Annotated in this window: 53 protein-coding genes and 1 pseudogene (2 of these 54 only partly in view); 49 read left to right on the plus strand and 5 right to left on the minus strand. The window is 45.5% G+C overall.

Translation table 11 applies throughout. From position 1 onward, the window contains the following. Positions 1-880, minus strand: the 5' portion of a protein-coding gene (locus tag LOS79_RS29610; RefSeq protein ID WP_315422509.1) for a carbohydrate ABC transporter permease. 26 nt of this gene lie to the left of the window's left edge; only the first 880 of its 906 coding nucleotides appear in the window; the start codon lies at positions 878-880; its stop codon lies beyond the left edge, outside the window. A 198-nt stretch (positions 881-1,078) separates the two neighbouring features. On the opposite strand from LOS79_RS29610, the gene LOS79_RS29615 reads away from it, so the two are divergent. From LOS79_RS29615 to LOS79_RS29680, 14 genes are all read left to right on the plus strand, one after another. Next, a complete protein-coding gene (locus tag LOS79_RS29615) occupies positions 1,079-1,642 on the plus strand; it encodes a GbsR/MarR family transcriptional regulator (RefSeq protein WP_315414427.1) in 564 nt (187 codons plus the stop codon). Between the two features lie 310 nt (positions 1,643-1,952). Next, the gene (locus LOS79_RS29620; RefSeq protein WP_315414429.1) at positions 1,953-2,405 is read left to right on the plus strand and encodes an Lrp/AsnC family transcriptional regulator; all 453 of its coding nucleotides are present in this window, start codon (positions 1,953-1,955) and stop codon (positions 2,403-2,405) included. Positions 2,406-2,414: 9 nt separating this feature from the next. Beyond that, the gene (locus LOS79_RS29625; protein WP_315422513.1) at positions 2,415-3,383 is read left to right on the plus strand and encodes an EamA family transporter; all 969 of its coding nucleotides are present in this window, start codon (positions 2,415-2,417) and stop codon (positions 3,381-3,383) included. A gap of 27 nt (positions 3,384-3,410) precedes the next feature. Next, on the plus strand, positions 3,411-4,115 hold the full coding sequence (locus LOS79_RS29630) for a helix-turn-helix domain-containing protein (protein WP_315414431.1): 705 nt from the start codon (positions 3,411-3,413) through the stop codon (positions 4,113-4,115). A 367-nt stretch (positions 4,116-4,482) separates the two neighbouring features. Continuing rightward, complete coding sequence (locus tag LOS79_RS29635; RefSeq protein ID WP_315414433.1) at positions 4,483-4,782, plus strand: LiaF transmembrane domain-containing protein; 300 nt, start codon at positions 4,483-4,485, stop codon at positions 4,780-4,782. 47 nt (positions 4,783-4,829) lie between these two features. After that, positions 4,830-5,510, plus strand: a complete 681-nt coding sequence (locus LOS79_RS29640; protein ID WP_315414435.1) for a PspA/IM30 family protein — start codon at positions 4,830-4,832, stop codon at positions 5,508-5,510. 4 nt (positions 5,511-5,514) lie between these two features. Next, positions 5,515-6,006 carry a PspC domain-containing protein gene (locus LOS79_RS29645; protein WP_315414438.1) on the plus strand — a complete coding sequence of 164 codons (492 nt, stop codon included), beginning with the start codon at positions 5,515-5,517 and terminating at the stop codon, positions 6,004-6,006. A gap of 3 nt (positions 6,007-6,009) precedes the next feature. Next, positions 6,010-6,717, plus strand: coding sequence for a PspA/IM30 family protein (locus tag LOS79_RS29650; protein WP_315414440.1), 708 nt, complete (start codon positions 6,010-6,012; stop codon positions 6,715-6,717). 229 nt (positions 6,718-6,946) lie between these two features. Beyond that, positions 6,947-7,594: a cell wall-active antibiotics response protein LiaF gene (gene liaF / locus LOS79_RS29655; RefSeq protein WP_315414442.1), complete on the plus strand. Its 648-nt coding sequence runs from the start codon at positions 6,947-6,949 to the stop codon at positions 7,592-7,594. 63 nt (positions 7,595-7,657) lie between these two features. Continuing rightward, positions 7,658-8,671 (plus strand): sensor histidine kinase, encoded by a 1,014-nt coding sequence (locus tag LOS79_RS29660; protein WP_315422515.1) that lies wholly within the window; start codon positions 7,658-7,660, stop codon positions 8,669-8,671. 21 nt (positions 8,672-8,692) lie between these two features. Further along, positions 8,693-9,346, plus strand: a complete 654-nt coding sequence (locus tag LOS79_RS29665; RefSeq protein WP_397386821.1) for a response regulator — start codon at positions 8,693-8,695, stop codon at positions 9,344-9,346. Between the two features lie 164 nt (positions 9,347-9,510). Further along, on the plus strand, positions 9,511-10,347 hold the full coding sequence (locus LOS79_RS29670; protein WP_315414444.1) for a YwmB family TATA-box binding protein: 837 nt from the start codon (positions 9,511-9,513) through the stop codon (positions 10,345-10,347). Between the two features lie 326 nt (positions 10,348-10,673). After that, positions 10,674-12,224 carry a glucose-6-phosphate dehydrogenase gene (zwf, locus tag LOS79_RS29675; protein ID WP_315414445.1) on the plus strand — a complete coding sequence of 517 codons (1,551 nt, stop codon included), beginning with the start codon at positions 10,674-10,676 and terminating at the stop codon, positions 12,222-12,224. A gap of 310 nt (positions 12,225-12,534) precedes the next feature. Continuing rightward, positions 12,535-14,121, plus strand: a complete 1,587-nt coding sequence (locus tag LOS79_RS29680) for a peptide chain release factor 3 (RefSeq protein ID WP_315414446.1) — start codon at positions 12,535-12,537, stop codon at positions 14,119-14,121. A 118-nt stretch (positions 14,122-14,239) separates the two neighbouring features. Here LOS79_RS29680 and LOS79_RS29685 read toward each other — a convergent pair whose 3' ends face one another. Continuing rightward, positions 14,240-14,476 (minus strand): small acid-soluble spore protein SspI, encoded by a 237-nt coding sequence (locus tag LOS79_RS29685; RefSeq protein ID WP_315414447.1) that lies wholly within the window; start codon positions 14,474-14,476, stop codon positions 14,240-14,242. Positions 14,477-14,670: 194 nt separating this feature from the next. Between LOS79_RS29685 and LOS79_RS29690 the strand changes: the two genes are divergently transcribed. Together LOS79_RS29690 and LOS79_RS29695 are read left to right on the plus strand one after the other, a co-directional pair. Further along, the gene (locus LOS79_RS29690; RefSeq protein ID WP_315414448.1) at positions 14,671-15,330 is read left to right on the plus strand and encodes a potassium channel family protein; all 660 of its coding nucleotides are present in this window, start codon (positions 14,671-14,673) and stop codon (positions 15,328-15,330) included. 300 nt (positions 15,331-15,630) lie between these two features. Then, the gene (locus tag LOS79_RS29695) at positions 15,631-16,428 is read left to right on the plus strand and encodes a TrmH family RNA methyltransferase (protein ID WP_315414449.1); all 798 of its coding nucleotides are present in this window, start codon (positions 15,631-15,633) and stop codon (positions 16,426-16,428) included. A gap of 322 nt (positions 16,429-16,750) precedes the next feature. On the opposite strand, the gene LOS79_RS29700 is transcribed toward LOS79_RS29695, so the two are convergent. Beyond that, positions 16,751-19,999 (minus strand): DEAD/DEAH box helicase, encoded by a 3,249-nt coding sequence (locus tag LOS79_RS29700; protein WP_315414450.1) that lies wholly within the window; start codon positions 19,997-19,999, stop codon positions 16,751-16,753. 336 nt (positions 20,000-20,335) lie between these two features. On the opposite strand from LOS79_RS29700, the gene LOS79_RS29705 reads away from it, so the two are divergent. From LOS79_RS29705 to LOS79_RS29750, 10 genes are all read left to right on the plus strand, one after another. Continuing rightward, a complete protein-coding gene (locus LOS79_RS29705) occupies positions 20,336-20,728 on the plus strand; it encodes a hypothetical protein (RefSeq protein WP_315414451.1) in 393 nt (130 codons plus the stop codon). A 106-nt stretch (positions 20,729-20,834) separates the two neighbouring features. After that, positions 20,835-21,527, plus strand: a complete 693-nt coding sequence (locus tag LOS79_RS29710) for a hypothetical protein (RefSeq protein ID WP_315414453.1) — start codon at positions 20,835-20,837, stop codon at positions 21,525-21,527. Positions 21,528-21,588: 61 nt separating this feature from the next. Further along, complete coding sequence (locus LOS79_RS29715; RefSeq protein WP_315414454.1) at positions 21,589-23,694, plus strand: ATP-dependent nuclease; 2,106 nt, start codon at positions 21,589-21,591, stop codon at positions 23,692-23,694. Further along, positions 23,676-23,996: a UvrD-helicase domain-containing protein gene (locus tag LOS79_RS29720; protein WP_315414456.1), complete on the plus strand. Its 321-nt coding sequence runs from the start codon at positions 23,676-23,678 to the stop codon at positions 23,994-23,996. The genes LOS79_RS29715 and LOS79_RS29720 overlap by 19 nt, the downstream gene beginning before the upstream one ends. A gap of 132 nt (positions 23,997-24,128) precedes the next feature. Beyond that, entirely contained in the window at positions 24,129-25,538 is a 1,410-nt protein-coding gene (locus LOS79_RS29725) for a transposase (RefSeq protein ID WP_315411930.1), read from the plus strand. Positions 25,539-25,597: 59 nt separating this feature from the next. Further along, positions 25,598-27,436, plus strand: coding sequence for a UvrD-helicase domain-containing protein (locus tag LOS79_RS29730; protein ID WP_315414458.1), 1,839 nt, complete (start codon positions 25,598-25,600; stop codon positions 27,434-27,436). Positions 27,437-27,829: 393 nt separating this feature from the next. After that, positions 27,830-28,816, plus strand: coding sequence for a phosphotransferase (locus LOS79_RS29735; protein ID WP_315414460.1), 987 nt, complete (start codon positions 27,830-27,832; stop codon positions 28,814-28,816). Between the two features lie 128 nt (positions 28,817-28,944). Beyond that, the gene (locus tag LOS79_RS29740; RefSeq protein ID WP_315414461.1) at positions 28,945-29,511 is read left to right on the plus strand and encodes a helix-turn-helix domain-containing protein; all 567 of its coding nucleotides are present in this window, start codon (positions 28,945-28,947) and stop codon (positions 29,509-29,511) included. A 206-nt stretch (positions 29,512-29,717) separates the two neighbouring features. Beyond that, the gene (locus LOS79_RS29745) at positions 29,718-30,914 is read left to right on the plus strand and encodes a CynX/NimT family MFS transporter (RefSeq protein ID WP_315414463.1); all 1,197 of its coding nucleotides are present in this window, start codon (positions 29,718-29,720) and stop codon (positions 30,912-30,914) included. Between the two features lie 177 nt (positions 30,915-31,091). Then, positions 31,092-31,439 (plus strand): RidA family protein, encoded by a 348-nt coding sequence (locus LOS79_RS29750; protein WP_315414464.1) that lies wholly within the window; start codon positions 31,092-31,094, stop codon positions 31,437-31,439. Between the two features lie 118 nt (positions 31,440-31,557). On the opposite strand, the gene LOS79_RS29755 is transcribed toward LOS79_RS29750, so the two are convergent. Then, positions 31,558-32,178 carry an AAA family ATPase gene (locus LOS79_RS29755; protein WP_315414465.1) on the minus strand — a complete coding sequence of 207 codons (621 nt, stop codon included), beginning with the start codon at positions 32,176-32,178 and terminating at the stop codon, positions 31,558-31,560. A gap of 209 nt (positions 32,179-32,387) precedes the next feature. Here LOS79_RS29755 and LOS79_RS29760 point away from each other — a divergent pair, with 209 nt between their 5' ends. From LOS79_RS29760 to LOS79_RS29860, 21 genes and pseudogenes are all read left to right on the plus strand, one after another. Then, a complete protein-coding gene (locus LOS79_RS29760) occupies positions 32,388-33,062 on the plus strand; it encodes a response regulator transcription factor (RefSeq protein ID WP_315414466.1) in 675 nt (224 codons plus the stop codon). Beyond that, complete coding sequence (locus LOS79_RS29765; protein ID WP_315414468.1) at positions 33,059-34,882, plus strand: sensor histidine kinase; 1,824 nt, start codon at positions 33,059-33,061, stop codon at positions 34,880-34,882. The genes LOS79_RS29760 and LOS79_RS29765 overlap by 4 nt, the downstream gene beginning before the upstream one ends. 108 nt (positions 34,883-34,990) lie before the next feature. After that, on the plus strand, positions 34,991-35,608 hold the full coding sequence (locus tag LOS79_RS29770) for a GDSL-type esterase/lipase family protein (RefSeq protein WP_397386710.1): 618 nt from the start codon (positions 34,991-34,993) through the stop codon (positions 35,606-35,608). A 25-nt stretch (positions 35,609-35,633) separates the two neighbouring features. Continuing rightward, positions 35,634-37,040 carry an MBOAT family O-acyltransferase gene (locus LOS79_RS29775; protein WP_315414469.1) on the plus strand — a complete coding sequence of 469 codons (1,407 nt, stop codon included), beginning with the start codon at positions 35,634-35,636 and terminating at the stop codon, positions 37,038-37,040. A gap of 12 nt (positions 37,041-37,052) precedes the next feature. After that, on the plus strand, positions 37,053-38,198 hold the full coding sequence (locus tag LOS79_RS29780) for a DHHW family protein (RefSeq protein ID WP_315414470.1): 1,146 nt from the start codon (positions 37,053-37,055) through the stop codon (positions 38,196-38,198). Next, positions 38,195-38,665 carry a DUF4358 domain-containing protein gene (locus LOS79_RS29785; protein ID WP_315414472.1) on the plus strand — a complete coding sequence of 157 codons (471 nt, stop codon included), beginning with the start codon at positions 38,195-38,197 and terminating at the stop codon, positions 38,663-38,665. Before LOS79_RS29780 ends, LOS79_RS29785 begins: the two co-directional genes overlap by 4 nt. 133 nt (positions 38,666-38,798) lie before the next feature. Next, on the plus strand, positions 38,799-39,338 hold the full coding sequence (locus LOS79_RS29790; protein ID WP_315414473.1) for a hypothetical protein: 540 nt from the start codon (positions 38,799-38,801) through the stop codon (positions 39,336-39,338). Positions 39,339-39,461: 123 nt separating this feature from the next. After that, the gene (locus LOS79_RS29795; protein ID WP_315414474.1) at positions 39,462-39,815 is read left to right on the plus strand and encodes a hypothetical protein; all 354 of its coding nucleotides are present in this window, start codon (positions 39,462-39,464) and stop codon (positions 39,813-39,815) included. A gap of 61 nt (positions 39,816-39,876) precedes the next feature. Beyond that, entirely contained in the window at positions 39,877-40,446 is a 570-nt protein-coding gene (locus LOS79_RS29800) for a hypothetical protein (RefSeq protein WP_315414475.1), read from the plus strand. A gap of 400 nt (positions 40,447-40,846) precedes the next feature. Then, positions 40,847-41,162, plus strand: a pseudogene (locus tag LOS79_RS29805) (RidA family protein). Between the two features lie 5 nt (positions 41,163-41,167). Next, a complete protein-coding gene (locus tag LOS79_RS29810) occupies positions 41,168-41,440 on the plus strand; it encodes a hypothetical protein (RefSeq protein ID WP_315414476.1) in 273 nt (90 codons plus the stop codon). A gap of 267 nt (positions 41,441-41,707) precedes the next feature. Next, positions 41,708-43,975: a glycoside hydrolase family 95 protein gene (locus LOS79_RS29815; RefSeq protein ID WP_315414477.1), complete on the plus strand. Its 2,268-nt coding sequence runs from the start codon at positions 41,708-41,710 to the stop codon at positions 43,973-43,975. A 201-nt stretch (positions 43,976-44,176) separates the two neighbouring features. Next, complete coding sequence (locus LOS79_RS29820) at positions 44,177-45,109, plus strand: carbohydrate ABC transporter permease (RefSeq protein WP_315414478.1); 933 nt, start codon at positions 44,177-44,179, stop codon at positions 45,107-45,109. A gap of 15 nt (positions 45,110-45,124) precedes the next feature. After that, positions 45,125-45,961 carry a carbohydrate ABC transporter permease gene (locus tag LOS79_RS29825; protein WP_315414479.1) on the plus strand — a complete coding sequence of 279 codons (837 nt, stop codon included), beginning with the start codon at positions 45,125-45,127 and terminating at the stop codon, positions 45,959-45,961. Between the two features lie 118 nt (positions 45,962-46,079). Beyond that, the gene (locus LOS79_RS29830) at positions 46,080-47,438 is read left to right on the plus strand and encodes an ABC transporter substrate-binding protein (RefSeq protein WP_315414480.1); all 1,359 of its coding nucleotides are present in this window, start codon (positions 46,080-46,082) and stop codon (positions 47,436-47,438) included. 242 nt (positions 47,439-47,680) lie between these two features. Then, on the plus strand, positions 47,681-49,297 hold the full coding sequence (locus LOS79_RS29835; protein WP_315414482.1) for a sensor histidine kinase: 1,617 nt from the start codon (positions 47,681-47,683) through the stop codon (positions 49,295-49,297). Further along, positions 49,285-50,865: a response regulator transcription factor gene (locus LOS79_RS29840; RefSeq protein ID WP_315414483.1), complete on the plus strand. Its 1,581-nt coding sequence runs from the start codon at positions 49,285-49,287 to the stop codon at positions 50,863-50,865. Before LOS79_RS29835 ends, LOS79_RS29840 begins: the two co-directional genes overlap by 13 nt. Positions 50,866-50,891: 26 nt before the next feature. Next, positions 50,892-52,505 carry a glycoside hydrolase family 43 protein gene (locus LOS79_RS29845; RefSeq protein WP_315414485.1) on the plus strand — a complete coding sequence of 538 codons (1,614 nt, stop codon included), beginning with the start codon at positions 50,892-50,894 and terminating at the stop codon, positions 52,503-52,505. A gap of 20 nt (positions 52,506-52,525) precedes the next feature. Then, a complete protein-coding gene (locus LOS79_RS29850) occupies positions 52,526-53,356 on the plus strand; it encodes an amidohydrolase family protein (RefSeq protein ID WP_315414486.1) in 831 nt (276 codons plus the stop codon). Between the two features lie 26 nt (positions 53,357-53,382). Further along, complete coding sequence (locus LOS79_RS29855; RefSeq protein WP_315414487.1) at positions 53,383-54,348, plus strand: aldo/keto reductase; 966 nt, start codon at positions 53,383-53,385, stop codon at positions 54,346-54,348. Further along, a complete protein-coding gene (locus tag LOS79_RS29860) occupies positions 54,348-55,367 on the plus strand; it encodes a zinc-binding alcohol dehydrogenase family protein (protein WP_315414490.1) in 1,020 nt (339 codons plus the stop codon). The genes LOS79_RS29855 and LOS79_RS29860 overlap by 1 nt, the downstream gene beginning before the upstream one ends. A 52-nt stretch (positions 55,368-55,419) precedes the next feature. Here LOS79_RS29860 and LOS79_RS29865 read toward each other — a convergent pair whose 3' ends face one another. After that, positions 55,420-56,286, minus strand: coding sequence for an AraC family transcriptional regulator (locus LOS79_RS29865; RefSeq protein WP_315414492.1), 867 nt, complete (start codon positions 56,284-56,286; stop codon positions 55,420-55,422). Between the two features lie 163 nt (positions 56,287-56,449). Between LOS79_RS29865 and LOS79_RS29870 the strand changes: the two genes are divergently transcribed. Further along, positions 56,450-57,601 carry a glycoside hydrolase family protein gene (locus LOS79_RS29870; protein WP_315414494.1) on the plus strand — a complete coding sequence of 384 codons (1,152 nt, stop codon included), beginning with the start codon at positions 56,450-56,452 and terminating at the stop codon, positions 57,599-57,601. A 22-nt stretch (positions 57,602-57,623) separates the two neighbouring features. Further along, positions 57,624-57,671: the 5' portion of a glycosyl hydrolase family 28 protein gene (locus LOS79_RS29875; protein WP_315414495.1), read on the plus strand. The gene runs 1,392 nt beyond the window's last position; 48 of the gene's 1,440 nt are visible here — the first part of the coding sequence; it begins with the start codon at positions 57,624-57,626; its stop codon lies off the right edge, out of view.

A 57,671-nucleotide genomic window follows, 5' to 3' on the forward strand; every position in this document is an offset into this window, starting at 1 on the left:
TGATGCCCAGTGACAGTACCGACAGCAGCATACAGAGCATTACCAGAACGACGGCAACGGTGGAAGCCTCGCCGATCTGGAACGATTCGAAGGCGGACTGATAATACAGGTAGAGCAGAGTACGGGTGGAGCCCGACGGGCCGCCCTGGGTCAGCACGTTGATCTGATCGTAAGCCTGGAGCGCCTGGACGAGCTGCACTACAAACAGAAACAGAGTGGTTGGCGAGATCAGCGGCAATGTAATGCGGAGGAACTTCTGCAGCGGGCTTGCCCCGTCAAGCTCCCCGGCTTCCAGCAAGTCGGCCGGCACATTCCGCAGCGCCACCAGATAGAAGATCATTGCCCAGCCCATCGATTTCCAGATGGTGACCAGCAGGACGCCGATCAGCGCCCACTGCGGGTCTTGCAGCCAGCCGATGCCTTGCAGACCGAGGGCACCCAGCACTGTGTTGGCGAGGCCGACCTCCGGCTCGTAAATCCAGGACCACACTATGGATACAGCAACTGTCGGCGTGACCCAAGGCGAGAACAGCAGCGCCTGATAGAAGGCGGAGCCCTTCAGCTGACGGTTCATGAGCAGGGCTAGTCCCAGGCCCAGAACGATGGTCGGCAGCACGCTGCCTGCGCAGAACAGTGCGGTTACGCGAAGCGCTTTGTAAAAAGCCGGATTGCTGAACAAATCCGTATAATTTTGAATGCCGATAAACGTTTTCTCCGGGCTCATGAAATCCCATTCCATGAAGCTGAGATAGAGCACATACAGCAGCGGTGCGAGCCAGAACAGAACGAACGGCACCATCGCCGGCAGTGTGAACAGCACGGGCGTAAGCCTGCTTCTAAGCTTTGAGCGTGTCATTTTCGTTCCGATACCCCATTCCATGATCATTGTTGTGTGCGGTATAATGCAGATAAGAATTCCTCTGTTCAAAAAAAATTGTACACTCAAGCGGTGCTGCTGTGGTCAAGCCGGGGTAAACACCGTTCGGAAATTGTGTAAAACTTGACCTGATCTGTTGCGAAAATTCAGTTTTGTGTAATGCAGAGTGAACAATTCTAATGGGAATGAAGGTGCATCCGAATGAAGCAGACTGCATTTGGCGAGGACAACGGCCGGATCTCTCCACGGGAGCAGCTGCTGCGCGGGGTAATTGATGCGATCGCGCAGACGATGGATTTATATGGAGCGAATTATTCCTTCGGCCAGCTCTATGGAATCATGTTCTTTGAGGATAAGCCGATGACGCTGGAGGAAATGAAGCAGGTCATGAATATGAGTAAAAGCAATATGAGCTACGGCGTCCGTGCTCTAATGTCCTCCCGGATGGTTACGAAGCTGGAGGAGAAGCGTGAGCGGAAGGAGCTGTATGTGGCGGAGACGGATTTCTTCCAAGCCTTCCGGAATTTCTTCACCTTGAAGCTGCAGCGGGAGATCGATGTGATGCAGGAGGCCGTGGGGTTAGCGGTGCCGGAACTTCAGGCGCTGGCTGATGCGGAGGATACGCCCGAAGAGGAGCGTGAAGCCTGCCTCAGGGATCTCGATAAGCTGAAGCATGCGGCTGAATATTATGTCTGGCTGCAGCAGTTCGTGCTGGGATTGGCAGAAGGAGCTGTATTTGCCAGCGGTTTGCCGGACAGCGAGTAGCTGCCGTGTCCCAGGAGAAGCTGCGGCGGTGCCCCAATTCGGAGTTTCGCAGTAAATATCCCCTAGCATTATCATGCTCAAGCCTTGGCCCGAACCAGCTTCTCCAGCTGGTGGACCAAGGCTTGGTTTTTTTTGCGTATCAAGCATGCCTACGAATCGTTACGCTCACGGAAGAATTAGGATGGTATTCTAACGATTGACGAGAGTATCTCCCGTTTATTTTACGAAACGTTTGAATCTGCTGTTTAATGATAACGATTAGTCGTAGTACGTATGAATCATGCTATAATTTTGCCCAGGAGGCGGTTGCATGGATGAACTGGATAACAAAATTCTGAAGCTGCTGGAAGGAAACGGGAGACTGTCCCATGAAGAGATCAGCAGGCTGCTGCATATTTCACGGCCATCGGTGCATCAGAGAGTCGGCAAGCTGGAGCGGAGCGGTGTTATCAAAGGCTACAAGGGGATTGTAGACTGGGGGAAGCTGGATCAGAAGATCAAGGTTATGATCTCCGTGAAGGTGGTCAGCCAGAGCTTCCGTGAGGCGGCAGACCAGATTATCCGCATTCAAATTCCCGGAGTGAGCATTCTGGAATGCCAACGGATGGCGGGGGAGTGGTGCATGCTGCTGAAGGTGCGGGTCACCTCGCCCGAGGAGCTTACCCTGCTGCTTGATGAGATGCTCCGTATTCCGGATGTGAAGGAAACGACGACGACGTTTATTTTATCTACTATATATGAAGACGGAATCAAGGGAGTGTGATGCGGCATGATGAAGAAGGCGAAAGTGAATCCTGTGTACGTAACTGGCATAGCATTATTATCCGTTTATTTATTTTGGGGAGGCACTTATGCCGGCATGAAAATTGCGATTGAGACGATGCCGCCCTTCCTGATGGCCGGAGTGCGTTTTTTTGCAGCCGGAGCGGTGCTTTATATCCTCTCCAGATTAAGCGGAGCGAAACGTCCGGCGCGGCGCGAGTGGAGATCGTCAGCTATTGTCGGCGCACTGCTGCTGCTGGGAGGCAACGGGCTCGTGGCCTGGTCGGAGCAAAGAGTATCCTCCTCTATTGCATCTCTGATTGTGGCGGCTGTTCCGGTATGGATGATGCTGATGAGCTGGTTTGGCCGCGGCGGCAAACGGCCGAGTGCCGGCATCATTGCAGGCGTTGTGCTTGGACTAGTGGGCATAGCTGTGCTGGTATTCCAGCCGGGACATACGGGCGGGGGCGGTGCTACCCATCTGCCCGCTATTATTACCCTGCTGCTGGCGTCCGTAAGCTGGGCGGCAGGCTCCATGTACTCGCGGAACGCTGTAATGCCGGAGTCTCCGCTGATGTCTACGGCGGCTCAGATGCTGACGGGAGGCGCGCTGCTGCTGGTTTTCTCCTATTTTACCGGGGACTGGTCGAAACTTGATGTGACCGTAATCTCTGTCCGTTCGTACATGGCGCTCGGCTATCTGATCGTCTTCGGTTCGATTGTCGGATACACGGCTTACATCTGGCTGCTCAAGAACGCCGACGCCGCGCTGGTCTCAACCTATGCTTTTGTCAATCCGGTAGTGGCAGTGCTGCTTGGCTGGCTGCTGGTCGGTGAACAGCTTACCGTCAATACGCTGACTGCAGCGGTGATCATCGTTGCTGCCGTGGTTTTGGTCACTATATTCCGCAGCAGACCCCAGCGTACGGCAACTCAAGCAGCGCTTGATATACAAAAACAGCAGCAGTCGGTACACTGAGAGCATCTTAGCCGAAGGGGTGGAAGCATGTTTGACATGTTGAAGGTGGGCAGGAATATCGTTAGATTGAGGGGAGCAGCGGGACTGACTCAAATGGGGCTCGCAGACAAGCTGGGAATCAGCTATCAGGCGGTCAGCAACTGGGAGAGAGGCGCGAGTATGCCGGATATCTCCAAGCTTCCGCAGCTGGCGGAAATCTTTGGCACCGGTATTGATGAGATCCTCGGAGAAGGTCAGGGGCAGAGCTCCCGGATGATTGAAGGCTTACTTAATCATGCAACCGGAGAATATTTCCAGGATCATGAAGTATCTGCACAAGAGCTTGCGGATATTGCGCCTCTGCTGCAACTGGAGCAGATTGGTGAAGCCTTTGAGCATGTGAAGGAGGGGGCCGCAGTAAGCGATTTGCTGGCGCTGGCCCCGTTCTTAAGTGAAGAGACACTGGATCAGTGCGCCGGGCAGATTGCTGCAAAAGAAGGTTCGGGTGCGTTAATCCCGCTGGCTCCGTTCTTAAGTGAAGAGGCGCTGGGTGAACTGGCGGAGGCAGCGTTCAAGAAGGAAGGCTCGGGAGCATTGATCCCGCTGGCCCCGTTCTTAAGTGAAGAGGCGCTGGAAGAACTGGCGGAGGCAGTGTTCAAGAAGGAAGGCCCCAAAGCGCTGTTGCCGCTAGCCCCGTTTCTCGATGAGGATATTCTGGGTGAGTGGGTGTCCCAGGCCTTCAAAATCAAGTAAGGTTCACTTCTATAAATAGAAGTGATGAAGGAACAGAAAAAAAGCTGACCCTTGGCAGAATATCTGCTAAGGGTCAGCTTTTTACTTAATACATCCCTGTCACCGCTGAGACGCGGCTAATGGTGGTTTACTCGGCAAGCGCCGCAGGCCCAGCCTTGCTAAGGCCAGAATGGTGATAGATACTGTTGGCGGTTGAATCGCATCAGTGCACAGGATTTTATATGCGGATTTCCCGCGGTCTGTGGTCGTGCCTGTGCCCCCGACTAAGGTCCAGTACATAAAACCGTCCACAGTCTGTTTTGAAAAGCCGAGGATTACCCTAGAATAAGGTTATAAGAAAGAGGTCAACGAAAGGCGGTGAGAAAAAATGCAAAGAAAAGGTAACGGACTGGCAATTGCGTTGATCGTAATCGGAGCTGTAATGCTGCTGGGAATACTGCCTCATCTGATTCACGGGATCTTCGGTATCCTGTTCCCGGTATTGCTGGTTGTTCTCGGATACTACGGAATCAAGAGCGGACGCAAAATTATCGGCTGGGTGGTACTCTTCATCGGTATCATGTCCCTGATCTCCAAGCTTTCCTGGATTATCGGACCGCTGCTGGGAATTGCTCTGGTAGTGTGGGGCATCTCGGTGCTCCGGGGCAAACGCAGCAGAACATATTAAGAATCACATCCTTTACTTAAAAAGAAGCAGGGAGGGAACAGGAGATCATGAGTGTTTTTCGCAGAATGAGGGATATCACCGTAGCTAACTTGAATGAACGCCTGGAACAGAGCCAGGACCCCGTGAAGCTGATTGATCAATTTCTACATTCAACCCGTGAAGAGATCGGGGAGGCCGAGCGGCTGTACCAGCAATACGCTTCCCATACGAAGCAATTGCAGCAGCAGGTGAATCAGGCAACCGCGATGAGAAACAAACGTGAAGAGCAGGCGCTCCTTGCACTCAAGGCAGGGGAGGATCATCTCGCCAAGCTGGCACTGCAGGAGAAGATTATCCATGAAGAGAAGCTGGAGCAATACAGCGGGCTGCTGGAGACGAGCCAGCAATCACTCTTCGATCTGGAAAGCCAGCTGAATGAACTCAAAATCGAGTATCAGACAGTATACAGCAAGCGCCAGTATTATGCAGCTCGGATGGAGTCGCTGCGGCTGCAGCAGCGCATGAATCAAAGAGCCGGCGCCTACGGCAATGCCGGTGATGTGCCCAAGATGTTCGGACGTCTGGAAGACAAGATGACGGACTGGGAGCTGGAAGCCAAGAGTCTGCGTGACCTGCGCCGGATGGGACAGGAATATGCAGTTCAGGCTGGAGAGACGGTAGCGACAGTGCTCGAAAGAGAAATGGCCCGCCTCAAGGAGAAGCTGAACAATGATGGCAGAAAGGAGTAGTACTATGACCCGATTGTACCGTTCAACCCGAGACAAGGTAATGACAGGGCTGGCAGGCGGATTGTCCGAGACTCTCGGCATCGACTCCACGCTGTTCAGGATTCTGCTGGTGGTGAGCATTCCCTTCAGCGGAGGCGCAACAATCCTGGTATACCTTATCGCGGCGATGGTAATCCCCAAAGAACCTACTCAATATAACCCCTTCGGACCTGGACCCGGCGGACCTTACGGCGGCCCCTACTCAGGCAGACCTGAACATGGGCATCACGGGCACCACGGACATCACGGACATCACGGGCATCATCACGGCGCTCCTGGACATAACGGACAGCCGGGGCAGGGGGGCTACCCTCCCGGTTATGACAAGGCTGGTGCATACGCGGCTCCGGATTCCGGACTGGATGCCATGATGAAGGACATTGAGAAGAAAGCACTGCAAAAAGAAGTTGAAGAGCTTAAACAAAAACTTGCTAAATACGAGAAGGGAGAATTGTAAATCATGGGAGTATTTAAACGGATTAAGGATATGACTAAAGCGTCGGTAAACGACATGTTGGATAAGGTAGAGGACCCGATTGTAATGCTGAATCAATATCTGCGCGATATGGAGGCCGAAATTCATGAGGCTGAAGTAACGGTTGCAAAACAGATGGCTAACGAACGCCGCATGAAACAGCGTGTGGATGAAGCAGCCAAGGTATCCGGACAACGCGGAGCACAGGCTGAGCTCGCACTCAAGAACGGCCAGGAGGAAGTTACCCGCAAGCTGCTGGAAGAGAAGATCTATTTCGACCAGAAGCATGCTGAATACAGTGAGCTTCACGCTCAGGCAGAGGTTCAGGCCAAGGAACTGGTACAGCAGCTTCATGATATGAAGGATGAATTCTACAAGCTGCGCAACAAACGTAACGAACTGGTGTCCCGTGCTCAAATGGCGAAGGCCAAGAAGCAGATGTCCCAGATCAGCAGTGTGCATTCCATTGAAAGCGGAAGCGCATCGCTCGGATTCCACCGGATGGAAGAGAAGATCATGCAGCTTGAAGCGGAAGCAGATGTTCTGCGCGCTCCGTACAGCCCTTCGGCAACTGCATATGCCAAGCCGGTTGATCCTGAGAAGCAGCTGAAAGTGGAAGAGCAGCTCGCAGCACTCAAGAGCAAGCTGAATGCTGCTCCGGCAGCACCTTCACTCGATAAAAAAGAAGAGTAAAGCCTGTTCCAAAAGTACAGGCGGATATGATATGCTGATCTAGGTAAAGCCATACGGTATGGATTCTCCATACCGGTATGGCTTTTGCAGTAAGTTAAGAATTTATATATTGTGGGGTAAATTTTTGGGGGCCCAGCAAAGTACCTGAGTAATCCTCGGAGCTAAAGCCCCACTTTGTGGGGCTGTTTTGCGGATGCGGTTAGTAATGTAGACAGGAGGTGCGTGCGTAATGGAAAGACGGAACCGTTTGATTGCCATCGGACTGATTGGTGTGGGCTGCTTGATGATATTTGGCAAATGGATCGGCTTTTTCTCCGTTGTCGCGCTCCTGTTCCTGCTCCTGGGGATTTACCGGACGACATCGGGCAATGTGAAACAAGGCTATAAACTGATGGGGGTCGGCGCAGTGTTACTGCTGCTGGATCATCTGCTGCTGGTGCTCGGCATCTGCCTGATCTCGCTTGGGATGTTCTTCGTCAAATCCAAAAGAATGCAGCGCAAGGCCGGGTTTGTGCAGAAGCAAAGCTTTTCTTCCAGATTCGACTGGGATTTGTCCCCGTGGGTAATGCGCAGTCTGAGTGCCTGGCATGTATTGGGTGAAGCCGACGTGGATCTGTCGCTGGCGATGGCGGAGGACCGTGAGACGATTCTGCTGTTCCAGGGGATTTTTGGTGATGTGGATATTCATCTGTCAGAGGATTACGGGGTGGAGATTGAAGCGTTTGTACTGTTCGGCTCGATTGAATCCGGCGGCCACCGCGATACGGGGATGCTGAACCGGCTGAACTGGAAATCCCCGAATTACGACAGCTGCGAGCATAAAGTGAAATTTAACATTTCATATCTGATGGGGGATCTGGACGTGCAGATACCTTAAGAGGTATGCTCGGAGGGGAAGAGAGAAAGGAGGGCTCCCGGCTTGGGTAAAAAAAGCAGCAATATGGTTACGCGCAGTATGGGTGAGGGGGCTCTGTTCTCTTTGGTCATGCTGCTCGTTACTACCTACATTTTGTATACATATGGATTTTTACAGCCGTTTGAGAATTGGCGGATCGGTCTGAGAACGGTCCTGACGCTTATTCTGCTGCCGGTAGCCTTCGGCGTAGGATACGGCTTCTATCAGGGCTTCCGCAGCAAGCGCAAGCTGGAGCTGCTGCGGTCCACACTGGTGGCCTGGGAGAAGGGGAATCTTACTCCGGCTATTCCTGACCTTGGCAGTGATGAGCTGGGCCGGCTTGGAGAACAGCTCAGCCGGATCAGCGGCAAGTGGGAGAATCAGGTGAATTCGCTGCAGCGGCTCTCGACCAATAATGCTAAGCTTGCCGAGCAGGCAAGGGGAACGGCGATTATTGAGGAACGGCAGCGGCTGGCGCGTGAGCTGCATGATGCGGTATCGCAGCAGCTGTTCGCGATCTCGATGACAGCCACGGCTGTGGGCCGGACGCTGGAGAAGGATTTCGACAAGGCGCAGCGGCAAATTGCGCTGATTGAGGAAATGTCCGCGGTAGCCCAGTCGGAGATGCGTGCGCTGCTGCTGCATCTCAGGCCGGTATATCTGGAAGGCAAAGGGCTGGAGCAGGGTTTGCAGGAGCTGATCAAGGAGCTGAAGATCAAAGTCCCGATCGATATCGTGTTCGAGATGGACCCGGGCGTGCAGCTGCTGAAGGGCGTGGAGAATCATTTGTTCCGCATTGTGCAGGAAGCGATTTCGAATACGCTGCGCCATGCCAAGGCGGAGAAGATGGAGATCCGGCTGCACCGCCGGGGTGAGACAGTCCGGCTGACGCTGCGAGATGACGGGATTGGCTTCGAGATGGATGAGAGCAAGCAGACATCCTATGGGCTTTCGAATATGCAGGAGCGGATTACGGAGATCGGCGGCTCGATCCAGTTCATTACCGCTCCGGGTAAAGGTATGCGGATTGAGATTACTGTACCGGTAGTTAATGAATAGGAGGCAAGGGTAGCCATGGAGATGGAGGAAGCGGAAGCAATTAAGGTCCTGCTTGTGGACGATCATGAAATGGTCCGGATCGGACTTGCTGCGGTGCTTGGCACCGAAGATGGAATTGAAGTTGTAGGTGAAGCCGGAAGCGGCGAGGAAGGCATCCGGCTGGCGCAGGAGTATAACCCGGATGTGGTGCTGATGGATCTCGTTATGGACGGTATGGACGGAATCGAGACGACAAGGCAGCTGCTGAAGCTGTACCCAGACTGCAAAGTCATTGTACTGACCAGCTATCTGGATGATGAGAAGATGTATCCGGTTATTGAAGCAGGGGCATTCAGCTATCTGCTCAAAACCTCGCGGGCCAGTGAAGTCGCGGATGCAATCCGTGCTGCCGCCAGGGGCCAGTCCGTGCTTGAATCACAGGTGGCCTCCAAAATGATGAACCGGTTCCGCTCGAATGCCAAGGGTGAAGCCCCGGCCTACAAAGAGCTTACTGAACGGGAAATGGAAGTGCTGAAGCTGCTGGCCCAGGGCAAATCCAATCAGGATATTGCCGATCAGTTAATTATCGGAATCAAGACGGTGAAATTCCATGTCACGAATATTCTTGCCAAGCTGGGCGTCGAAGACCGGACCCAGGCAGCTATTTATGCATATAAGAACGGGCTGGCGGAATAACGCCAGGGCAGCAGAGCAGCACCTTCAAGAATTCTCCTCAGAGGCTTAGAGCCGGGGAAGGGCTTGAGGGTGTTTTTTGTATGCTTATTGTATAGCATCCTCTGAAACTGGTTATCCTGTCTAGTAGATTACTAGAACGGATTCAGAGAGGGAGATGATGCAGGATGGCAAACGGAAGACGAAGCAAGGGGACACTGCTGATTGCAGCAGTATGTGTGGCAGCGGCGCTGCTGAGCGGGTTCCGCAGCGCCGGGGCTGCCGGAGGCGGAAGCGGTGCTGCTGCAGCCGGTCAGACTCCCGTTGCCGGAGCTGAGGGTACCCGCGCTGCTGCTTCATCCGGAGCAATGCGCGATTCCTTCGCGCTGCTGAGTGAGTTAGGCAGCGCGGCTGCGGCACCAGGAGCGCCGCAGCGACTGGTGCTGAAGTGGCAGGGCGAGTACAGCGGCGAGCCTGACGCGGAAGCGGCCGTGCAGCGGCTCGCTGCACGGCTTGGCCTGGGAGAGGTCAGCCGCACAGACGAAGACGGGCATATGACCTCGCGGGCCTCTGCGGCGCTCGGCAGAGCTACGCAGGTCTCCCTGTTCTGGAGCGAGCTGGGCGGCGGGCGCAGCTACAGCATCGTTACCTTTGAGACGGCGGACCTGGCGGGCTCGCCGGAGCTCCCGGCTGCAGCAGCGGCCGCCGGAGCGGCAATGCGTGAGGCCGGAATCGCTGCAGAGTGGAACGCCTCGCTGCAGGCCCCGGCAAGGGAGAGCGGCGGGCCACAGGCTGCGCTCCTTGCTACAGAGCAGGTGTTGTCCGCGCAGCTTCCCGGCCTGCAGGCAGAGGAGAACTACGAAGACGACACCACCTCCAGCCGTTCGTACAGTGTACCCGGCCTGGCCCGTACAGTGAGCAGCGACGAGCATAGTCTTGCGCTTCAACTGGCCGTGCACCGGAACGGAAACGACGACACCAACCGCGTGACGATTGGGCTTCCGTTAATCACGATAGAATACTGAGAGCAGCCGGGCATAGGTTCCGGAGCTTATAATATAACTAATGCTCAAATTCACGTGTAGATAGCCAAATGTACAGCTCTGCATTCTGCTCCACGTTGCGGAGCTTTTGGCGTGAGGGTATAATATCGGTAGTATAAGCGGGAGCAATTGCAGGTATAAGAAAGAGTAATGGAAAATTGCGAAATCCCGAGAAAAACTGTCAGGAATGTGATAGCATCCTTAAGGCAAGTATGATAAAATGACATCACGCCGTCTTGCGTGTTTTATTGAATAGATGGCGTTGAGAATGAATTTCAACTATATTACATACAGAGAGATGAGGAGCCATGGCTGAAAATCAAACCCTTGATGCACTGCACACACCCGGTGCTGTATTCTTTATCTTTGGGGCAACCGGAGATCTAGCCCGGCGTAAGCTTTTCCCGGCGATTTACAGTTTGTACCGTGAAGGCAAGCTGACCCATGATTTTGCGGTAATTGGCGTGGCTCGGCGTCCCCGTACCCAGGATGAATTCCGGGAAGATGTGAAGGAATCGATCCGCGAGTTCTGCCGCTACCAGGCTGGAGATACAGCTGAATGGAACGAATTCGTCCAGCATTTTGAATACAAGTCGCTCGACATCAATAATATTGACGGCTTCCGTGAGCTGAACGCCCAGACAGAAGCACTTGAAGAGAAATTCCAGATTCCCGGCAACCGCCTGTTCTATCTGGCGCTAGCACCGGAGCTGTTCGGCAGCGTCTCCTTCAACCTGAAGGCTGGCGGCATGCTGCAGTCCCGCGGCTGGAACCGTCTCGTCATCGAGAAGCCGTTCGGCTATAACCTGGAATCGGCTGAAGAGCTGAATGAGCAGATCCGCCAGGTGTTCAAGGAAGAAGAGATTTACCGGATTGACCACTATCTGGGCAAGGAAATGGTCCAGAACATCGAAGTCATCCGCTTCGCGAATGCGTTCTTCGAGCCGCTGTGGAACAACAAGCATATCGCCAACATTCAGATTACGCTCGGTGAAACCGTAGGCGTTGAAGAGCGGGGCGGATATTACGATCATGCCGGAGCGCTGCGCGATATGGGCCAGAACCATATTTTACAGCTGCTGACGATGATTGCAATGGAGCCGCCAAGCCGTCTGCTGGCTGAAGATATCCGTGATGAGAAGGTGAAGGTGCTGCGTTCGCTGCGTCCTTATGCTTCTGCTGAAGAAGTGCGTGAGAACGTAGTCCGCGGTCAATACACTCAAGGCCTCTATAAAGGCAAGACCCTTCCGGCTTACCGCCAGGAAGACAAGGTGGACCCGGAATCGAACACCGAAACCTATTTTGCTGCCCGTGTATTCGTAGATAACTTCCGCTGGGCCGGAGTTCCGTTCTATATCCGTACCGGTAAGCGTCTGCCTGTGAAGACAACGGAAGTCGTTGTAGAGTTCAAGGGAATGCCGACCAACGTCTACTTAGGCCAAAAGCATAAGCTGGAGCCGAATCTGCTCGTGATCCGCGTGAATCCGATGGAAGGCATCTATGTGAAGATCAATGCCAAGAAGCCGGGCTCGGAATCAGAGATTCAGCCGCTCGCCATGGACTTTTGCCAAAGCTGCATGATCGGGATTAACTCGCCGGAAGCTTATGAGCGTCTGCTCCATGATGCGGCACGCGGAGATTCAACCTACTTCACCCGCTGGGATGAAGTGTCCTCGGCCTGGTCCTTTGTGGACCGGATTGCCAAAGCGTGGAAGGAAGATAACAGCGATCTGGCTTCCTATCCTGCCGGCTCCTGGGGTCCGGTTGAAGCTGATCAGCTGCTTGCAGATGAAGGCTTCCACTGGTGGCCGGTCAACGGCCAGGATGAAGACAATGTGGTCTGGCAGGTTAACCGCTAACCATTTGAATAGGACTGAGATAAGATCCTCCTGCATTAGGAATGCGGGGGGATCTTTTTGGTAAGAGTGGAGATCTGCTTAAGAAATTTGCCGGACCGAGCTTTTTTGTAGATAATGTCTGCCGGATTTTGCTATACTAAAAAGGATGCTTTCAAAATAAAGCCATAACTTATCCTATACAACGTAATTCTAACGCGTAAATATGAATTCTCTCCCGTGAAAGGATTTGAACGAATGAATAGTGCACCGATTTGATGAATTCCGGCAATTGAAGCAGAAGCATGAATTTATATATGAAGGGATATGTGCAATGAATAAGGCACCGGATCATAAGCTCCAGCAAGAAGTAGACAAACGCAGAACCTTTGCGATTATTTCCCACCCGGATGCGGGTAAAACAACATTGACTGAGAAACTGCTGCTCTTCGGGGGCGCTATCCGCCTGGCAGGAACCGTAAAAGCCCGTAAGGCAAGCAAGCATGCGACAAGTGACTGGATGGAAATTGAGAAGCAGCGCGGAATCTCGGTTACTTCCTCCGTCATGCAGTTTGATTATCTGGATCACAGGGTGAACATTCTGGATACTCCGGGTCACCAGGACTTCAGTGAGGACACGTACCGCACATTAACTGCAGCCGACAGCGCGGTCATGCTGATTGACGTAGCGAAGGGTGTGGAAGCACAGACAATCAAGCTGTTCCAGGTCTGCGCGAAGCGCGGCATTCCAATCTTCACCTTCATCAACAAGCTGGACCGCGAAGGCCGCAGCCCGTTTGAATTGATGGAAGAGCTGGAGAATGTACTGGGCATCCGCTCGGTGCCGATGAACTGGCCGATTGGCATGGGCCGTGAGCTGTGCGGCGTATACGACCGGATGAAGAATCAGGTGGAGCTGTTCCAGGGTGACGACCATTCCGTAATTAAGGTGCAGAAGGTAGAAAGCTACCGTGACCCGGTTATCCGCGAGATGGCCGGCGAATATCTGCATGATCAGCTTTGCGCTGATTTGGAGCTGCTGGATGTAGCTGGTGATCCTTTTGACTATGACAAGGTGATGCGCGGCGAGATTACTCCGGTCTTCTTCGGCAGTGCGATTAACAACTTCGGCGTGCAGACCTTCCTCGATAACTTCCTGGAGCTTGCACCGAAGCCTGAGCCGCGCCGCAGCACAGAGGGTCAGATTGAACCGACGAATGAGAAATTCACCGGCTATGTGTTCAAAATCCAGGCCAACATGAACCCGGCGCACCGCGACCGTATTGCCTTCCTGCGCATCGTGTCCGGCAAGTTCGAGCGCGGCATGAGCGTGAAGCATGTGCGGGCCGGCAAAGACATCAAGCTGTCCCAGCCGCAGCAGTTCCTGGCCCAGGACCGGGATATTGTCGAAGAAGCGTATCCGGGCGATATTATCGGCCTGTTCGATCCGGGGATTTTCCGGATTGGCGACACGCTGAGCCAGGCAGGGGATATTGAGTTCGATGAGCTGCCGACGTTCTCGCCGGAGATTTTCTCCAAAGTGAGCATTAAGAATGCACTGAAATCGAAGCAGTTCCAGAAGGGAATCGACCAGCTGACCGAAGAGGGCATGATCCAGGTGTTCCGTACGGTGAACTTCGATGATATCCTGCTGGGTGTCGTCGGACAGCTGCAGTTCGAAGTATTCGAATACCGGATGAAGGGCGAGTACGGCGTAGATGTCCAGCTGCAGCGGATGAGCTACCAGTTCGCACGCTGGATTGTGGATGAGAACAAACCGGATGCCAGCAAGTTCCGGATTAACTCCACGCTGGTTACCGATAAGAAGGGCAATTATGTGGTGCTGTTCGAGAACGAATACGCCATGCGGACCGCGATGGAGAAGAACCCTACTGCGAAATTCCTGGAAACCGCGCCTTGAAATGTACCATTGATGTAGGATGAGCTGACAGCTTATTGACTGACCGTTTATAAAAAACCTCCGCTTCCGCGTGCAGCTGCACGGCGGATGTCGGAGGTTTTTGGCGGAAGGAGCGGCTTCAGGTGGTGATTGACCCCGGGGTGAGCCCGTCCAGATGGCGGTGGAGCATCGAGAGGACACGGTCCTGCTTGGCAGGGTCGAGATCCTTCCAGATCATTTCGAACACGACGCCAAGACCGGGAAGCGCGGCTTCCGGCCCGTCCACGGAATTCTCAATCACCTCCCGCAGCCCCTCTTCCGTCTGGCCGTGCACCTTGTGAATGATGGCCTGGCGCAAATCAATAGTAACCGGCATGGTTAACCTCCTGTAAGTTTTGTTAGCATAAGCATCCTGAACCGACTTCGCAAAACTGGCTTCGGAAGCATGTGCTTAGTTTGGTTAGCATTCTCGTTATAAGATGCCCTGTACCCGGGCGGAAAATTCAAGTTTGGAACGGCTTATGCTATACTGTTGAAGATGCAGAAGTACGGGCGGGAGGTACAATTATAATGGCAAAAAAACAATATGCCGTCATCGGAATGGGACGTTTCGGCTCAAGTGTAGCCAAGGCGCTCAGCGGCATGGGGTTCGATGTGCTGGCCATCGATGCGGACGAGCAGCGGACCCAGGAAATCTCGAATATTGTAACCCACGCGGTATCCGCGGATTCCACCGATGAAGAGGCGCTGCGGGCGCTTGGCATCCGCAACTTCGATGTGGTGGTTGTAGCGATCGGTGAGGATATTCAGGCCAGCATTCTGACCACGCTGATCCTGAAGGATCTTGGCGTGCCGGCGATTCTGGCCAAGGCCAAGAATGAGCTGCACGGCAAGGTACTGGGTAAAATCGGGGCCGATAAGGTAATCTACCCTGAGCGGGATATGGGGAACCGGGTGGCGCATCATCTGGCCTCGCCGAACATTCTCGACTATATCGAGCTGTCGCCGGATTACAGCATTCTCGATATGAAGGTGTCCGGGCAGATGCTCGGCAAAAACCTGATCGAGCTTAACATCCGCGCCAAATACGGCTGCAATGTCATGGCGATCCGCCGGGGCGAAGAGATGAATATCTCCCCGAGGGCGGAGGACCGGCTGACTGAAGGCGATGTACTCGTCATTGTCGGACGGAAGGACAATCTGACGAAGCTGGAGCTGGCTTATCAATAGGGGAAGTATGAGTGAGTACAGATATAGGGACAGATACATGTACGGTGCGGCTAATTGTATTTTGTGCAGTTATTTTAAATGGATTAATCTTTTATTTGAAAATAGATGTACTTGGTACAACTAAAATCACACTAATGGCGAAAATTTACTCCAACCGCTACTTTTAGTTGTACAGACTGCAGTTAAAAGGGATTTGCTGCGGAAAGGCTGTTTTTAGTTGTACTAACTACAGTTAAGTCGCCCGGTTGGTTTAGCATATTTAAGATCAGGAATCTGCAAGCAACAGAAAGGTAGGAGCTCATGGAAATTATATCGCCGCAGAATACGCGGGTGAAGGAATGGTCCGGGCTGCAGGAGAAGAAGCACCGCGACAAGTCCGGTAAATATATCGTGGAAGGCATTCATCTGGTGCAGGAGGCGCTGCTGGCGGAAGCGGATGTGGAATGCCTGGCTTTTGACCTTGATAAAGGCATGCCGGCGGAGCTGAAGCCCCTGCTGCAGGCCGTGCAGGGGATGGAGGTCATCGGCGTGTCGGCGGCGGTAATTGCGAAGTGCAGCAGCACGAATACGCCGCAGCCGGTCTTTGCCATTGTGCGCAAGGAACAGCAGGGCGTTGAAGCGATCCTGGCGAAGCCGGATAGTCTCGTGATTGTGCTGGACGGCGTCCAGGACCCGGGCAACGTGGGGACGATTATCCGCAGCGCGGATGCTTCAGGCGCAGACGGCGTCATCCTCGGCCAGGGCTGCGCCGATCTGTTTAACCCGAAGACCATCCGGTCCACGATGGGCTCGATGTTCCATCTCCCGGTAGTGGAGGGGGATCTCGGTGCGATTCTGCCGCAGGCGCGGGAACGGGGCGCGCTGCTGGTCAGCACTTCGCTGAGCGGTGAGGATTCCTGCTACACCCATGACTTCCGCGGCAGCCAGTGGCTGCTGATCGGCAGCGAAGGCAAAGGCATCTCGCCGCAGACCGCAGCGCTGGTCGACAAGAGCATCATCATCCCGATGGCCGGCCGGGCGGAGTCGCTGAATGCGGCGATGGCGGCAACGATTCTGCTGTTTGAGGGGATGCGGCAGCGGGGTATCCACTCCAAATAAACCCGTCAGAGTGGTAATTAAAGAATGCAGGGTTGCTGGAAAACATATATCCAGAAAGATAATATGTAAGGAAATGAATATAAAAAAAGAAAAAGCTGTTTATAGTAACCCGTATATTATAAAGCTTATTGAGGATTCTGATTGTGATCTCAAAACTTTCTCCAATTTAATTGAAGCGTAAATATTTTATCAAAGAGTAATGTTATTGCAATTAAACAAGTAGAAAAGCTTTATACTAACAACTTGGAAGGAGGGCGGAATACCATCCTTCCAAGTTGTTTAACAGGTTAAAAGATAAGTTACATCGAATTATCTTTTTAACTTAATTACTTGATATGACTTGAAGCACTATGTTGTAAGTTTCTCTTAGATAGTTATTAGTTGCACTAAGAATTTCTAATTGCTCTTGACTAACTATTGCTTTTGACAATCCCGGTTGAACGATATATATACTTAAATGAAATGGGTAAAACTTTGCCATTTTCTTGAGTTCATTAAGTTTTTTGAGTTCACCTAGTTCAAATCGGGAAGCTCTTCCACTTCTAAGTCGCATTCCTTCTCGACGTTCTAAATGTTTTAGTAAAGCGTATATATCGTCTTTCCATCGGATGCTTTTTTGAGCTTGTCCACAAACTTCATAAAGATCGGAAACTCTGGCACCTGGGGAAGAACCATGTGAATATTTGCAGTGGTAAAATTGAATATAAATTTTCTCATCTGCCACCCTTATAGTGACAACATCTGCTGCTTCTCCAGAACTATCATCATCGAAAATTATATCGTAAATTCCTTCTGCTAATAGCTTTTGGATCAAAGCATATTGAATAGAGTCGGGTCTTTTCACTTCATTTTGTGATTCTTTTGTAATATCAGTATTATTCCAATTCCATCCGTTAATATAATCAGAGTTATAGGGAAGATAGTTAGCCCTGTTTGGATTAACAAAATAATTGTTAGCCAGAAATGAACCATTGTGAAAACGAATAATAGGTGCTTCTTCATAAAACCAAGTTGTAATGCTTTTCTTTGTCCCACCTTTTTTTATTTCAATATTCGATCGGTTACTCTGAATGTAACGGTAGTTTCTACCCTCTTCTATTGTGGGGTCGAAATGGAGTTCTAATTCTCCTTGATAGTTAGGTGTTACAAGCTTGAATTTTATGTTTCCTTCTAGGGAAGGAGTTTCAAGTTGTAGCTCACACTCATATAATGGATAGTTAGTTCCATTTACTTCGATGTGAATCAATGATTCGCTATCAATAGCAAAAGATGTAGGCCACTCGATCGTAATTGGCATAAGGTTTGGTCTTTCTCTAATTATTATGGGTTTAAGAACGCCAGCTAGAAGATCATCTACATTTATTGATTCATCAGTTATCTTTGTTCCTACTGCATCACACCAATCGCACCAATCAGAAATCGTAGCAATCTTTCTGGACCATATCTTACCTCTGTAAGAACACCCAATGCTAGTCTTCTCACCGTTTTCGAATCCTAGACCAAAGATATTAGACTTAAAAGTATTTCTTTTTTGGGCATCAGATAATCCTTGTGCAATATCTACCCCGGTGTACATTCGGAAACTTATCGGTCCATGAAAGGCATCGTTAAGTCCTACATTTTGCAATATAATTCTGTTAAGCCCATGGAAAGTTTTAAAAATGTCCTCTCCTTTTATTATTTCAGCATTCTTAGTTATCACTTCAGCTAATTGTTGATGAGTGCCTTTAATTGTGCTATTTATGAAAAGTAATCCTTTGGTGATATCGAAATATACAATATAGATATCCCACGAAATATTGTAAATCTCACGAATATCCCCCCAACTGACAGGGATTATATTTTTTATTACAGCAACCAAGATTTTACGTTCATTATGGATAGTATAGAGGACCTCTTGGCTTTTAGGGAAAATTTCAAGAATTCTGTCAGGTTGCCAAGCATGGCTATTTGTTTTGTATGAAACAGTACTCATTTTTGGATAAATATTTTGAATAGGAATTTCCTCTATAAGCCCCGTTTGAAACCCACTTAGGAATTCAGATTGCTCAACAACAGTTCTTATTGCTCCAGTGCTAGAATTTTTCAGCAACACATTCCAGTCAGCATCTTCACTATACAGAGTTTTAATCTGATCGTTTACTTCTTGAAAAGCAATATTAGCAATCATGGAAGCTTCCCCTATATCTTTAGCTGTACGTGTAAAACGGCCAGTAAACTGTAGCGTGATCCCCAGGCTTTTGTGGATGTCATGCATTGCAGCAATCTTAAGTTGTGGAAGGTCAAAACCTTCTCCGAGCATATCAACACAAATTATAATTCTTGATTGCCTGGAAAAGACTTTTTCTAGTGCTTCTTTCTTTTCGCTTGGGCGTAACTGACTATGAATTACTACAGGATTAAACTCCGGATATTCATTATAAAGAGGGGAGATTTCAAATGTTCTACTGATGCTGTTAACTCTGGCCATTAATATATGATCGAAACCTTGTTCAAGATCTTCTCTTAGTTTATTTACTGAAACTTGGGCAATGGATCTATCAGACAATTCTTCTGAGAATTGTAAGATAGGAAGAAAGTTGATTTTTTTAAAATACCCCTCATTCTGTGCCTTTTCTAAAGGGAAGTTGAAAATTATTTTTCCATCTAAGTGCTTACCGTCATTTCTAAAAGGAGTGGCTGTAAACTGAATAATATTCTTATCAATAAATTTATCGCGGAAAGAAGCCCAAGTAGGAGCAGCGATATGATGCGCTTCGTCAATAAAAAGATGAGAACAGCGACCGGCTATTTTTAACTGTAGCTCTCTAGAGAGCCCTCCTACAATACTCATTGTCGTCACTACAACGTTACAAACGTTAAAAAGATTGTCAATATCCTCACTAGTCTTAGGTTTGTGTAGCATAAGTCCTACCACTGGGTAAAGTGCACCTTCACCAATAACACCGAACTTTTTTAAAACGCCAAAAGATATAAACTTATTAGAAATTTGTGTTCTAAGAGGATCTGTAGGGACTACTATTAAGAGCTTCTTGCATTGTTTAGAAACTAGTAAACTAATCATTGTTTCAGTTTTACCAGTGCCTGTAGGCATAACTACGGAAGCGGGCTTATCGGAAAGAATCCAATGTGATAAAACAGAGTGAATTGCTCCGACTTGCGGGGTTCTAAGTCCATCCTGTATGACTTCCTGTTCACGTGTGATTTCATATTTAAAATTAAACGAGTTTATCCAAGAGCCTAAAACAGTTTCTTGAATTTGTTCTAGTGGGATCGTTAACTCCCTAAGTAAGGGATGTTTTATCCATTTGAGTTGTGCGTTATCTAAGAGATCTCCATTTAGTTTTATGACATATGCAAATTGTTCTGGTATTCTTGCATTGTTTTTTAGTAATAATATACTTTTGATGTCTTGATATTGTAAAACATATCCAATAGCCCTATCTTGCTTATAGTCCTGGTAAGGAAAAGTATCGGTTTCTTCTGGTAATAGGAGTTGTTTAACTTTGTTATTACTAATCGTTGTATCTACTTGAAAAATTGGAGGTAATGTAAGGAATATAGTTGCCATTTTACCATCCTTTCTTTGAGAAACATTAATAGATTTAATGTATCATTTGTTTGTAATATTTTGAAGATAAAAGGAATAAAATGTGAGATAATGTGGAATGAAGTAAGGCATACATTTATATTGAGGGATTATACATAATGTCAGAGGGTAAATGAAAATTAATATTGTTAGTGATAGCTATATTTATGGGGCTTCAGATTATACAGTCTTCGTTTATGTAAATAATCTATCAAAAAATGACTTAGTGCAAAAGTCTCTTCTACACCATTAGGAATTTGGAGAGTACTATGAAAATCCCAAAGCCTCACAGAAATTAGTTAAAGGAGAATTGAATCAGTGAGACCTAATAATAATGCACTTGAATTTGATAATGCCGTGGAAGGTAATGTTAAAAAGTATTTTAATAATAAGCATGCAACTTGCATGTTTCCAGGATGTAATGAGCATGCAATATCTTCTCACGCTATATCCAAAAAAAAATCATTAAGTCAGATTGCTGAAGATGGAATTTTATTTTCTGTTAAATCAAAGAGAATATACCCAGATAAAGAAATAAGTATAGGAGAAAAAGGGATAAATGACGCTTCAACATTTAAAGGGTTTTGTAAGCAACATGATGATATTTTCTCAAGCCTAGATAAGGAAGGGATTAAAACTGAAAAAGATGTGTTTCTTCAAGCATATCGTACGTTGAGTTATATAATATCAAATTGCTCCACAATTTTATGAAGGTTTAGAGAATAAAATTCTTGAGAATAAATCTATAAAAGAAATAGTAGAGCAGGCGAAAAAAAATGCTGAACAGAATAACGAGAAAAGAATAAAAAAATTAATAATGTATTGCGTTGAAGTATTAGACGTTTTAAATAGGTATGAATTAGATTCAGCGGTATTCGGTGAAGATGAATATTTGATTATAGATGGTATTATGAATCAGGATTTAAAGAAGCATATAAACAAATCTAATCAGGCTGATTTAGTTATTATTCATCGAATGGTTAACTATCAGATCCCAGTTGCAATAAGTACAAAAATTTCATACATAAGACCCAAAGGAAAAGAAGAAGAATTGTTTTTGATCTGTATTCCTTATAAAGAGCATTCAGACTTTATTATCATGTTTGACAAACACAAATCACTTTTTGCAGATAATGATTATTATTTGCATTATCTTGCAAATGATTTGAATATGTTGGATTTAATAGAGAAAGTAATGGCTTGTTCAGATGATTGGTGGATTAATCCTAGCGTTTACAAAAATCTATCTGAAGATAAAAAGAAAGTTTTTGTTGATGATTTAAAATTTGGAACAGTTGATATTTTCAAACTATACGATATATCTATTTTTGATGATTTAAGGATTCAGCTTATTAATAAATATAAGAAATGCGAAGGTATCCCATCGGAGCTAATAGAATTACATGAAAAAAGAATCCATCAGCTACCTCTCAGAGATAATGATGAATTAAGAAAAGAAGAACTTAATAAGAAATTGATGGCTCCATTTTTAGATTTTTGGAGAGAATAATCTCAAATCTTAATTTAAAGAATGTAAATTTAATAAATCATTTTAAAGGTGGAGGCAAGCAATGAGATTAGTGAATGTGGAGATTAAAAATTATCGACTATTGCAAGACTTAAGTGGTATTAATAATGTTCAAATTGACCCGAAAACTACATTAATTGTGGGGAAAAACAATTCTGGGAAAACCTCCTTTACAAACATTTTTAATATGTTCCTAAGGCAAAACGGTAAGTTTGAATGGTCCGATTTTTCCTCAAACTCCCATTCTGAATTTAGAAAAATGTATCAGAATTATTGCGAGTCTAAAGAACAAGAAACTGAAGAAGATTTTTTTAAAAACTGCCCTTTAGATAACCTTTCAATTGAAATGTTGTTAACTATTGAATATAGCGATCAGGATAATTGGAGTAATATTAGACCATTACTAACATCCTTAGATGATTCAAACCAATTAAAGATTTTATTTTCGTATGCACTGGAACAACCAGAAATTTTTTTTCAACAACTTCATAAGTTGAAAATTAAAAATAATCAGAAGGATATTATTGAACATGTAGAAAAGATATTTGAGAGTTACTTTAAGTTTGTGGTTCGCCCATACGATAGGAATGTAGACACTTCAGTCATCAATATTACAGATATAAAGAAAATTATTGGAACAACTTTTATTACTGCACAAAGAGAAGTTGATGATGGGAATTCTAAAAGTAGCACAAAATTATCCTCTGTGTTTCAAAGGGAATATCGAAATAGGTCAATAAAATCAGAAAATAAAGAAGACCAGGAATTAGAATTAAATGCTTTAAATGAAGAAATTATTAATGCTAATAGTGGCATTGATAAAAAATTGGACGATTTTTTTAGAGAATATATTAGCTCTTATGCTACTTTTGGGTATCCAAATTTACAGGATTCAGAGCTTACGTTGAAAGCAAATATGACTGTAACAAATTTATTTCAAAGTATTAGGCTTTTCTATAAAGATAGTGACCACATGTTACCTGAAAAATATAATGGCCTTGGATATAGTAATTTAATTTATATCATATCTGAAATACTTAGTTTTAAGGCAATGATTCAAGAGAATGGGACTGATCTAAACTTAATCTTTGTTGAGGAGCCAGAAGCACACATGCATCCTCAACTACAGAGTATTCTTATACAAAGAATTAATTATTTTTTGGAAGTAAATAAAATTAATGCTCAGGTTATAATTACTACTCACTCATCACATATTGTTTCAAACTCAAGTTTTGAAAGTATCAGATATTTCTTTAGACGAAATAATAAGTGCGTAGCAGTTAAAGATATGATGAAGTTTTCTGTTAGTAATCAAACTGGCATTAAAGATGAAGAAGATAATGAATATGATGTTGATACACTTCAATTTTTAAAGAGATACATAACTTTGGTGAAATGTGACATGTTTTTTGCTGATAAAATTGTGATGATTGAGGGACTTTGCGAAAGATTGCTTATGCCAATGTTTTTTGAAAAGGTAGATACATACCTTCAAACCCAAAAGCCTATGGTTAAAATATTGTCCGAACAATATATATCGGTAATTGAAGTGAATGGAGCATATATGCATAAGTTTAAAGAATTTCTTGAATTCTTAGAGGTAAAAACTTTAATTATTACTGATATAGACTGTTGCATTAATTCAGAGGTTAAAAAGGATGGGGTTGTTCAAAAAAACTCGAATGGTAGTGTGAAAACAAGATTGAAAAAAAATGAGGTGATTATGGAACAGCTTTCTAAGTTAGTGACAACTAACCCGACGCTTAAGGAATGGATTCCTGGATGTGTGGCAATAGACGATCTGCTAAAGCACACTGTAAAAAAAGAACAGGCTAAAATCTCTGTTGCTTATCAGAAAAATGTGCTGCACGATCTTGATAAAGTGAAGTGCGGAAGAACTTTTGAAGAGGCATTTATAATTGATAATGCTAAGTTTATTTTTAATAATAAAGGCTTAATGAGCAGTATTTCAAATCTTATTCGTCCTTTTTCAAGTGAAGAGGATATATGGAATAATTCTTATATAATTTATGATTATATAGACAAAAATGATAAAAAATCTAATTTTGCATTTGATTTGATGTATTTAAAGGAATGGAACGTTCCTTCATATATTGAGGAGGGGCTATCATGGCTAGCATCGGAGTAGTCGATCAGGTATACGAATGCATTGATAATAGCGAAAGTTTTATCATTGAGGCTGGAGCTGGAAGTGGGAAAACTTGGACCTTAGTAAAAGCGTTAGAGTATATTATCCAGAAGAAAGAGAGACAATTTCAAAAGCAACATAGAAAAGTGGCTTGTATAACTTACACTAATATTGCAAAAGAAGAAATAATTAGCCGTATTAATGGAAATGAAATTGTTGAGGTTAAGACCATTCATGATTTTCTTTGGAAGATAAGAGTCAATTTCATAATTCAAAACCCTTGCTATATCTGGTTTTGTTGAGCATAGAAAAAGGAGTACCTCCCCACATTCTCGAATTTATAGGCGACGAAACCCACCCGAGAACGAAAAGAGGTAATCCCTATCTATTCAATTCGACAAGAAGAACTGTTTTCCTTTAAGGAATTGTTCCAGATGAACCCCGAAGATAAATACAACCATATTTTTGAGCACTTAGATCTCTCCAAGGTGCTGCACACCCTCCGGAAAAAGAGTAACCGTGGCCGACCCGAAAAACTGAATGTACCTGCGATGATCTATTCATTGCTCATCGCCAAAATGGAGAACATCGAGTTTATTTCTTCTCTGGTCTGGCGTCTTTTGCACAGTGAAGAGTTTCGGGCGCAGTGCCGATTTACCGGCTCCGACAATATCCCGAGTGAAGCCTCGTATTCCCGTTTGATTCATGCGCTAGAGCAAACCGGAATGCTCGAGAACCTGCAGGATTCGTTGGTCCTGTCTGCCCTAGAGGAAGGGTTTGTTAGCGGTACACATCTCGCCGTGGATTCCTCTATTGTGGAGGCTTGGGATTGCCAATTCAGCGAAGCTGCGGCGAAACGCCGCGCCGCTCGCCGTCCACCAAAGCCAAGTGAGGCTTCGGTGGCAGAGCCGCAGCTCCAGTTTGAACTCCCGGAGCCGAAGCCCACCGTAGTGAACGGGCCACCGAAGAAACCTGCCTACGCCAAGCGTGGACGTCCATCGCATGCAGAACGAGAATGCCGACGGGAGGAACAAGAAGCTTATGAACAAAGCCTCGGACCGTTTCAGAAAACCATTGAAGCAATGTTGCCTTACACCTATGACGAACTGTTGGCCGCGCTGCCCCGGCATGCCGCACGTTGTGACAAGAAAAATACGAAGGGGCGACTCACCAGTTATTACGGGTTCAAGGCAAATCTGCTGGTTGATACGGACAGTCAATATATTGTTAGTGGCTTATGGAGTTCAGCGAATCCCAATGACCAGCGTATGGCGGTTGTTCTCCTCAAAGGCCTGCTTCTGAAGTTCCCTTCGCTAAACGTAAAGCATATCTTGGGCGACAAAGGGTATGACAGTTCAGCCATTTACCAGTTGATTCATTCCTTAGGCGCTTTTCCTATTATTAAAATGATTCACCACAAAAAACCGCCCGAGGGGATGAACCAGGATTACACCCCTGTGTGCTCGCAGGGACACGCCTACCGTTACGACAGTTTCGATGCCAAATACGAAACGCTGCGTTACACCAGGCCGAACCAGTGTAAAGACTGTCCATTTTCCGAATCCGGCTGCCAAAAAGTGTTTAAGATCCGAATTCAAACCGATTTGCGAAAGCACGCTTACCCAGCAAGAGGGAGCGAGAGCTTTACGCAACTGTATAACAAACGAACGGCTGTAGAACGTGTTTTTGCCTACCTCAAAGAGTATTTTGGGATGAAACGCACACGTCACCGCGGCGTCCGGGCAAGTGTCGATTTCCAGCTCAGCACATTGGCCTACAATTTGAGTAAGTTTGCGCTAGACAAGTTGAACAAGCAGTTGAGTAACTCCCAGCAAGTGGCCTAACTTTTTTTAAAAAACAAACTCAGCTTTTGGCCCAGTCTTGCTATTCAGCAAACTGAATTATGAAATTGACTCAGATAATACAACCATTCCAAAAAGAACTTAAACAAGAACTACTTTTGTATATAAACTCTAAAATTCAAAAGAATTTAGAAATTTTAAGTAAATCAAAAGAAACAACCAAAAAATATAAGGATGCTCGTGACGAGAATGAAAAGTACCAAGAACGAATTGAGTCATTAACGAAGCTGAAATCTAGAATTCAATATAAAGATAACGCCAATTATAAAAAAGGTATTATTTCGCATGATGTAATGCTTGAACTGAGTATCAATATAATAAATAATAACAAAAAGTTATTAAAGATAATTCAAGATACTTATCCGGTAATCTTCATTGATGAGTATCAAGATACAAAGTCAGCAGTGGCTAAACTCTTATTAGAACATATAAAACCATCTACAACCATTTTATTCGGATTATTTGGGGACTATTATCAGCAGATTTACAATGGGACAGTAGGGAGGGTAGATGCGGATCTTCATAAATTGAAACCTATTTTGAAGAGCGAAAATTATCGTTCCTCAGATGTGATTATATCACTCCTTAATAGAATTCGAACAGATAATTTGGAACAAATACCCTCGGGCACTGAAAAAGAAGGGAAAAGCCATTTCTACTATGTTAATAATCGAGAGCTGGATACTGAAAAATTTATTAAAGAACGTATTAGTTTGGATTTTTCCATAGATGCTTCAGATAATATGAAGAAACTATTCCTCGTAACTAAAGCGATTGCCAAAAAAAATGGTTATATTGAATTACATGAGTTATATGATGAAGACGACAGTGCAACATACAAAGTGGGGCAAATTAAATCTGGTTTTATAGATATGCTCCGTTCAAATAAGCGAGATGTTAGCCAGATATCAAAAATAATTTTTGAAATGCTTCCTACAGAAATTCAAATAGCTATTGATAATGGGAGCTTACAAAATAATGATGATGAATTTATTGATGCTTTTAATAAGTGTATCGTAAAAAATAAAAAGTTCAATGAGCTTGAAATATTTGATGATTCGATCGTTCAGTCGTTTGAGAAGGGTCAGAAAAGTGAAATTATAAATAGAATATTACTTGAAACTTACTTTCCGGGATTGTTTTCTAAATACAGCTTGTCAAAAGCGAGAAGAGCAAAAAGCAAGGATATGTTGCTTAAAAATGCATCTAATAGAGATTGCATCTTTGCAAATCTTTTATTTGATATTGAGGAAGTTATTGAATTATACCAGAGTAATAAGGTTCAACTGCTACTAAAAAAGACAGCATTTGAGCTGAATAATATTCAAGATAAATTGAGCTTAAATAAAATATTATTGGAATTGATTTCTTTATCTGATAAAGGTAAGATCTCTGAAGTGTTTGATTTTGTTAATGAAAATCGAATACTGGAGTATTCCAACAAATTAAAGGATGCATTTAATAACGAATTTATAAAAGACTCATTTTATGAAGATCTTATGGAACTAGAATATATACAATTTAGACTCTTACATAAAACTGTCAAAGATACCTCTCCATTTTCCACAAATCATGGAACTAAAGGGGCAGAGTTTAACAATGTAGTATGTTTTATAGATGACAATGATTGGAATTCATATAGTCTAAATAAGTACTTAGAGGGACGTCCGGATATAGGAGCAGTTATTACCAACAATTTTGATATACAGACAAGAACAAGAAACTTGTTTTATGTTATATGCTCTCGAGCAAAGCATAATTTAGCTATTGTTGTTATGTCTGAAATGTCTTCGAAAAGCATTGCTGAAGCCAAAAGTTTATTTGGTGAGGGGAATTTCATTGATTGTTTTGCAGGTCAACAGCAATTACAATCAAATTAAGTGTTACTCTAAATCTAAACGATAAATGCCAAATGATGCTACAGGAATCAACCACTTATGCCAAAGATCGTTACAAGTCATGCCAAAACTACGTTACAAAATCGCCGAAATAAGGCTTTTTTAGTGACAAGATGAATTACAACTCACAAAGTGAGTAACGGTTATAATTGAGATTGATTTGATCAATAAATGATACTTTTTCGGGAATATGGTTGAGACAAATATGAAAGCCAGTAGTAGCGAAAGCCTTGCTAATACTGGTTTTTATTTGATTACAGTATCTTCACGCAAGTACTTGCCGGATTACTAAAAAACATGGATTGATTTCAAGAGGTTATATAAGTCTCCATAAGGAATATTAACATATACACTATAAATACCGGAGCTGACTCCATGAAGACACTATTAACAGAGGAAATGATCTTGGACGACCTGATAAAAACACTTCATCGATTATTCGGTTGGAGTGTAATCGAAACTGCCTCAATAAAACGAGGCTGGTTAAACTTAAAATGGAAAGTTACAACTGATGCAGGAGTGTTTTTGCTTAAGCAATACAACAAAGAAAGATATAAATTATTTAACCCGGCGGAACTATTGTTTGCATTCTCTCAGCAGATTAGGTTGTATGAACAAGGTCTGGCGTGTCCCAAACTGTTATCACATAATGAAAGTATTTTACTTGAATCGGATAATGGCGAGCTCTTCATGGTGATGGAATATTGCCAGGGTATATTAATTCCACCAGGCAGGGCCAATGTCCATCAAATATATGATTTAGGCCGGGCAACGGGAAAAATGCATCGAATATTAAATGACGGGACACTTGGCATTAATAATAGTCCGCAATTTATTCCTCCAAGCCGTGAGGAGCGTCTAGCCCATTGGCGCTCAGTTTGGGACAAGGCTAGGGAAGCCGGTAAACCTCAGCTGCTTGCTGAGATAGAAACTCAATTTAAGGCTACTGAAGAAATGGATATGGCTATACTCGATTTCCTTCGAACGGGATGGGCACATCGTGACCTTTGGGTGGATAATCTTTTATTTAATGGCAACGGATTAAATGCAATTCTAGATTTTGATCGACTAAAATTTGACTATCCCCAACTTGATGTAGCTCGTGCTGTTATATCATGTGCCTTAGATGATCATTTAGATGTCTCCCTGGCTTCAGCGTTTATGGAAGGGTACCGCGAGGAACGGAACGTAATAGAAGGCTATTTAACAAATTCATTACAGTTGCTGTGGTATATGGAAAGCACATGGTGGATCAATGCTAACATGGATCAACATAGCGTACCGCCAGCCCGCTTCGCAAAGGAAATGATTTGGCTGGCTGAAAGTCAAAAGAAGATGTCTGATTTATTAGGAAATATTTAGTTGATATGTCATGGGTACCACCCAAATGCAGCTGGAGAGCCTTGTTGGTATTTGCGGTATATGTATGGAAAAGACTCTGGATTAACAGTATACTAGCTATAATTGTTTTTCGTTGAGGTGAATATCAAATGAATGAAATCGATGAAGCTAAACAAATTGTATTACAAATCGGCGGTGTCTTGAGAAAGTACAGAAAAGAAAAAAACATGAGCTTAGACGACCTGGCGGAATTAACGGGTGTAAGCAAGCTCACTCTGGGGAATATCGAACGCGGTGATACCAATCCAACTTTGTCGATTATCTGGAAAATTTCAAAAGCCATATCTTTACCGCTATTAGCTTTGTTGAAATCAGAAGAACCTGTCAGTTTGTATCGGGCAGGCGAAGGACTGCGGTTTTCTAATGACCAAAAAAATTGGATTATTGAACCAGTCTTTAAAAACACAAGCAACGATATTGAAATGTGCCGGGCTTACTTACAACCGAATAGCTCATATCACCCTGAAGGTCATCATGTGAATACAACTGAAATTGCGACAGTAATGACCGGCTCCATTGAAATTCAAGTCGATGGAGAGATTTACACGTTGAATCAGTATGATACGATCAGCTTTCGTGCGGATTGTCCTCACTCTTATACCAATTATACGAATAGCGAAGCAGTGCTTCATATAGCCTTAAAGTATGGTTTCTAAAAGCCGAAAATTCTGCTTATTAAATACAACTCCGAATTCCATGGCGGAAATTCAGAGTTGTATTTTTTTATTTTTAGAATAGTATATTTTAAATTAATTATTGTTAAAAATAATATACTATAATATACTTTTAGTATTCGCGCGAATGTTGTTCTTACTTTTTCAATCAGCATAATAAGTATGAGTTCAAGAAGGAGAAATGAAGAATGCCGAACAAACAAAATAAAAGGGCCGTGCCATCTTCTATAGGACTGATAATTCTCGGCATTATTGTAATTGCAGCTAATTTACGGGCTCCCTTAACCTCAGTGGGACCTCTAGTGAGTCTCATAAGGGATGATGTTCGTATTTCGAATACATTAGCAGGCCTGATAACAACGCTGCCTTTACTTGCCTTTGCTTTATTATCGCCTTTAGTACCCAAATTAGGACGGAGATATGGGGTTGAACGTATCATTTTGATTGCCCTAATCTTTCTGACTGCTGGCATTGTATTACGTTCCTTATCTGGTGCAGCCAATCTGTATATTGGGACAGCCATTCTGGGTTTCGCAATTGCCGTATGTAATGTATTATTGCCAAGTGTAATCAAAAGGGATTTTCCAACTAAAATGGGCTCCATGACAGGTGTTTACTCCATTTCAATGAGTTTATTTGGGGCAATCGCATCGGGAATCAGTGTACCTCTAGCGGTGAACGCAGGTCTGAAATGGCAGGGAGCATTGGGAATATGGGGGATTCTAAGCTTTGTATCGTTTCTCTGTTGGTTACCCCAATTAAGAAAGCAAACGAAGCCAGCAACCACGACGAGCCAACCTATCGCGAGCAACGATGTGAATGTTTGGCGGTCCCCTCTTGCCTGGCAAGTAACCTTGTTTATGGGTATACAGTCCATGGTTTTCTATGTGTTGATCGCTTGGTTGCCTGAAATTTTAAAGCAGCAGGGAATTGACTCCAGCCAATCAGGATGGTACCTCTCGATCATGCAGTTAGCGTTGCTTCCATTTACCTTTATTGTCCCTGTTATTGCCGGGCGCATGTCTAACCAACGTTTGTTAGTGGTCATCACAATTATTTTGCTTTTGACGGGAACGCTCGGACTTTTATACGGAAGCTCTAATATTATTCTGTTGTGGATTATAATACTCGGGATTGGTGGTGGCTTCGCCTTTAGTTTGTCCATGATGTTTTTTGGTTTACGTACTGAAAATGCCCATCAAGCAGCGGAACTGTCTGGCATGGCGCAATCGGTCGGATATCTTCTTGCCGCAACCGGTCCTGCCCTCATAGGGTTTCTGCATGATGCGACAAATAGCTGGAACCTGCCACTGTTCATTCTGCTTGGCGCTTCGGTCTTGCTCTTTATCGTCGGCATAGGAGCAGCAAGAAACCGTTTGGTCTAAGTGGAATAAAAGAAATGATGCTTGAATATACAAAGAAGGCAGCTGGTCAAATCGATCAGTTGCCTTTATTAAGCTTACGGGCAGGATGACGTAGAGATCCAACAAAAGTAAATATTTACATCCAAGAACGTATGTTCTAAAATATTAATGAACTTAATACATAGGAGGCTCATGTATATGATAAATCGAATTTCAACACCATTTAGTTATTCATCTGCTGTTGTGGCTGGTGACTCTGTGTTTCTCGGATTACATCGGGGTTTTGGACAGAGCTTTACAGAACAGATTCACAATACTTTCTCACACTTAAAAGAGACTCTTAATCAACTTGATATACCACTGGGAAATGTTGTTAAGGTGAATGTATACCTAAAGCACATTAAGGACTTACCTGAAATGGAACAGGTTTTTTTCGAGTATTTTGAGAAGGATAAATTCCCTGCTAGGATGACTTCTACGACAGATTTTTTTGACTCTGATTGTCTTTTGATGATTGACGGAATTGCATACAAAGGATTGAATTAACGGGCAGCTATAGCTCATACAGACAGAAGCAGCCGGGCTGAGGATCGGCTGCTTCTCTTCAATATAAAGCCCAGGCTCCTGTTGGTTTATTGAACTAAAGTCTCCGTTAATTCCTATTCTAGTTATCAAAAAATATACTGCTTAGTTCCTTAATGGAGGGGGTGTATATACCTGAAGTATTAACATGGAATGTAGGGACATTGATTCGGGGTTCTTCGTAAGTGCTCACGGTCAGTTCAATTCCTTTTCTGGCCATATCAACTTCCTTATCGCCATGGAAGTACTCTCGAAGTGGGTTGTTGAGACCCCGCCGGACAAATCTGTCGAGCGCGACCTTTTCATCAACCTTGCAAATCAACATGTAAACTTGTGCCTTTTCCATGAACTGTTCAAGCATGGACGACCATATTTTGTGTTGAAAAGCTGCTTCTGCAATTACTGACACATGGTTTGTTATCAGACCTGAGAGAGTCTCAAAGAAGATTGCTGTAGCCGTTATATTGACATCCTCAGGAAGTTCGTGATGTCTCTTGCCGAAAGTATGCACGTACCCCTCCTTAATCTGATCGCGGCTGATTATCGGCATAAAAATCTCATTACCAAGCTCTCTTGAAAAGGTTGTCTTACCTGAACCTGGCCTACCGGTAACAACAATTAAATACGGCTTTGGCATGCTCCTAACCAGATGCGTTTTAGCTGTGATATCAGTAGCTGTGAGATTAAGATGATTTAGTTTCATGATTACATCCTTCCCAACATATTTGGTGGAGCCTCACATCAGATCTTGAACATAACATATTTTAGGATGATTTTGTCCATTAGCTTAATCCTTTTAAAGCCAGCCCTATTTGTCACCGGTACGCATCCAACTAAACGAATGGCTATGGTTGAGTAGAAAATCATTTCCATGCTACTATTGTTCTTAGCTTAAGGGTTGCGGAGGGTGTCATGTCAAAAACAATTTTGATAGTGGAAGACCAGCAGGTCCTGCGGGAAATTATGAAGGAATATTTAACGGATGAAGGCTACCTGATCTTAGAGGCAGGTGACGGGAAGCAGGCGCTGGCTCTATTCCAGGAACATGAGGTCGACCTGGTTGTACTCGACATTATGCTGCCTGAAGTAGATGGATGGTCGGTTTGCCGGCGGATACGTAAAACGTCCAGCGTGCCGGTTCTGATGCTGACTTCCCGGTCTGACGAAGATGATACACTATTGGGGTTCGAGCTGGGGGCGGACGATTACGTGGTGAAACCATGCAGTCCTCCGATCTTGTTGGCCCGGGTAAAGCGGCTGCTGGAAGGCCAGCAACGCCGCCCTTCGGGCGGTACATTGTCCGGGGGAGCGGTTACGCTGCATGTGCCTTCGAGAAGTGTTTCGGTGAATGGTACTCCTTGTAACTTGACCCATACCGAGTTTGAGATTTTAGCTTGTCTGCTCAGCAGCAAAGGAATCATTTTCACCAGGGAACAGCTAATCACTAAAATCTGGGGCTATGAATTTGCCGGCGATGACCGGACACTGAGCAGCCATATCCGGAATCTGCGTTCCAAGCTTGGAGAACATGCCGGTCATATTGTAACAGTCATTCGTTCAGGTTATAAATTTGAGGACAACCCATGAGGAAAAGCATTGTCAGTAAACTTTTTTTGCTCACGCTCAGCTTGTCCCTGTTTCTCCTCGCGAGTCTCTTTATCGGGCAAATCCTGTTTTTTGAACGGTTCTATATCCATCAAAAATCTGCGGGTGTCCAGAGTGCGCTTAACAACGTTGCAACAGAGCCTTGGGAAGATCCGGACAACGACCAGAAAGTCTTTGAAACCGAACAACAGTTTTACCGAACCCATAACACCTGGCTCGCCCGTTTGAACTCCGCGGGTTACCTGTCCAATACCGGCAACTTTGAAGCCGAGGTAAGGCTTGAGAATGTACCTGAAGCTCCGGCTCTGTCGGGTACGACACTCACTATCCCAATGTACACTATGATGGATGTAGAAGAACTCAGAGAGGACAATCCTCTTGTAGAGGAGTTTTTCGTACAGCCTGAGAAACGCATCGCTCTAGAAGGCCTCCTGATTAACAATCAGTTTATACCGCAGCGGATCGCCCGCGAAGCCTCCAAGCTATGGGATCAGAGCCACCTGGAGAATACTCCCTTCGTCCTCAAGGAATACGAAGTTGTATCCCGCTATACAAGCGCGACGGACTACCGGGAGCATTATCCGAGCATTCTTGTGTACGGCACAGTAACAAAACTTCAAACACCCATTGGAGCGGCAGAATCCCGTTACACGAACCATTTATTTCTGGAACAAATCAAAGCCTTTCAGGCCAAGCTGCTATATGATGAATTCCCTGAACAGGACAACACCGTCATGGATTACACTACAAATGATGTTCCTTACAAAATTATTGTGAACCGGCATACAGACAGCTCTGGTGCTCCCTTTTATTTATTTGCCATGACTTCCTTGCAGCCTGTAAATGAGGCGGCCGGCGTAATGCGCCAGTATTACCTTTATATTGCCATAGTTGCATTGCTGCTTGTGGCCCTGGTTTCCTTATATTTCTCAAGGCGCCTTGCCCGTCCACTGCTTCGCGTCAATCAAGTTACACAGCAAATGGCCAGTCTGGATTTCTCTGCCCGCATTCCAGTAAATACCGGAGATGAGATTGGCCAGTTATCGGACAACATCAATAAGCTTTCGCGTATGCTGCATGGGCATATTCACCGGCTGGAACAGGATATTGAACAGGAAAGACGGCTGGAGCAGACGAGAAAAGCATTCATTGCCGATGTTTCGCATGAATTAAAAACACCGCTCAGTATTATGGAGAGCTGCCTGTATATTATTGAAGACAAACCGGACAGCCCCAAACGCGAGCATTACTTTTCAGCTATGAAAGACGAGGTTCAGAAGATGAATCTGCTGGTTGGCGATATGCTGGAGCTGGCCAAGTACGAATCAGGCACTTACAAAATGCAGATGGATATCTTTCGTATCGATGTTTTGCTCGAGCAGGTTTGTACCAAGCTTGCCTTGGATATCAGCAGCAGGCAGCTGCTTTTGCTTACTCGATTGGTTCCCGTTGAAGTTGCCGCCAATGCCCGGCTGATCGAACAAGTTGTGGTTAATCTCCTCACGAATGCCATACGATACACGCCGGAAGGCGAGAAGATTATGGTCAGGATGAAGGAAGAGCAGCAGACAGTTATCATAACGATAGAAAATAACGGCGTCCGCATTCCTGATGAACAGCTGAACAAAATCTGGGACCGCTTTTACCGGATTGAGCAGTCCCGCCACCGTTCAACCGGTGGAACCGGATTGGGTCTTGCGATCTGCCGGCAAATTCTCAAGCTGCACGATGCTCGTTACGGAGCAGTCAATACAGAGACAGGTGTGCAGTTTTATTTTGAACTTAACACGAAGAATGCGTAGAACTTCAGGTTCTGCGCATTTTTTTATTTCATCTGCAACTGGTCTGCACATGAACTATATATCTCTTCAGTATTATGCTTGGTGAAGAGACGAAAGGGGAGAGAACAATTGAAAAATAAAGGATTGGGTGTACTGCTCATTATAATGATTTTATGGGTATCCGCTTGCGGACAGAAGGATAATCAGACACCCGATTACAGGGAACAGTACCGGACAAGCGTGTTTCTCGGCGATTCGATTACGGAAGGGCTGTCATATCACGATGTATTAAACGAGGACAGCGTATTAGCAGGAGCGGGAAAAACAGCCGAGTTCACCTTAATGGAAGACGATGTGGATCAATTAGTTGCCCGGAAGCCTGAACACGTATTTATTCATTTGGGTTCCACAGATATCCTCTGGCCTACGGATCATCCGAAAGAATATTCGCTGACACATTATGAGCAGCTTATCGATGCCATCCAAAGCAAGATTCCTGATGCAACCCTTTCGCTGCTGTCGGTCACGCCGGTAACGGCTCACGCGGAGCAGCAGGAACCGCGCTACCGGAACATCAAGGATTATAATGAAGGGCTTCAGGCTCTTGCGGAGAAAAAGCAGGTGCAGTTTATTGATCTGACCACTCTTGTTGCCGATCACAACGACTTGTACGACACGGACGGGATACATTTTCAAGCTGCGTTCTATCCTGTTTTCCTTGATTATTTAAACGGTCTTTCCAAATAAAGTCCGGGTGATAGGGGGGATACGCTTGGTTTTCAGCAGCCTGACTTTTCTGTTTCAATTTTTGCCCGTTGTCCTGCTTGTATACTACATTTCGCCTAAGCGGCTGCGCAATGCCGTCTTGCTGGCGGCAAGCCTTGTTTTCTACGCCTGGGGAGAACCGCTGTACATTTTACTAATGCTTTTCTCCACCGTCTTTGATTATATCAACGGGCTTCTGGTGGACCGGTTCAGGCAACGGAAGCCTGCAGCCAGGGCTGTTTTGCTTATTTCTTTAGCCGGAAATCTGGGGATTCTCGGTTTTTTTAAATATGCCGGATTTATCATCGAAGCTCTGGACCGGATGCTTCAGCTGAATCTGCAGCCCCCCGATCTTCCGCTGCCCGTGGGCCTGTCGTTTTACACGTTTCAAACGATGTCCTATGTAATCGACGTCTACCGTGGACAAGTGAAGCCGCAGCGGAACCTCATTGCTTTTGCAGCGTATGTGACGATGTTTCCTCAGCTCGTAGCAGGGCCCATCGTCAAATACGGAGATATCGCCCGGCAGCTGGCCTCGCGCAGTGTCACGCTGAACCGCTTCGGCAAAGGCGCGGAATTGTTCATTCGCGGACTGGCCAAGAAAGTGCTGCTGGCCAACAATCTCGGTCTTTTATGGACGAGCGTAAAAGCGGCACCGGCGGAAGAGCTAAGCGTTCTGGGCGCCTGGCTTGGCATCGCCGCGTTCACCCTGCAAATTTATTTTGATTTCAGCGGCTACTCGGATATGGCTAGAGGGTTAGGCAGGATGCTCGGATTCCATATCAGGATTAATTTCAATTATCCGTACATTTCCCGCAGCGTAACTGAGTTCTGGCGTCGCTGGCATATATCACTCGGTTCCTGGTTCCGTGAATACGTCTATATCCCGCTTGGCGGCAACCGGAAAGGGATCGGCAAACAGCTGTTTAATCTGCTCATTGTCTGGCTATTGACCGGCTTATGGCATGGAGCCAGTTGGAATTTTATCTTTTGGGGGTTGTTTTTCGGACTGCTGGTGACACTGGAGAATCTCTTTTTGCTGAAATGGCTGAAGCGTCTGCCGCGTCCGGCAAGTCACCTGTATTTGCTTGTGGCTGTTGTCACGGGTTGGGTGTTATTTGAATTTCAGCAGCCGGATGCCGCCTGGACATTTCTCGGATGCTTGTCCGGGTGGGCCGCGAACGGATGGGCGGACAATCAGGCGCTTTATGACCTGTCGGCATACGGTTCTGTGTTAATCCTGTCTGTCCTGTGTGCTACTCCGCTTCCCCGTAAATGGGTATTGCGCTTCACCTTCAAACGGCGGCTGACCGGCGGGGTTGCCGTACCGGTTCTATACCTGGCTGCCCTGATCCTGTCCACGGCTTACTTAGTTGCTCAAACCTACAATCCATTTTTATATTTCCGGTTCTAAGGGGGGACCACGATGAAGCATAAGGTTAAAGTGAATACCCTGACCGGCCTGCTGCTGCTTTTTTATATCAGCGGGGCAGCACTGGCAAATATGCTGACGCCTGTGAAGCCCTTCTCGGAATCGGAGAACCGGGTCCTGGAAGGGCGGCCGGACTTTTCGCTGCAAAGACTGCTTTCCGGGCAGTTTACATCTCATTACGAACGTTATACGTCCGACCAGATGGCTCTCCGGAATCTCTGGGTGGGCATGAAGACGGACACTGACCGCGCCATGGGAAAGCAAGAGAGTAACGATGTCTTTCTGGGTAAAGACGGATACCTGATGGAACGTTATACTTCTCCATCCGCTGCACAGCTAAAAGAACGGGGAGAGGTTCTTCAGGCTTTCGACCAGGCTACGCCGGAGCTGCGTAAAGTGCTGATGCTTGTGCCGACTGCCGCGGCCTTTTTGTGGGATAAGCTGCCGGCGTATGCGCCTTCTGACGATCAGCTGCAGGATTTGATGCGGATCCGTGAGCTGATTCCTGGAGGTATCCGGTTAGCTGATGCTTACTCAGCACTGTATGCTGAGCGGAATGAGCCGCTCTTTTACAAGACGGATCATCATTGGACCACAAAAGGCGCCTTTTACGCTTACCGTGAGCTTGCCGGACCGCTGGAAATTATACCGCAGGACGAGAGCTCATTCCGCATTCAGTTAGCCACAGAAGAATTCTACGGATCGCTGTATTCCAAAAGCGGGTTCCGCCGCCTGCCGCCAGACGAAATCCGGCTATATATACCGAAAAAGGCAAACGGCTTGATCGTTACCTATGAGGAGGAACACCGTGTTACAGACACCCTGTACGAACAGAACAGGCTCTACGAAAAAGACAAATATGCTGTGTTCTTGGATGGCAACCATGCCTTGATTCGTATTGTGACGGATGGTGCGCCTGCTAAAAAGCTTCTGGTTGTCAAAGACTCCTATGCCAACAGTCTGATCCCGTTTCTGACGGAGCACTATGGGGAAATCGACGTTGTGGATCTCCGGTACTTTTCTCATTCGCTGGTTAACCTTATATGGGAACGGGGGTTCCAGGACATGCTGATTCTGTACAATCTTAAAACCTTCTTTGAAGACCCATCAATCCTGAATCTAGTGGAGGAAATGCCATGAGGCAGAAATGTATAAGCAGACTTGTATTAGTATTTATCCTCGGACTTTTAAGTGCTTGTACCGCCAATCCCGGAAAAGACGAAGCCCGGACTGTTGCTGAAATCAAGGACAGCATTGAACAGACTGTGGATCTAAGCGGAATGCAGCTGCAAAATGATGCTAAACTGCGCAAATTATACGGCATAGAGGCTGATGATATTGAAGGTTTTGTTCTATATACTGCGGACTCAAATGTAAAAGCAGACGAGCTGGTTATTATCAAAGTCAAGCAAGCAAGCGAAACGGAAACGGTGATGGAACAAATTGAGGAAAGAATCAAGGCACAAACCGTCAAATTCAAAGATTACCGGCCTGAGGAGTATTGCCTCATTGAAAAACATGTATTGAAATCGAAAGGGCGCTTTGTTTTCTTTGCAGTTTCTAAGAATGTCGAGCGTATGGAAGAAGCTTATGATGCTATTTGGTGAAAAAGCCACGCTGAGCTGGGTAAGGGGAAACGAAGTGTTTTGAGCAAAGAAATAAGAGGATTTTGGGCAAAGGTGCAGGATACTTTTAAACTCTGTTAGAATATGAATGAAAGGATCTATAGAAGTAAGGTAGGTGATTAATATTCTAACTACATATGTCCGAGTACGACATTGGTTATTCTGGTATGGAGTTTATGGTTTCTGCAGCAAGAGCCAAAATGATGAAATCACGCTTTATTCGGATGAAAATCAAACAAACTTTTTAGGTTATTTTGAACTTACAACCGTGACATGTCTAATTAATCTTTTAGAATACGATATGGATATTATTGAATATGATAAAGAATATTGTAATAAAATCGAAAGCTTTATACATGGAGACGAAGATATACATTATCATTACATCTATCCAAGAGATTTAGAAGATGTTTCTAGTCAAGTTCCTCATTCTGCTCCACGGAATATAGATGGGTATAAACCTGTATATATTAATATGTGGTCAAAATTATTCCAATCTTGGGGCTTGGATGAGATTAAGAAAAGTGTGAGAATTATTGCAAGAGATTTTTTAGGTTTGAATACAGAAAATGTTGAATTCATAGCTATTCCATCGTTTGAAGAAACAAAATTATCGTATGAACAAGATTATAAGCCTTATGTAAACGGAAATTGATTGAACTAACAAAAAACATTAGTTTAATGGAAACAACGGCGACCAAGACTTAGGCATATGCTATAGAAAAAATGGATAAGGAAAAGCGGGCTAGGTTGTATCTTTAAGGAAGGCAGGCACCACATGAAACTCAAAGGGACAATGACAGAACAGTCATATCGAGAAGATTTAATAGCATCGAAATTACATTTATTCAATGATAAATCCATGCGCAGGTTTTTATATATAATTAGAGAGACATTTCCCGCAATGAATACAGCCTACGTTTTATCTTGGACACCCGACCAAGGTGAGGACTTGATTAGCTTTCTGGTTGATACGCACTCAGTTATTAAGATTGAACTGGACCGTTATGATGCAACAGTTGCTCCGATTGTCGATGTATATTCCATTGAGAATTGGATGAAGGGACTTAGTAAAATATTTCAGATTAAATTCGCAGTAGCCTTCGACTTAGCTAAGAATGATTTAGTATAAGAAAAATAAGAGAATAGCAGTAATGATGTTATGAAATCTTATTATACGAGCAGGTGGTCAATTGAATTTTCGAATACTTACGTTAATCGGTTTTTTCACTTTCGCATTTTTATTTTCAAATGTAAAAGAGGCTAATGCTTTGTCCTGTGCCGAGGTTGGGGCTCCCCAAGATGCGTTAGCGCTCTATAGTGGGGCTGTTTATGGTGAAGTGAAACAAATTAAGACCGATTTGAAGCAAGAGGGATTTACGGGGAGTAAAGAGAAAATCAAATATATTTTAGTAAATGTTGAACGAAGCTGGAAGCACAAAGTGGACTCGCAAATTATAGTCGCAACTGATTATACTTGGGGTTTTGATTTCAAAAAAGGCAATAAATATTTAATATACATCAGCGAAGCGGATGATGGATTAAGCAGTAGTCCGTGCAGTCCAACAATTGAATTGAATAATCTTAACCAGGCAACAGAGCTATTTGGTGAAGGATTTCAACCACAGAAAAAAGTAAATGTAGAATATAAGATGTGGTTTATGTTTGAGAGCGATATCGATTTGTATATTGCAGCGGCGGTGATACTTGTGGTGGCTGCATTTTTTTTCAGGAGAGTAAAAAGGAAAAAGCGTGGAGTGTAACTATATATGCTATCAGTCCGGTTCAATTACAATCCCAATCTGCCCCCAAACGGACACCACAGCCTTTATTCGCTGAAAAAAGGTCATTTGGGCGGGCTTACGGACATGACGGCCCTTATCCGCCGCTTTTCATGGGCAAGCCCCGCTTTTTCGGTGAAATAACGGCGCTCATGTCCGTAAGACCGACACTGAGGCACCTTCCCGCAGACTTAACGTCTCTCATGTCCGTAACGCTAAGCTAGTCACTTGAACAACCGTTGCGTGACTGGCTGCTTTTCTTAACGGAGGGTCCATTCAGCCCATTTACCTGCGCGGCAGCTCATTATATATGATTTTCCGCTTAAAGATAAGTTTCGGACTTACGTAATCCTTCCAAATCTGATGAGTTAGGAGAATGAACATGACTGAACAAACAGCAGCCGGCAGAATCGCAGCATTAGGAATCGTTCTCCCAAGTGCAAGCGAACCCGCAGCTAAGTACGCAAATTTCGTAAAAGTAAACGGGTTATTGTTCGTTTCAGGCAAGGGACCTGCAGGGTTTTGTTAATGCAGATGCTAATTTTGAAGAACATCATAAAGTGTTAAATGGTTGTTCTGACCTCATGCTGGATGTTTTCGGAGAAAAAGGTATCCATGCACGTTCAGTCTTTGGAGCTGTTTCCGTTAGAGACAATCTTCCAATCATAATTGATTCAATATTTGAGGTTGAGGAGTAGAGGGATTGTCATTCTGTCCAATTCTATCTGCAGTTGATCACGCGGACAATCAGGAGTACCCACATCTGGGAGCAATTGTTCAGGAGTTCGCACAGAACAGGCCGGACCAAGTTGCAGAGATGGTCAATACAGGCGGGGTGGATGTGAAAGAGCTTGTAGAAGTAGCGCCGTTTGTAAGAGCAAGCGACCTCGTTGGCAAAGAGAAAGAAGCGTCCGTGCCTGTGTTCGGTCATCACTCGATTGGCACCGTTCGTATTCCATTGCTAAGTATCGGCTGAATACAATCGTCGTATGGCTAATTAGGCCATCAAAGGAACGGTCCTGAAATTCAGTTCCCATTTTCAAAAAGTGTCGCGAAAAGTTTGGAAAAGCGAGAATGTTCAGACTAGATTAAACATGTTTTAGAAGTGAAATGGATATCCATTTGTAAAAGAGAGTTTTATACACGCGAATAAGTGTAAATTACAATCTTTTTTCCCCCTTCTTCTTCTCTATAATATTCATATAAAAGGTTAGTGATCATTATGAATACTTTGGAGGGGACAATGTCTAAAAGCGAGCGTAAGCATATATTGTGGTACAAACAGCCAGCAGTAGAGTGGAATGAGGCACTGCCTATCGGTAATGGGCGGATCGGGGCGATGATCTTCGGCGGGATTCGTGAGGAGAAGATTCAACTCAATGAGGATACGGTATGGTACGGCGGACCAAGGGACCGGAATAATGAGGATGCGCTTCCTCATTTGCCGCAGCTGCGTGAGCTGTTGATGCAAGGGAGGCTGAAGGAAGCCGAAGAACTGGCAGCACTGACACTGCCGGGTCTTCCGGAAACCCAGCGACATTATTTGCCGCTGGGTGATTTGCTTCTTACGCTGGACGGACATGATCAGAATGCTGCAGATTTCCGCCGGGAGCTGGATCTGTCTGATGGGGTGGCGCGGGTCAGTTATTGTTCAGGCGATATCTGCTACTCCAGGGAGATATTCGCAAGCTATCCTGACCAGATAATTGTGCTTCGGTTTACTGCCAATAAACAAGGAGCCATATCATTGAAGGCCCGTTTCAACCGCAACAAGTGGAAGTACATGGAGAAGACGGAGAAATGGGGTCATGACGGACTGGTCATGAGAGGGGACTGTGGAGGGGAGGGTGGAATCCAGTTCCGGGTCGTTCTGAAGGCTGTTCATGAAGGGGGGCGCTGCCGGACTGTTGGTGAACATCTTCTAATTGAGGAAGCTGACAGCGTAACGCTCTTGCTTATGGCGGCCACCACCTATCGCTACAGCGATCCCGAGGAACACTGCAAGTCTCAATTAGGTATCCTTAAGAAATTATCCTACAGTGAATTGCTTTTGCGGCATACTCAGGATTACAGAGCATTATATAACCGTGTAGAGCTTGATTTGCCTGGGAACGACGAGAGAGCGGACCTTTTGCCGACTGATGAGAGGCTAGAACGGATTAAAGCTGGACATGAGGATAAGCGATTAATTGCCCTATACTTTCATTTTGGACGATATCTGCTGATCTCCTCCAGTCGTCCCGGTTCTTTGCCAGCCAATCTGCAGGGTATATGGAACGACAGCTTTCTGCCGCCGTGGGACAGTAAATTTACAATTAACATTAATACTCAAATGAATTATTGGCTCGCAGAAAATTGTAATTTAGCGGAGTGTCATGAGCCTCTATTTGGGCTGATTGAACGAATGAGAGAGCCGGGTAGACGGACAGCCAGAGTTATGTATGATTGCCGGGGGTTTACAGCCCACCATAATACTGATATTTGGGCGGATACTGCCCCGCAGGATACTTACTTACCGGCTTCGTTCTGGCCAATGGGCGCGGCTTGGCTCTGTCTACATCTTTGGGAACATTATCGTTACGGGCAGGAGCGTGCCTTTCTGGAGCAGGCTTATGAGACCATGAAGGAGGCGGCAGAATTCTTATTGGATTATCTAATAGAAGATGCAGAAGGAAGGCTGGTCACCTGTCCATCTGTATCTCCTGAGAACCGTTATACATTGCCTGGAGGTGAGAGTGGTGTACTCTGTGTAGGTGCCTCTATGGATTTTCAAATCATTAGAGCGTTATTCGGCGCTTGTATAAGCAGCTGTGAAATTCTGAACCGGGATCAGCCATTTGCTGAAGTACTTACTGCTACGCTCGAACGGCTGCCGCAGCCGCAGATTGGTAAATACGGACAGGTACAAGAATGGATGGAGGATTACGAAGAACCGGAACCGGGGCACCGCCATATCTCTCATCTATTTGCCCTCTATCCCGGTGACGAGTTTAACCTAGAACAGACACCAGAGTTTACCGCGGCATCCCGTATAACATTAGAGCGCAGACTAGGGGCTGGCGGCGGGCATACTGGATGGAGCCGTGCCTGGATTATTAATTTCTGGGCACGTCTTCAGGACGGAGAGAAGGCCCTCTCCAATGTGATATCGTTATTAGATCATTCTACCTTGCCTAACCTGTTCGATAATCATCCGCCGTTCCAAATTGACGGGAATTTTGGCGGCACTGCAGGTATAGCTGAGATGCTTCTGCAGAGTCATACAGGAGAAATCTTTCTCCTGCCAGCACTTCCTGATGCATGGAGCAGTGGTTCTGTCCGCGGGCTTAGAGCACGCGGAGGTTTGACTATAAGCATGCAATGGTCAGAGAATAAGGTAGTAGAGGTAGGAATAGAGTGTACAGCAAGCGGTGAGTGCCGGATAAGCGGACCGGGTCTCTCAAAGCTTGAATTTATGGCTGAAGCGGGGCAGACTTACTCTTTATCCCCGAATAAGCCAATTAATCTGTAATTTACTATATTCATTTAGGTAAGCCAAACAGCGATTTCCCCGTCCAGGAGGAAATCGTTGTTTGGCTTTTTTTGCTGTCCAGGACTCAGAGGAATAAGAAATTATACACGGCAAAAAGGTGTAAATTACAAGCAGTCACCCTCACTATATCTTCCTATAATGATCCTATGCGAATAACAACAATCAGGAGGTAGGATCAAGATGTCATTGGCGATCAAACGAAGTACAGATCAGCCGCAGAAGAAATGGTGGAATCAACGCCGCAAAGAGGGAATTATCGGGTGGATCTTTCTGGCACCGGAAGCGATAGGTATTATTGTGTTGGCTATTTTTCCGCTTATCTTTTCCTTATTTCTAAGCTTTACGGACTGGAATCTGGTAAACGGATTTGAGGGGATGAAATGGGTCGGGTTCGACAATTTCACGCGATTGGCAGAGGATTCGAAATTTATAAAAGCACTGGAGAATAATATTTTTTTCACGGCTATAACGGTGCCCGTAGGGCTAATGGTAGCTATGATTATGGCAGTTATTATCCATACCAAGGTCTATGCTAAGGATTTGTTTAAGGTGCTGTTTTTCATTCCTTATATCTGCTCTACCGTAGCCGTTGCGGCCGTGTGGGCAGCCTTGTACCATCCTTCAAGCGGGCCTATTAACCGATTTTTGATGCAGATTGGCCTGGAGCATCCGCCGAAATGGCTGGTCGACTCCCATTACGCAATTATAGCGATTATGGTTATTGCCATCTGGCAGGCCCTCGGGTACCAGATGATTATATTTATGGCAGGGTTAACGCAGATTTCTGAAGATCTATATGAAGCAGCGGACATAGATGGAGCAAACGGATTCAAGAAGTTCTGGTTCATCACGATGCCTTTATTAGCACCAACTACGCTCTTCCTGACCATAACAACGATAATAAGCTCTTTTAAAGTATTTGATCTTATCAAATTCTTAACCGATGGCGGGCCAAACGATGCTTCTACTGTTATTGTATACCGGATATACGAGGAAGGTTTCATTAACTTTAATATGGGATACGCTTCAGCCATGTCATGGATCCTTTTCCTGCTCGTGATTTTGGTGACTTCAGTTACATGGATTTTTCAAGCGAAAGAAAAAAGATCATAGAAGGGGGGGGATTAAATGAATATCAAAAGATTTGATTGGAGTCGTATCGCATTCTCTGTTATTCTTGGCGGATTATCCATCTTCTTTATTATTCCACTGGTATGGATGCTCTCTGCCTCCGCCAAATTTGAACGTGATGTCATGGTTTACCCTATTCAATGGATTCCGAAGGATTGGAACTGGGTTAACAATTTTCATAAAGTGTGGCTTGAAAATGTGCCTTTCAGTCTGTTTTATTGGAACTCGCTGAAGCTGGCTGTAATTGCTACAGTTTCTACTCTGCTTTTTTCGTCTATGGCCGCGTTCTCTTTTGCCAAATTGAGAGCACCCGGGAAAGGCGTGATGTTTGGAATGATGATGTCATTTATGATTATTCCCGAACAAGCAACGCTGGTACCCAGATTCATTATGATAAAATGGATGGGTTTATATAATACACATACTGGCATTATCGTAATGTTAATGTTCTCCATGTACTTTACGTTTTTGATGAGACAATTTATGTTAGGTGTTCATAATGAGTTTATTGAATCAGCCAAAATTGACGGTGCAGGCTATGTTCGAATTTATGCGCAAATTATGCTGCCCCTCAGTAAGCCCATATTGGCCACAGCAGGGATTATTAAGTTCATCTGGACATGGAATGATTACCAGAATCCGCTCATCTTTCTGTTTACCAAGGAGCTGTATCCATTGCCGCTCGGAATTCAATTCTTCCGCCAGGAATATTCAAACAATGTTTCACTCATGATGATGGCTGCAGTTTCGGCAATAATTCCACTTATTATTGTGTTCATTGCCTTGCAAAAACAAGTGATTAACGGTATTACGGTCGGCGGTGTAAAGGGATAGTAGGCGTAGGTAATGGAATTACACACGAAAAAGAGCGCATCAGGTTACACGGTAAAACGCTTACAATCAAGTAAGATAAAGATGCAACACATTCTATATGAAGAAGGGGATACAGCGCATGAAGAAGGCATCAATCTTACTAACCCTGTGTTTTATGTTGATTTTGACCGCTTGTGGAAATAATGCCGGAAATAGCGAAAGCGGTAACAATAAGCCGGCAAATCAAGCTTCCGGAGAAGGTTCATCAGGTGAGAAGGTAACGATTAAATTGTATACCAATGCCAAAGGTGAACCGGAAGAACCAATGATGAAGCTGGTGACGGCTTTTAATGAGCAGAATGATCATATTAAAGTAGAACATGTGGCCCTCGTGCAAAATAATGATTCCAGAGAAATGCTGCAGAAGCTTGATGTTCTCTCTGCTTCAGGTGAAGAGGTGGATGTGGTTCTGCTTAATAATGAGGGTTTTGTGCTCGAACGTGCAGGCAATGGGATGTTGTATCCGTTAGATGAATTCTTTACAGCAAACAATATCAATCCTGAGGATGAGTATTACCGTAACCCGGTATACGAAGGCAAACACTATGCTGCGATGACAGATGCCAGCTTCTGGTTTGTTGCCTTGAATGAAAACCATTTGAAGGATGCGGGTCTTGCGGTTCCCGGATTTGACTGGACTTGGGATGACTTCAGAGAATACTCCACAAAGCTTGCAGCGAGCGGGGAGAACCGCTACGGTACTTACTTTCATACCTTTGGAGAGTACGCTAATTTAATTGCTTACACCGATTTCAAAAATCCTCAGATGAAGGAAGACGGAACTTTGCTCTTCGATGATCCTTCCTTTGAATATTGGTTTAATTTACGCCGGGCGATGGAGATAGAAGATAAGTCGGTAAAACCGCTCGCGGATGTACTTGCTGCCAAGCAGCACTGGGCAACAGATTTCATGAACGGGACTACCAGCATGCTTCCTATAGCAGGCTACGCATTGGATGAAGCCTTCTTAAATTCAGACAGCTATCCGAGAGATTTTAAGATTACCTTTGCTCCATTGCCGCGATCCTCGGCGTCTGCAGAAACCGGGTTGACCAGCATAAGCGGAAGCTTCTTGACCATGCATAAGAACTCCAAAAACAAAGAAGCGGCATTTGAGTTTATTAAATTCGCCACGATGGAAGGAGCGGAACTGTCGGGAAGAATTCCGGGCTGGAAGAAGGCAGATGGAAAAGCAGTACTTGAGAAGATTATTGGTGATAAGTCAGATTTGGTAGACAATCAGGTGCTATCAAATGTACTGTTTGATGAACGTGTGCACACGGCAGGCTCTTCCTCGGTAAGTGTGTCTTATCAGCAGCAATTGAAGAAAGTGGCTGAAGGCGGAATAAATAAATTTCTGCTTGATAACTCCACTTATGATGAAGCAGAGAAATATATGATGGATGAAGGTCAAAAAATAATTGCTTCTAATCCATAAGTAGTCTATAGAGGGAGATCGGATTTGTTCGATTTCCCTGTTTTTCTTTGAATAGCCCTCGTGTAGTATTAGATGAAAACCAGACTTTGGGGGAATACAGCATGAGGTGGTTATATCGGATATCGTTTTACCGGAGAATTCAGGCAGCTCTGCTGCTGTTTCTGATAATTCCGTTGCTAGTTATTTCCGGATTCTCCTACTTTGCAAACAAACAGTCCAGTGAGGTCAATGCACATGCAAATATGAAGGGAATCACCGGCATTATGGCAAATGATCTCTCCAAAACCGCAAATGATATTTTGTATACCGTAAATCAATTTACTACACCTCAGGACAATGGAATATTTTATGATTTAAGAAGTCTCAATCAGCTGCAGCACTTTGCTCATTTTGAAGATTATCAGAAGTATACCGATTTAAATGCGAGCATGACCATTCTGGTGGGTAAACTATCGCTACTACATGTGAACACATTTTTTATTAATGAGGTTGACTATCCTCTTATCGGTTCGATAACCACTGATGATATTAAGTCGCTGAGAATGGATAGGAATTTCGGACACATGACCCCATCTGAGGCAGCTTCCGGAGTAGTGCAATGGTTTCGGTCAGAACCACCGGAGATCATGCAAAAACGGATGCCGGAGCAATACTATTATTATTGTAAGAAGTCCGTTTATGACCCTGCACAAGACCGGATATTAGGCACTCTATTTATCGGGATTCCTGAGTCTTATTTTAGCCAGTTATTTAAAAATACAACAAACGGAAAATTCTCCTTATATAGCGAAGAGAATCTGCTCATTGCCGGAATGGATGGGAGCGCTCCACATTTGCCTACAGCAGCAGATAAAGGATGGATGCTGGAGCAGACAGAAGTACCCGGAACTCCCTGGAGGTTAACCTTCGAAGTGGACAAAAAAGAGGTAACAGGCGAAATTACACAACGATTTTCCTTTTTGCTGATGGGAATTTTAATTGTTCTGTTTATCTTCCTCTTTATTTCTTTTGTGATTGCCAGAGGGCTTAACCGTCCGATAGGTAAGCTGATGCGTGTAGTAAAGCAATACGGTGAAGGAAATACTTCGATCCGCTACAGCGTAAAGGGACAAGATGAGATAGCTCAATTGGGCGGGGCAGTTAATCATATGCTGAACAATATCCATTCCTTAATGAGGAAAATTGAAGAAGAGCAGGAAGAGAAGCGAACAATCGAATTGTATGCCCTTTTTTCACAGATACAACCGCATTTTTTGCTTAACACATTAAATTCGATTAAATGTAATCTGGCCCTTGAGGGTGATTTCTCGAACAGTGAAAATATAGATTCCCTGATGATTTTATTGCGGGCGCATTTACGGGTTAATGAACCTTTATTTTTGTACGAGGAATGCGATCTGTTGACTGAATATATGTCGATTATGCGGCTTAGAAACCGGATTAACATTAAGCTTGATATTGTCTTGCCAGATCTATATCGCCAATTAATTGTGCCAAGACTGCTGCTTCAACCTCTTGTAGAAAATTGTATTATTCATGGAATCAAGCGGGATCTTGCAGATCCCTGCATTCGTGTAATTGTCCAAGCGGTGAATCAGGAGATCGAAATCAGGGTGGAGGATAACGGCGGCGGGATCAGTGAAGCGGAATTACAAGAACTAAATGAAAAATTGCATGCAGGTGTGCAACCGACAGATGAAAAGGGAGTCGGTCTTCACAATGTGAAGAGACGATTATCTCTCAGTTATGGTGAAGGAACATCTTTTGCTGTCATGTCAAATTACCCCAATGGTTTCGTATGTATTATGCGGATACCTGGAATGAACAGCTGGAAAGGAAATATAACATGGCCAAAGTGATGCTGGTTGACGATGATGTACCGGTTGTTGAATATTTACAAAGGCTTGTTCCTTGGGAAAGTCATGCACTGTCGGTCTGTGCTATAGCTTATTCGGTTAGTGAAGCCAAAGAATTATTTATGAATGAGTACCCGGATATACTGCTCACCGATATTGGACTACCTGATGGAAACGGTATTGAACTCGCCCATTATTTCCGGTCACTGCATCCCGAACTGCGGATTGTTTTTTTAACCTGTCATGCGGATTTTCATTATCTTAAAGAAGCTATGAGTATTGAAGCGGATGATTATATCGTCAAAGACGAATTAAGCCCTAATAAAATCATACAAAGTGTAGGGAAAGCGGTCTCTAAGTTGTTATCTGCCCAAACTGAACTCGAAAAGATAGCCTATAAAAGTGATGTGGAGCGAAACAAGGACCTGTTAATCCAGCAGTTTTTTCTCGAGATTCTTAAAGCTTCTGAGCCGGAATTATTATTAAAGCAAGGAGAACGGCTGGGGATTAATTGGTCACTTCCTTATTATATGGTTGGTTTATGTCACCTTAATATTGGCATGATGCTGAATGTCTATCACCGTAACAATCTGGAGCTGGTTAAATATGCAGCTTATAATATTGCCAAAGAATTGACTGAAGGAACCCGGATCACTCCCATTCAAGCCGAAGGACTACAGTTATGGTTTATTGCCAACCTCTCCGGTAACGAAAATGAAGATTTGGCTGTCAGCGGACATCTAAAACAGATACATGAGAAAATCTCGGAATTCTTAAAAATCCATTGTTGTTTCATAATCTCTCCCCAGCCGGTCAAACTGGTTCAGCTTAAAAAGAAGGTTAATGAAATTATCAGAAAGCAGCAGAGTACGTATTACGAATCCACGTGGATGATTAACATTGATGGTCTCGGAAAACAAGCTGAACCGAGGAACGAACTGAATATAACTGTTATTGAACCCTATTGTGACAAATGGGTAACGGCTTTAAGCGAATTCAACAGATCGCTTGTGCTAATCTATGCAAGCACGATTGAAAAGCTTATCCGCGAAAAAAAACCGGAAGCTGGAAAAGTACAGGATTTGCTGATTCGTATGCTGCAGCAGGCGTCATACCAGTTGGGAGGGACGATGGATGAACGGCTTCAGCAGGAAATCAAACAAGCATTGAATTTAGACGAGGCACTTGAAATTATCAATATTTTTTCAGAAGATTTTATGGAGAAAAAGCGTTCAGCTTACACAGACAATCAGAACACAAATCCAGATCTCAAAATTATAAACGCTTTTATTTATCAACATATCTATAAAAATGTGACTTCTATCGATATTGCTCAGTACCTGCATCTGAATCCAAACTACTTCTCACGTTACTTCAAGAAGCTCGCTGGTCTGAATTTCACAGATCATGTGCATCTGCTGAAAATGGAAGAAGCAAAACGATTGCTCGGCGGACAAAATGAAACGGCAGAAAACGTAGCGTACATGCTAGGCTACTCTGACCGTGCTTATTTCTCTAAAGTGTTTAAAAAGTACACGGGTATGAGTCCAAGCGAGTTCAAACAAAAGTAGCTGAATAAATACGGGGAGGCTAAACGATGAAGAAACCGATCAAAGCAAAATTTACTAAGGAGCCATGGACTGCTGATCTGGGGGACGGGAATTACAAGAATCCTGTACTGCATGCCGACTATTCTGATCCTGATGTTATACGGGTAGGAGAAGATTTCTATATGACCGCTTCCAGCTTCGGACATATTCCGGGACTTCCGATCCTGCATTCGAAGGATTTGGTGAACTGGCGTCTGATCAATCATGCCATTCAGCGTATGCCACTGGAAGGCTATGACAGACCGCAGCATGGGAACGGTGTGTGGGCACCAAGCCTCAGGTATCATGACAGCCGGTATTGGATTTTTTATGGGGACCCTGATGTAGGTATATTTATGACTTCAGCCGAAGATCCAGCGGGCGAATGGTCAGAGCTGCATCTTGTACATGCCGGCAAAGGTCTGATTGATACTTGTCCTTTCTGGGATGATGATGGACGTGCCTATTTAGTACACGCATTTGCCAAAAGTCGCAGCGGTCTTAAGCACCGTTTGCGACTATGCCCTATGTCGCCTGATGGCACCAGGCTTTTGGATGAAGGGCAGATTATTTTTCACGATTCTCAGCGTCATCCTACACTGGAAGGTCCGAAAATGTATAAGAGAGAAGGGTATTATTATGTGTTTGCTCCTGCCGGTGGAGTGGAGACTGGCTGGCAAACCGTATTCCGCTCTGCCAGTCCTTACGGTCCGTATGAGGATTGGGTTGTACTTCTTCAGGGATCATCGCAGGTAAACGGTCCCCATCAAGGGGGATGGGTAGAATTAGAATCAGGAGAATCATGGTTTATGCATTTCCAGGATAAGGGTGCTTACGGCAGAATCGTGCATTTGCAGCCTGTTGCATGGGTTGATGGCTGGCCAGTAATGGGGAATGCTGTCGACGGTAATGGTGTAGGAGAACCGCTTCAACAGTACCGAAAACCTGATGTGGGCAGTAATTATCCGGTTACAGTGCCAGTTGCATCTGATGATTTTTCAGCACTCACTTTAGGATTGCAATGGCAGTGGCAGGCTAATCCTTCTGATTCATGGTACTCTCTGTCACAACGTCCAGGCTGGCTACGGCTCTTTTCCCAGCCGCGTCTGAATATGGAGGATACGTTGTTTCAGGCTCCTCACCTGCTGCTGCAGAAATTCACAGCTCCTTCGTTCAGAGCTTGTACCTTACTGGACGTTTCAGCTGTTTCAGATCGGGGGGAGGCAGGACTAATTGTATTTGGATACCATTATGCTGCATTGCGTGTTTACAGCAGCAGCTCAGCGGATGCCCGAAAGCTGCAATTAGTGCATGGGAATGAGGAGCAAGAAACCGTGGTTTGGGAACTGCCTATAGAAGCAGAACATATTGTGTTGCGGGCAGACGTGCACCATGGAGCTGGCTGCTCCTTTGGATATAGTTTAGACGGAGAACACTTTGAAGTTTTGAATGTACCGTTATTTCAAGCAATGGTCAGCAAATGGGTAGGCGCCAAAATAGGCTTGTATGCTAAAGAGGATTTTATCAAAGAAAATCCGACGACAAAGACCATTAAAGAACAGCTGTTACCTGGTTGGGCAGATGTTGGCTGGTTTAACATAAGTGCATTGGACATCGAATAATGATCTCACGGGGGGATTAAATGCGAATCGACACACATCAGCATTACTGGAGAATTGACCGTGGCGACTATGGCTGGATTACACCGGAACATTCGGTTCTATACCGGGATTTCATGCCCAGCGACCTGGAACCATTGCTGAACCAGCATAATTTTAATGGAAGTATTATTGTTCAAGCGGCCCCGACAATTGATGAAACGAATTATATTCTTGCTCTCGCCGATCAGACCTCCTCTGTACTGGGTGTAGTCGGGTGGTTGGATTTATTCGATCCTGATCATCGGAAATATTATGATCAGTTCCGGCGTAGTTCAAAGTTTAAGGGATTTCGCATCATGATTCAGGATATGCCTGATGCTTCTCGTATTCTGGATCCACAATTTATAGACAGGCTGCGCGGCTACGCGGCTGAAGATGTGCCCGTTGATCTGTTACTTGTCTCGGAGCAGATGGAGACCGTGCTACAGTTGCTGCAGAAGGTTCCGAATCTGCGGAGCGTAATCAATCATATTGCTAAACCTTCTATCAAGAGCAGAGAGTTTGAATCTTGGGCGAGATATTTGAGTGACTTCGCACAATTTCCTGGTATCTACTGTAAATTATCCGGCATGGTGACCGAGGCGGATCATAAGCAGTGGAGGTTAGAAGAGTTTACACTATACATCCGCAAAGTGCTGGAAGAATTCGGACCGGACAGAGTGATGTTCGGCAGCGACTGGCCCGTATGTTTGTTAGCGGCGGAGTATGGTCAAGTCATGGAGATCCTGCTACATGCGCTGCCAGAGACTTGGGGCGAAAGTGAACGTGACCGATTGTTTGGAATGAATGCCAAGGTGTTTTACAAACTATAAACTTATAAATGAGGTGGCTCTGTCAAATGAAGTACCGTCAATTAGGAAATACCGGACTGGACGTATCTGTACTGAGCTTTGGTGCTTCTTCGCTGGGCTCAGTGTTCCATCCAACGGATGATAATGAGAGTATTCGAACCGTGCATAGTGCTATTGATTCCGGGATTAACTATATCGATGTTTCTCCTTATTATGGTCTAACAAAAGCAGAAACCGTGCTGGGCAAAGCGATACAGCAATTGCCGCGTGATAAATTCCTGTTGTCATCCAAAGCGGGACGCTACGGCGAATCAAGCTTCGATTTCACCGCTAAGCGCATCTTTAGCAGTGTAGAAGAGAGCTTAAACCGGCTGCATACCGATTATCTGGATATTTTGTTCTTGCACGATATTGAATTCGTACCACCCAAAATTATTCTGGAAGAAGCAGTTCCAGCCATGCACGCTTTAAAAGAACAAGGCAAGATCCGTTTTTGTGGCATTAGCGGTCTGCCATTACAGCTTTTTGAAAAAATGCTGCCTGAAATCGAAGTCGATGCAATTTTGTCCTACTGCCATTACTCGCTGAATGACACTTCTTTACTCCATTTGCTCCCGCTGCTTCAGGACAGAGGGGTTGGCCTTGTTAATGCTTCCCCTCTGTCCATGGGCCTCCTGAGTACCCGTGAATTAGCAAATTGGCATCCCGCGGGCAGTGAGTTGAGAACAGCCTGCAAGAAAGCAGCTGAGTATTGTGCTTCAAAAGGTGTTGATATCGCTAAACTTGCCATACAGTATTCAACGGGTAATGAACTGATCCCCACAACTCTAGTCAGCACTGCCCTTCCAGAGAATATTATCAATAATGCAGTTTGGACTGATGAGCCGATAGATAGAGCACTGCTTACGGAAGTGCTAGAAATACTAGAGCCGGTACACAATGTATCCTGGATAAGCGGGCGTCCCGAATATAATGAGCATTTGTTAAACAATAAAGGGGGCGGCATCGCATAATGAAAGGTATAGTCTGCGAGGAAGTCGGCAAGTTTATATGGCGCGAAGATTTAAAAGAGCCTGTCCTGGAAGAAGGAAAGGCGATTGTAAGGATTCGCCGGATCGGTATCTGTGGCACAGATTTGCATGCATATCAGGGCAACCAGCCGTTCTTTAACTATCCACGTGTGCTGGGCCATGAATTGGCTGGAGTCATTGAAGCCATTGGGGAGAATGAGGCTAACCTTCATCGGGGAGATCAGGTCAGCATTGTGCCCTACATCCATTGTGGCGAGTGTTCAGCTTGTATAAGCGGAAAAACGAACTGTTGTAAGAACATGAAGGTGTTTGGTGTCCATATTGACGGAGGAATGCGTGAATTGATCTCTATACCTCTTGAATATTTGCTCAAGACCGAAGGTCTTACACTGGATCAATCCGCTATGCTGGAACCGTTAGCCATCGGTGCACATGCGATTCGCCGCTCCCAAATGGCTGCTGGAGACACTGTGCTAGTGATCGGGGCAGGGCCAATCGGATTAGGTGTAATGGCTCTTGCCAGATATGCTGGAGCCAAGGTCATTGCAATGGATGTCAATGAAGAGCGTCTTGCATTCTGCAAGTCATGGGCTCAGGTAGAGTATACAGTGAATGCATTGCACCAGCCGAAGGAGCAGCTCGCGGCCATTACAAATGGCGAATCTGCTTCGATCGTCATTGATGCTACAGGCAATGCCAAATCCATGATGAATGCGTTCGAGCTGGTAGCTCACGGCGGTTCGCTGATATATGTCGGGCTGGTAAAGAGTGATATTTCCTTTAATGATCCGAATTTTCACAGCCGCGAAATGACTCTCATGGGCAGCCGTAACGCTACCAAAGAGGATTTTGCCTTCGTGCTGCAGGCCCTATCTGCTAAATATATTGACATAGACCGCTATATTACCCATCGTACCGATTTCGCTGATATGATCAACCAGTTTGACGGCTGGTTAAAGCCTGAATCTAAGGTGATCAAGGCTTTGGTTGAGATTAACTGATTAAAGGCACAGAAGAAGCGAATAATTAAAGCTTATGGCGATATCTCCCCCGTCACATCCGGTGGCGGTATTTCAGAGGCGTGAGGCCGACTTCTTTTTTGAACAGCCTGATGAAATAAGACGGATTCGGAACGCCAACGCGTCCTCCGATCTGTTCGACCGAAAGCGGGGTCGTCTGCAGCAGCCTGCAGGCGGCCTTGATTCGTCTTGCGGTCATATAATGCATGATGCTGCTGCCGGTCTCGGTCTGAAACAGCCGCGAGAGATAAAATTTGGACAGATGCAGCGCCTCCGCAATATCCTCCAGCCGGATTTCCTCCGCATAGTGGTCTTCGATATAATGCATAATCTGTTCGCTATAGGAGAGCTGGCGGGGCTGAACGATTCCAAGCCAGCGGGACGGTCCGGCCAGCGACAGGCCATGAAGCATTTGCAGCAGCAGGAAGGCGGAGTCCTCCTTGGGCTTACCGGCCGCCTCCAGCGGCTGCTGTCCGATCCGTGCATACATGGCAAGTACCTGGTCCAGATAATCCATAACGGGCGCAACGTCGAAAGCCAGCTCCAGATCAGCCCCTTGCCAAAGCTGGGTGAACCAGGTATGCAGGGCGGGGAACTGCCTGAGCGCCTCATCAAATGCATAGGGATCAAAGTGCAGGCCCGAACGGACGTAAGGCGTCTGCGGGCCTACCTCGGCATGGACTTTGTGCAGCTGGAACGGCTGGAAGAAGAAGAGCATGCCTGTACGGAGCGGGTACATTTTCTGATTGAAAATAACGCTGCCGCGCCCTTCATGCACAAGCAGAATTTCGCAGCACTGATGCCAGTGGTAATAACCGGAGAAATCGGCGGTGTTGCAGTGCCGGTACTTCCAGATTAGCGGAGATTCATGCAAAGGCACACGTTCAAACAGGTTGTTCATTGGGATCACCCGAATTTCTGAAGGATGTTATAAGTATAGCCGATGAAGGGCAAGATTTGAACATTTTAGCATCAGTTATGGCGATTTCCCGGCGGCGTTCAGCGCTATAATTAGGCTGGCCCGTTTACCAACAACTTTGATCGGGCCAAAGGGGAACAGATCCATGTCAACTATAACCGATCAGGAATGGCTGCAAGCCATCACGCAGAAAATTACACGCAAGCTGGATTGGGTCAGCGAAAAATCCAAGTATAAAATTCCTTACACGACAATCGGCGGAACGCATGACGACCGGAACATCGACAATCCCACCGGTGATGCAGCCGACGGCATCCAGTGGTGGACGAATGGCTTCTGGGGCGGCATGATGTGGCTGATGCATCACGAGACGGGCGAGAACAAATACAAGGAGATCGCCGGTATTTCTGAGGAACTGCTCGACCGGTGCTTCCAGCAATTTGCCGGCTTGCACCATGATGTAGGCTTCATGTGGCTGCCGACAAGCGTAGCCAATTACCGGGTGACCCGTAATCCGCAGTCACGCAACCGCGGGCTGCATGCGGCGAATCTCCTGGCCGGCCGCTTCAATCTGGCCGGCGGGTTTATCCGTGCCTGGAATGAGGTTGAGAACCTGGATACGAGAGGCTGGGCAATCATCGACTGTATGTTCAACATTCCGCTGCTGTACTGGGCATCAGAGGAGACCGGCGACCCGCGCTTTAAGCAAATTGCCATGAAACATGCCGATACGGTCATCGAGACTTTTGTCCGTCCGGACGGGTCCGTCAATCATATCGTCGAGTTTGATCCCTTCGATGGCGGTGTTGTGCGGACGCACGGCGGCCAGGGCTACGAGAACGGCTCTTCATGGACACGCGGCCAGGCCTGGGGGCTGTACGGCTTTATGATGAGCTATATTCATACGGGCAAGCCGGCTTATCTTGATACAGCGAAGCGGATTGCCCATTACTTTATTGCGAATATTCCAGCAGATGGTGTGATTCCGGTAGATTTCCGGCAGCCGGAGGAGCCGAAGCTGGAGGATGACACTGCCGCCGTGATTGCCGCCTGCGGATTGATCGAAATTAGCAAAGCGGTCGGCGGATTGGAGAAAAAGCTGTATCTGGAGCCGGCGGTCAAGCTGCTGCAGGCGGTGGAAGCGCGCTGCGATTGGAGCGAGGCCTCCGACGCCATTGTGCAGCGGGGCTCAGCCGCTTACCATAACGCACTGCACCACGGGGCGATCATTTATGGCGATTATTATTTGTTGGAGGCTGTATTTAAGCTTAAGGGTGGCGACTTGTATTTGTGGTGACAGACCAGACTTGGAGGAGACAATGAACCAGTTAATTGTATATGATGCACCGAAGGGGGCACCGCAACGC

Source organism: Paenibacillus sp. MMS20-IR301 (assembly GCF_032302195.1).
Lineage (GTDB): Bacteria > Bacillota > Bacilli > Paenibacillales > Paenibacillaceae > Paenibacillus_AQ.

What these genes read in the sequence shown, in the direction of transcription:
- LOS79_RS29615 (WP_315414427.1), top strand. Translation starts at nt 1,079, where the DNA reads ATGAAGCAGACTGCATTTGGCGAGGACAACGGCCGGATCTCTCCACGG.
- LOS79_RS29620 (WP_315414429.1), top strand. Translation starts at nt 1,953, where the DNA reads ATGGATGAACTGGATAACAAAATTCTGAAGCTGCTGGAAGGAAACGGG.
- LOS79_RS29625 (WP_315422513.1), top strand. Translation starts at nt 2,415, where the DNA reads ATGAAGAAGGCGAAAGTGAATCCTGTGTACGTAACTGGCATAGCATTA.
- LOS79_RS29630 (WP_315414431.1), top strand. Translation starts at nt 3,411, where the DNA reads ATGTTTGACATGTTGAAGGTGGGCAGGAATATCGTTAGATTGAGGGGA.
- LOS79_RS29635 (WP_315414433.1), top strand. Translation starts at nt 4,483, where the DNA reads ATGCAAAGAAAAGGTAACGGACTGGCAATTGCGTTGATCGTAATCGGA.
- LOS79_RS29640 (WP_315414435.1), top strand. Translation starts at nt 4,830, where the DNA reads ATGAGTGTTTTTCGCAGAATGAGGGATATCACCGTAGCTAACTTGAAT.
- LOS79_RS29645 (WP_315414438.1), top strand. Translation starts at nt 5,515, where the DNA reads ATGACCCGATTGTACCGTTCAACCCGAGACAAGGTAATGACAGGGCTG.
- LOS79_RS29650 (WP_315414440.1), top strand. Translation starts at nt 6,010, where the DNA reads ATGGGAGTATTTAAACGGATTAAGGATATGACTAAAGCGTCGGTAAAC.
- liaF (WP_315414442.1), top strand. Translation starts at nt 6,947, where the DNA reads ATGGAAAGACGGAACCGTTTGATTGCCATCGGACTGATTGGTGTGGGC.
- LOS79_RS29660 (WP_315422515.1), top strand. Translation starts at nt 7,658, where the DNA reads ATGGTTACGCGCAGTATGGGTGAGGGGGCTCTGTTCTCTTTGGTCATG.
- LOS79_RS29665 (WP_397386821.1), top strand. Translation starts at nt 8,693, where the DNA reads ATGGAGGAAGCGGAAGCAATTAAGGTCCTGCTTGTGGACGATCATGAA.
- LOS79_RS29670 (WP_315414444.1), top strand. Translation starts at nt 9,511, where the DNA reads ATGGCAAACGGAAGACGAAGCAAGGGGACACTGCTGATTGCAGCAGTA.
- zwf (WP_315414445.1), top strand. Translation starts at nt 10,674, where the DNA reads ATGGCTGAAAATCAAACCCTTGATGCACTGCACACACCCGGTGCTGTA.
- LOS79_RS29680 (WP_315414446.1), top strand. Translation starts at nt 12,535, where the DNA reads ATGAATAAGGCACCGGATCATAAGCTCCAGCAAGAAGTAGACAAACGC.
- LOS79_RS29685 (WP_315414447.1), bottom strand. Translation starts at nt 14,476, where the DNA reads ATGCCGGTTACTATTGATTTGCGCCAGGCCATCATTCACAAGGTGCAC.
- LOS79_RS29690 (WP_315414448.1), top strand. Translation starts at nt 14,671, where the DNA reads ATGGCAAAAAAACAATATGCCGTCATCGGAATGGGACGTTTCGGCTCA.
- LOS79_RS29695 (WP_315414449.1), top strand. Translation starts at nt 15,631, where the DNA reads ATGGAAATTATATCGCCGCAGAATACGCGGGTGAAGGAATGGTCCGGG.
- LOS79_RS29700 (WP_315414450.1), bottom strand. Translation starts at nt 19,999, where the DNA reads ATGGCAACTATATTCCTTACATTACCTCCAATTTTTCAAGTAGATACA.
- LOS79_RS29710 (WP_315414453.1), top strand. Translation starts at nt 20,835, where the DNA reads ATGTATTGCGTTGAAGTATTAGACGTTTTAAATAGGTATGAATTAGAT.
- LOS79_RS29715 (WP_315414454.1), top strand. Translation starts at nt 21,589, where the DNA reads ATGAGATTAGTGAATGTGGAGATTAAAAATTATCGACTATTGCAAGAC.
- LOS79_RS29720 (WP_315414456.1), top strand. Translation starts at nt 23,676, where the DNA reads ATGGCTAGCATCGGAGTAGTCGATCAGGTATACGAATGCATTGATAAT.
- LOS79_RS29725 (WP_315411930.1), top strand. Translation starts at nt 24,129, where the DNA reads ATGAACCCCGAAGATAAATACAACCATATTTTTGAGCACTTAGATCTC.
- LOS79_RS29730 (WP_315414458.1), top strand. Translation starts at nt 25,598, where the DNA reads ATGAAATTGACTCAGATAATACAACCATTCCAAAAAGAACTTAAACAA.
- LOS79_RS29735 (WP_315414460.1), top strand. Translation starts at nt 27,830, where the DNA reads ATGAAGACACTATTAACAGAGGAAATGATCTTGGACGACCTGATAAAA.
- LOS79_RS29740 (WP_315414461.1), top strand. Translation starts at nt 28,945, where the DNA reads ATGAATGAAATCGATGAAGCTAAACAAATTGTATTACAAATCGGCGGT.
- LOS79_RS29745 (WP_315414463.1), top strand. Translation starts at nt 29,718, where the DNA reads ATGCCGAACAAACAAAATAAAAGGGCCGTGCCATCTTCTATAGGACTG.
- LOS79_RS29750 (WP_315414464.1), top strand. Translation starts at nt 31,092, where the DNA reads ATGATAAATCGAATTTCAACACCATTTAGTTATTCATCTGCTGTTGTG.
- LOS79_RS29755 (WP_315414465.1), bottom strand. Translation starts at nt 32,178, where the DNA reads ATGAAACTAAATCATCTTAATCTCACAGCTACTGATATCACAGCTAAA.
- LOS79_RS29760 (WP_315414466.1), top strand. Translation starts at nt 32,388, where the DNA reads ATGTCAAAAACAATTTTGATAGTGGAAGACCAGCAGGTCCTGCGGGAA.
- LOS79_RS29765 (WP_315414468.1), top strand. Translation starts at nt 33,059, where the DNA reads ATGAGGAAAAGCATTGTCAGTAAACTTTTTTTGCTCACGCTCAGCTTG.
- LOS79_RS29780 (WP_315414470.1), top strand. Translation starts at nt 37,053, where the DNA reads ATGAAGCATAAGGTTAAAGTGAATACCCTGACCGGCCTGCTGCTGCTT.
- LOS79_RS29785 (WP_315414472.1), top strand. Translation starts at nt 38,195, where the DNA reads ATGAGGCAGAAATGTATAAGCAGACTTGTATTAGTATTTATCCTCGGA.
- LOS79_RS29795 (WP_315414474.1), top strand. Translation starts at nt 39,462, where the DNA reads ATGAAACTCAAAGGGACAATGACAGAACAGTCATATCGAGAAGATTTA.
- LOS79_RS29815 (WP_315414477.1), top strand. Translation starts at nt 41,708, where the DNA reads ATGTCTAAAAGCGAGCGTAAGCATATATTGTGGTACAAACAGCCAGCA.
- LOS79_RS29820 (WP_315414478.1), top strand. Translation starts at nt 44,177, where the DNA reads ATGTCATTGGCGATCAAACGAAGTACAGATCAGCCGCAGAAGAAATGG.
- LOS79_RS29825 (WP_315414479.1), top strand. Translation starts at nt 45,125, where the DNA reads ATGAATATCAAAAGATTTGATTGGAGTCGTATCGCATTCTCTGTTATT.
- LOS79_RS29830 (WP_315414480.1), top strand. Translation starts at nt 46,080, where the DNA reads ATGAAGAAGGCATCAATCTTACTAACCCTGTGTTTTATGTTGATTTTG.
- LOS79_RS29835 (WP_315414482.1), top strand. Translation starts at nt 47,681, where the DNA reads ATGAAGGGAATCACCGGCATTATGGCAAATGATCTCTCCAAAACCGCA.
- LOS79_RS29840 (WP_315414483.1), top strand. Translation starts at nt 49,285, where the DNA reads ATGGCCAAAGTGATGCTGGTTGACGATGATGTACCGGTTGTTGAATAT.
- LOS79_RS29845 (WP_315414485.1), top strand. Translation starts at nt 50,892, where the DNA reads ATGAAGAAACCGATCAAAGCAAAATTTACTAAGGAGCCATGGACTGCT.
- LOS79_RS29850 (WP_315414486.1), top strand. Translation starts at nt 52,526, where the DNA reads ATGCGAATCGACACACATCAGCATTACTGGAGAATTGACCGTGGCGAC.
- LOS79_RS29855 (WP_315414487.1), top strand. Translation starts at nt 53,383, where the DNA reads ATGAAGTACCGTCAATTAGGAAATACCGGACTGGACGTATCTGTACTG.
- LOS79_RS29860 (WP_315414490.1), top strand. Translation starts at nt 54,348, where the DNA reads ATGAAAGGTATAGTCTGCGAGGAAGTCGGCAAGTTTATATGGCGCGAA.
- LOS79_RS29865 (WP_315414492.1), bottom strand. Translation starts at nt 56,286, where the DNA reads ATGAACAACCTGTTTGAACGTGTGCCTTTGCATGAATCTCCGCTAATC.
- LOS79_RS29870 (WP_315414494.1), top strand. Translation starts at nt 56,450, where the DNA reads ATGTCAACTATAACCGATCAGGAATGGCTGCAAGCCATCACGCAGAAA.